We start from the raw sequence: 57,671 nt of genomic DNA on the forward strand, positions 1-57,671 counted from the left end.
GAGCCATTTTGTCAGTGATTTGGTACGCTTCTACGAAACGAGCTTCTGCCAATTCAGCAATCTTAGCTTTAAGAGCTGAGTCTTCTACTGGAGCAACCCATTCCCATGCTGGAGTCGCAACTTCAGCAGCGAATTCGTTGATCGCTTTGATAACGTTTTGTTGTTGGTCGTGACCAAAAACAACGGCAGAAAGCATCTCTTCTTCAGATAGGATATCTGCTTCAGATTCAACCATAAGAACTGCACTTTCAGTACCCGCAACTACTAGATCTAGACGAGAAGTTTGCAGTTCAGTTTGGCTTGGGTTTAGTACTAGCTGACCATCGATATGACCAACACGTGCCGCACCGATAGGACCATTGAATGGAATACCAGAAATCGCTAGAGCAGCAGAAGTACCGATCATAGTAACGATATCAGGTTGAACGTCTGGGTTTACAGAAACAACAGTTGCAATAACTTGCACTTCGTTAGTAAAACCATCAGGGAAAAGTGGGCGGATTGGACGGTCGATAAGACGTGCAATCAGAGTTTCGCCTTCAGAAGGACGACCTTCGCGCTTAAAGAAGCCACCAGGGATTTTACCGGCTGCGTAAGTACGCTCTTGGTAGTTTACAGTTAGAGGGAAGAAATCTTGACCTTCAACCGCTTCTTTTTTACCAACAACAGAAACGAATACAGCTGTATCATCCATTGTTGCCATTACCGCTGCAGTCGCTTGACGCGCCATTACACCGGTTTCTAGAGTAACGGTATGATTACCGTACTGGAAAGTCTTAACTACTGGTTTTTCAAACATGAGTGTTCCTTTTTCTAAACCTTACGATTTAGTTTTAAATTAATCACTCAGAGCATCACTAATCGCGACTAGTGAAAGAAGACGCAGTTCACGCTAAACGCATACAAACAGCATCTGCTTTGAATAGCCGCGACCACTTGGTCGACTAAGGTGACAGTAATGCAGTGAGTCTTTTACATTCAACAAATTCTTCTGCTGAATGGCGGGTAGTATAAACTACTTAACTGAAAATTTGCCAAATTTAGATAACAAAAAAGGGGCATAAAGCCCCTTTTTCAAACAAACTGATCTTAGCGACGTAGCTCTAGACGTTTGATTAGGTCTTGGTAGCGTCCTAGATCTTTACCTTTAAGGTAATCTAGAAGTTTACGACGACGAGAAACCATACGTAGAAGACCACGACGGCTGTGGTGATCGCCTTTGTGTGCTTTGAAGTGATCTTGTAGGTGGTTGATAGAAGCAGTTAGTAGTGCTACTTGTACTTCTGGTGAACCTGTGTCAGCTTCGCCACGTGCGTATTCAGCAACGATTGCTGCTTTAGTTTCTGCATTCAGAGACATAATTCTCTCCTAAGAGTTAAGTTTATATTTGTGCCAGCCAATCTCTGATTCAGCCGACACGAGGAACGCGAATTATAGAGAATAAAAGGTAGTCCGACAAGAACTATCCTCTCATGTAAAGAGACATTTTTACGCCTCTTGCTCTCCATAAACCACTAAACGTTTTGGAGCAACGCGACCATCAGCATCGATTTCGCCTACACCAAGGAATAAACGCTCAGCACCGCCAGTCATTCGCACTTGCCCTTGCGCTGGTACTCCAGATACTTGCACTGCCTGTCCATGCTGAACTAAGTCGACCAATTCAGAAATCAGGTTAACTTCAGGAAGATTTTGTACTGCGGTATCCATTGGCAACAACAGCGGATCCAATAGTTCTTTAGGTTCAATCTCTTGTTGCTGAGCTTGTTCTAACAGAGCATTTAGCTGCTCTAACGTCACCATGCGCTCGTAAGGGTAGTTTGCCACGCCAGTACGACGTAGATAGATAACGTGCGCGCCGCAGCCAAGCATTTCGCCCAAATCGTCAACGATAGTTCGAATGTAAGTTCCTTTAGAGCAGTGAACTTCCATCTCAACTTCATCGCCCTCAAAACGCAGTAGTTGAATATCGTAAACCGTAATTTTGCGAGCTTCACGTGGCACATCAATACCTTCGCGAGCATATTCGTATAACGGACGACCTTGATACTTGAGTGCTGAGAACATTGATGGAACTTGATCCGTTTCGCCACGGAAAGTCTCAATTTTCTCAAGGAGAGTTTCCCTATCCACATTCACTGGACGAGTCTCAACGACTTCACCGTCAGAATCGGACGTATTGGTTCTCTCACCAAGCTTTGCGATCACTCGATACCGTTTATCCGAATCAAGCAGGAACTGCGAAAACTTGGTCGCTTCACCTAAACAAATAGGTAACATGCCGGTTGCCAGAGGATCAAGCGCACCAGTGTGTCCTGCTTTTTCAGCAAAATAGATGCGTTTTACTTTTTGCAGCGCATCATTTGAGGAGATACCCGTTGGTTTATCGAGTAAAACAACCCCATTGATTGCACGACCTTTACGTCGTCTTGCCATTACTCTTCGTCCTCACGACCAGATTCTTGTTGCTTACGTTTGTCATTGTTGACCACTTCAGTCACCAAGTTAGACATACGCATACCATCAACAAGAGTATTGTCATAGAAGAAACGAATTTCTGGAGTGAGGCGTAGACGGATACGCTTACCTAGCATCATACGAATATGAACTTCATGTTCGCGTAATGCGGTTAAGCAAGAATCTGGAGTTTGCTCACCCACACATAGGAAAGTCACAAACACTTTTGCGTAAGAAAGGTCACGAGACACTTCTACGTCGGAAATAGTAACCATGCCAAGACGTGAATCACGAACTTCACGTTGAAGGATCATGGCCAATTCTTTTTGTAATTGCTGAGCCACACGCTGTGTACGGCTAAATTCTTTTGGCATATCTTTTCTCACTTACAGAAAGAATGGGGGGTTGGTTAACCCAGCCCCCCATGGTGTATTCAACAACCTATTATTGCCTTTACGTGCAATTATGGTCGATTAGTCATCGATTGAACGTTGAACTTCGATAGTTTCGAATACTTCGATTTGGTCACCGACGCGAACATCATTATAGTTCTTAACGCCAACACCACATTCGTAGCCGTTCTTAACTTCTGAAACGTCATCTTTAAAGCGACGTAGAGATTCTAGTTCACCTTCAAAGATTACAACGTTGTCGCGTAGTACACGGATAGGAGCGTTACGTTTAATCAAACCTTCCGTTACCATACAACCTGCGATAGCACCCAGTTTAGGCGACTTGAACACGTCACGAACTTCAGCAAGACCAATGATCTCTTGTTTGAAGGTCGGAGCAAGCATACCGCTCATTGCTTGTTTCACTTCATCAATCAATTGGTAAATGATTGAGTAGTAACGTAGATCCAAGTTCTCAGCTTCAATTGCACGGCGAGCAGAAGCATCAGCACGTACGTTAAAGCCTACGATAATCGCGTTAGAAGCTGCCGCTAGAGATGCGTCAGTTTCAGTGATACCACCTACGCCAGAACCTACGATGTTAACTTTAACTTCGTCAGTTGACAGTTTACGTAGAGAATCTGAAATCGCTTCAACAGAGCCTTGAACGTCAGCTTTAAGAACGATGTTCAACTCAGCAACATCACCAGCAACCATGTTAGAGAACATGTTTTCTAGTTTCGCTTTTTGTTGACGAGCCAGTTTCACGTCACGGAACTTACCTTGACGGTAGTTAGCCACTTCGCGAGCTTTACGTTCGTCACGAACAACTGTTGCTTCATCACCTGCAGCAGGAACGCCAGAAAGACCTAAAATCTCAACTGGAATAGAAGGACCAGCTTCTACTACTTCGTCACCACGCTCATCAGTCATCGCACGTACACGGCCATATTCTTGACCACATAGAACGATATCGCCTTTGTGCAGAGTACCTGATTGAACCAATACTGTTGCTACTGGACCACGGCCTTTATCTAGACGTGATTCGATAACCACACCAGACGCCATACCTTCTCTAACCGCTGTTAGTTCAAGAACTTCAGCTTGAAGAAGAATCGCTTCTAGAAGTTGATCGATGTTAGTACCTTGTTTTGCAGAGATGTGAACAAAGATGTTCTCACCGCCCCACTCTTCAGGAATAACTTCGTAGTTAGCCAGTTCGTTCTTCACGTTATCTGGGTTAGCGCCTTCTTTATCGATCTTGTTCACTGCAACGATCAAAGGTACGCCAGCCGCTTTCGCGTGTTGAATCGCTTCAACAGTTTGTGGCATTACACCATCGTCTGCTGCTACAACAAGTACTACGATATCAGTCGCTTGAGCACCACGAGCACGCATTGCAGTAAATGCTGCGTGTCCAGGAGTATCCAAGAACGTAATCATACCGTTTGGTGTTTTCACATGGTATGCACCGATGTGCTGTGTGATACCACCAGCTTCGCCAGAAGCAACGTGCGTACGACGGATGTAGTCAAGTGTTGAGGTTTTACCATGGTCAACGTGACCCATGATAGTAACTACTGGAGCACGAGGAGAGGTGTCAGCAGATTCATCACGGTCAGAAAGCACTGCTTCTTCAAGCTCGTTTTCTTTACGTAGAATCACTTTGTGACCCATTTCTTCCGCTACAAGTTGCGCAGTTTCTTGGTCAATCACTTGGTTAATGGTCGCCATTGCGCCCATCTTAATCATCACTTTAATGACTTCTGTTGCTTTCACTGCCATTTTCGCAGCTAGCTCAGAAACCACAATCGTCTCACCAACAACAACATCAGACTTAGCTACAACAGCTGATTTATCAAAACCATGTTGCATTGAAGTCGGTTTAGTGATGCGACCTTTACGGTTTTTAGAGCGAGGACGTGAGTCACGCTCCTGACGATCGTCACGAGAAGACATTTTTCTCTTATTTGCCTTCGTGGAACGACGGGCACCTTCATCACGACGGTCTGCCTCATCTTCAGCTTCACGAGCATAACGTGAAGTCGTCACGTGGTAATCTGTATCTTCTTCCATATCACCCTTTTTCTCATCATCAGCAGACCAACGCTCTGCGTTTTTCTCAGCCAGTTTGCGTGTCTCAGTTAGCTGACGTTGGCTTTCTAATTCAGCCTTACGTTTCGCTTCCTCTTCCTGACGACGTTTTAACTCATCGGCTTCTTTACGCGCTGCTTCCTGCAAAGTTTTATCTTCTACGGAGCGCTCACGTTTCGCTTGGTCTTGTGCGTCACGTTTCGCTTTCTCTTCTGCGTCACGTTTCGCTTTTTCTACTGCTTCTCGCTTAGCCTTTTCTTCAGCTTCACGTTTTGCCTGTTCTTCGGCTTCACGTTTAGCTGCGTCTTCTGCTTCGCGTTTCGCTAGCTCTTCAGCTTCACGTCGTGCTGCTTCTTCAGCATCCGCTTGACGTTTAGCCTCGTCTTCAATGGTACTGCGCTTAACATACGTACGTTTTTTGCGCACTTCAACCTGAATATCTTTACTTTTACCACCACCCGCATTCACACTCAAAGTACTGCGTTTCTTGCGTTGTAGTGTAAGACGGGTTGGCTCATTGCCTTCCCCATCACTATTCCCAGTGCGTAAGAAGTTAAGCAATTGTTGCTTTTCACCTTCAGTGACGCTATCTGAGCTTGATTTAGGCATACCAGCCTCAGCAAGTTGTTCTAACAAGCGGTCAACTGGCGTACCAATTTCATCACTCAGTGCTTTAACTGTTTGTTGTGTCATGCCGCTTTCTCCCCTTGCCGAAATTATGCGTCTTCACCAAACCAGCAGATGTTACGGGCAGCCATAATTAACTCACCAGCACGCTCTTCGGTTAGACCCTCGATGCCTTCTAAATCGTCAATACCTTGGTCAGCAAGATCTTCCAGAGTTACTACACCTTTGGCAGCCAATTTAAAGGCTAATTCGCGCTCTAGACCTGCAAGATTCAATAGATCATCAGCAGGTTCAGCGCCGTCATTTGATTCTTCTTTTGCTAAAGCAATTGTCGTCAGAGCTTGTTTCGCACGAGTACGCAGCTCATCAACAAGATCTTCATCTAGACCATCGATATCCAGTAGTTCATTGACTGGTACGTAAGCCACTTCTTCTAGAGTAGAGAAACCCTCTTCCACCAATAGTTCAGCGAAATCTTGTTCAATATCTAGATATTTCATGAAGCTTTCAATTGCAGCCATCGATTCTTCTTGATGTTTTTTCTGCAGATCAGCGACTGTCATGACATTCAATTCCCAACCAGTTAGTTGAGAAGCTAGTCGTACGTTTTGACCATTACGGCCAATCGCTTGTGCTAGGTTGTCAGCTTCAACAGCGATATCCATTGAATGAGCGTCTTCATCAACGATGATAGATGCTACATCTGCAGGAGCCATAGCGTTGATCACAAATTGCGCTGGGTTATCATCCCAAAGCACGATATCGATACGCTCACCACCAAGCTCACCAGATACAGCTTGAACACGTGCACCACGCATACCAACACAAGCACCAACTGGGTCGATACGTTTGTCATTGGTTTTTACTGCAATTTTCGCACGAGAACCAGGATCACGTGCAGCACCTTTCAATTCAATTAGCTCTTCGCCAATTTCAGGAACTTCAACACGGAACAGTTCAGCCAACATTTCTGGTTTAGAACGTGTGATAAACAGTTGGAAACCGCGTGCTTCTGGTTTTACTGCGTAAAGCAGACCACGAACGCGGTCACCAGGGCGGAAGTTTTCACGAGGAAGTTGATCTTCACGAAGAATAACCGCTTCAGCGTTGCTACCAAGATCTAAGATAATGGTTTCACGGCTTACTTTTTTTACTACGCCCGTTACCAACTCACCTTCATTGTCGATGAATTGTTCAACGATTTGCGCACGTTCAGCTTCACGAACTTTTTGTACGATAACTTGTTTAGCCGTCTGGGTTGTAATACGGTCAAACGTTACAGATTCGATTTGATCTTCAATGTAGTCACCTAACTGCACTGACTCATCATCATATTGAGCTGCTTCTACAGAGATCTCTTTTGTTGGATTCTCAACATTCTCAACTACCAGCCAGCGACGGAAAGTTTCAAATTCGCCAGTTTTACGGTCGATAGCAACACGTACGTCAATTTCAATCTCGTACTTTTTCTTTGTTGATGTTGACAACGCGATTTCTAGCGCTTCAAAAATACGCTCACGAGGTACTGCTTTCTCGTTAGAAACCGCCTCAACAACCGCTAAAATTTCTTTACTCATTTTTATAGCCTCTAAGACTTAAAATTTAGGGATCAGGTTCGCTTTTGCAATATTGCTTAATGCAAAGTGTTCTAGTTGCCCATCAACAGTAATCGCAACGGTTTCTCCATCAACAGAGTCAATGACGCCTTTCCATTTACGACGGTTACCAACAGCCATTTTAAGAACAACGCTTACCTCGTGACCAATAAATTGCTCGTAGTGTGCTGCTTTAAATAGTGGCCTTTCTAAACCAGGAGATGACACTTCTAGGTTATAAACCACAGAAATAGGATCTTCTACATCCAGAACAGCGCTGACTTGATGACTTACTTCTGCACAGTCATCCACTGTAATGCCATTTTCATGGTCAATAAAAATACGTAATGTCGAATGCTGTCCTGCACGAACAAATTCTAAACCTACTAATTCGTATCCTGAAGCCTCGACTGGAGCTTCAAGCAATTCAGTAAGTTGTCTCTCTAAACCAGTCATTTCAACCACTCCAGAAACAAAAAAAGGGCATAGAGCCCAATTTAAATTCCAAGCAACCACCTGAATTTTTCAGTTGAAGAAATTCAGATAACAAAAAACCCCGATAAGCCGGGGTTTTTTGATGCTGGACCCTGATAAATTGAGAATTCCTTCTCAATTGCAGTGAGGTTAGCACTGCCAAACTTGCATCTAAATCTAAGAAGATTGGTTGCGGGGGCCGGATTTGAACCAACGACCTTCGGGTTATGAGCCCGACGAGCTACCAAGCTGCTCCACCCCGCGTCCGACTGAGTACGCATTATACGCATAACTCTGTGTTTTACAAGTTTGTAAACATGGTGCCGAGAGGGGGACTCGAACCCCCACACCGAAGCGCTAGCACCTCATGCTAGTGTGTCTACCAATTTCACCATCTCGGCTAAAACCTTGACTTATCTAAAATCAGATAAGTTATTGAGGAATTTCGTCGCTGCTTGATTTCTCAGCTGGAACTTCACTCGCAGACTGTGCTGCATTATCACTAGCTTTCTGTTCTACAGTTGTTTGACCTTGTGTTGGGTCAACCCACTTAGATTCAGTTTTGTGTGTAGATAGATTACCTAACACCAAGCTAGCAACTAAGAAAATAATCGCAAAAATTGCTGTCATTCGGGTAAGGAAGTTACCTGAGCCACTCGCGCCAAACACTGTGTTTGAAGCACCAGCACCGAATGAGGCTCCCATATCTGCGCCTTTACCTTGCTGTATCAACACTAGGCCAATGATACCAACCGCTGCCAACAGGTAAATCACAAGTAGAGCTGTAAACATAACATCCACCTATGTTCCAAATTGTTGAGCCAGCGCCATCCTAATCATCCGACTCGAACAAGGCTAGCGACCTCCCATTGGAAGGCGGAGCTAATACTAACGAAAGCCATTCCAACTGACAAGGGGAATTTCATAAAAAATCTATCACCCATGACTGAACGGTCAAAAAAAAGACAAAAGTAATAGTAAAACAGCTAATCACTGGATTCTTAACAACAAATTTTCATTAAGAATCCAGTTATAACAAGCTTTGAACATAAATCGCACTAGGTAAAAGCTACTCTAGTGCCAAGATCTCAGCAGCTTTCTTTTACAACATTAGCAATAGCAAGGGCCGAATTCTGAACTAACTCAGCGTCTTCGCCTTCAACCATAACGCGAATAAGAGGCTCAGTGCCTGACTTACGCAGCAACACTCGACCTTTTTCGCCTAGCTCACTTTCAACTTTAGCCACGGCAGCCAGTACTTCTGTTGCTTCTAGAGGGTTACCATTACCACTAAAACGCACATTTTCGAGTACTTGAGGATAGAGAGTCATGCCTTTAGATAACTCATGCAATGGCATATCGCTATCAACAATAGCAGTAAGAACACGCAATGCGGAAACAATCGCATCGCCAGTCGTTACGCTATCAAGCAGAATAATATGACCCGAATTCTCAGCGCCAATATTCCAGCCTTTTTCTAGCAGTTTTTCCATTACATAGCGGTCACCAACAGAAGCACGAACAAAAGGAATACCTAGCTGTTTAAGACCATTTTCCATACCAAGGTTAGTCATTAGTGTACCAACAACACCGCCTTTTAATGTGCCACGACGTAATGCATCGCGCGCAATAATATAGGCTAATTGGTCACCATCGACTTTATTGCCTTTGGCATCCACCATAATAAGACGGTCGCCGTCGCCATCGAACGCGAGACCTAAATCGGCATTTTCTGCAACAACACGCTGCTGAAGTGCACGGACATCAGTTGCCCCCACTTCATCGTTAATATTGACGCCATTAGGCTCAACACCCATTGAAATAACGTCAGCACCTAGCTCTTTAAAGACATTAGGAGCTATGTGATAAGTCGCGCCATGAGCACAGTCAACCACCAGTTTCAAACCATTGAGGCTTAAACGGTGCGGGAAGGTACTTTTACAAAACTCGATATAACGTCCAGCGGCGTCAACTAAACGAGAGGCTTTACCTAACTGAGAGGATTCAACGCACTCAATAGGCTTGTCCAGTTCAGCTTCAATCGCCAGCTCTACATCATCCGGTAACTTGGTCCCTTCGGAAGAGAAAAACTTAATGCCATTATCGTAATACGGGTTATGCGATGCAGAAATCACAATCCCCGCTTCCGCTCTTAACGTCTGCGTCAAATATGCAATTGCTGGTGTTGGCATTGGTCCAGTAAAAATAGCCTTTAGACCAGCGGCGGCAAGACCAGCTTCTAAAGCCGATTCCAGCATATAACCGGAGATACGAGTATCTTTACCAATAATCACTTTTTTCGAGCCCTGTTTTGCTAAGACTCGACCAGCTGCCCAACCTAATTTAAGTACGAAATCAGGGGTAATTGGGTATTCCCCTACTTTACCGCGTACACCATCGGTACCGAAATAGCGTCTTTCCTGAGACATATCTAGCCTTTAACCTCGTTGAAATTACTTAATGTCATCTGAACGATTTTCATCGCTTCTACTGTTTCTTCAAAATCATGGACTCGAATAATATGAGCCCCTTTACTGGCGGCAAGTGTGGCACACGCAACGCTTGCAACCATGCAGTCTGCTGGCTTTTTATCAAGTAATTTGAACAACATCGATTTACGTGACATCCCTGCGAGGATGGGTAATCCATATTGGTGAAATGACTCCAAATTAGCCAATAGTTTGTAGTTATCCTCGATCGACTTACCAAAGCCAAAACCTGGATCAACTATGATATTTTCCCGAAGGATACCAGCCTTTTCACAGGCAGCAATACGCTCAATCAAAAACTGGTGTACTTCAGACATGAGATCATCATATTGCGGGTTAACCTGCATCGTTTTTGGTTGCCCCTTCATATGCATAATGCATACAGGAACTTGAGCTTTAGCCACAACGTCAAGGGCACCAGGCTCTGTTAATGAGCGAATATCGTTGATAAGGTCAGCACCTGCTTCAAGCGCTTGCTTCATCACTTCGGCTTTGCTGGTATCGATAGAAATCCACACATCTTGATTGTGTTTGCGAATCTCTTGAACAATCGGCACCACCCGATGAAGTTCTTCCTCTAATGAAACTTCAGGGGCACCAGGTCTAGTAGATTCGCCACCAATATCAATAATCGTCACGCCTGCTTCTATCATCGCTAAAGCACGGCTTAATGCGGCTTCGAGCTGTGTGAAACGACCACCATCAGAAAAGGAATCAGGTGTGGTATTTAAGATCCCCATCACGTGCGGACGACTGAGTTCTAATGTTTTAAATGGCGTATGAATATTCATAATGATTAAAAAGCATTCCCTAAGATATAGAAAAACCCCGAACTAATCGGGGTTTTATTATTAATATTCAAACAGCTTATTCCGCGTTTGAATCTTTTTTATCCGTATCCGCCACCTGCTCTTGAGGCTTAGTTTCCTCTGGAGCTTTCTCCGGTTGAGACACTTCAGCTTTAGGCGTTTCAGAAGCAGCTTCTGATTCTTTCTTAGCAGAAGCATTAGCAACATGGTCTGCCCAGCCAGCAGGTTCACGAATATCTTCTTTACGAGCCATCAAATCATCAATTTGACCAGCATCAATGGTTTCATACTTCATCAACGCATCTTTCATTGCATGCATAATATCCATATTTTCCACTAGGATACGACGTGCACGTTCGTAGTTGCGGTCGATGATTTTACGTACTTCATCATCAATCAGTTTTGCTGTGTCATCAGACATATGTTTGGTTTGCGTTACGCTACGACCAAGGAAAACTTCCCCTTCATCTTCTGCGTACAGCATTGGACCAAGCTTGTCAGAAAAGCCCCACTGAGTCACCATCTTACGCGCAATATCAGTAGCACGTTCGATATCGTTTGACGCACCAGTCGACACCTTATCAACACCGTAAATCAACTCTTCTGCCAAACGACCACCATAAAGACTCGAAATCATAGACTCTAGGTTTTGTTTAGACATGCTGACACGATCTTGCTCTGGCAAGTACATAGTCACACCTAACGCACGACCACGTGGAATAATCGACACTTTGTACACAGGATCATGCTCTGGCACTAAACGTCCCACAATCGCGTGACCAGCTTCGTGATATGCAGTAGAAGCTTTGATTTCTTCCGACATCACCATCGAGCGACGTTCTGCACCCATCATGATTTTATCTTTTGCTAGCTCGAACTCAACCATAGATACGTTGCGTTTGTTGCCACGAGCAGCAAACAGCGCAGCTTCGTTGACCAAGTTAGCTAAGTCAGCACCAGAGAAACCTGGTGTACCACGAGCAATGAGTGATGGTTCAACATCACCGGCTAGCGGCACTTTACGCATGTGAACTTTCAGAATCTGCTCACGACCACGAACATCTGGAAGACCAACCACAACTTGACGGTCAAAACGACCAGGACGAAGCAGTGCTGGATCCAATACGTCAGGACGGTTGGTTGCCGCGATAACGATAATACCTTCGTTACCTTCAAAACCATCCATCTCAACCAGCATTTGGTTTAGCGTTTGTTCACGTTCATCGTGACCACCACCTACACCCGCGCCACGTTGACGACCTACAGCATCGATTTCATCGATGAAGATGATACATGGAGAAGCTTTTTTAGCTTGTTCGAACATGTCACGTACACGAGATGCACCCACACCAACGAACATTTCTACGAAATCTGAACCTGAGATAGTAAAGAAAGGTACTTTCGCTTCACCAGCAATCGCTTTAGCGAGCAATGTTTTACCAGTACCTGGAGGACCTACCATCAGAACACCCGTTGGAATTTTACCACCGAGCTTTTGGAAACGACTAGGATCACGAAGGTAATCAACCAGCTCCTTGACGTCTTCTTTTGCTTCGTCACAACCCGCAACATCAGCAAATGTGGTTTTGATCTGTTCCTCACTCATCATACGGGCTTTGCTTTTGCCAAAGGACATAGCCCCTTTGCCACCGCCGCCTTGCATTTGACGCATGAAGAAAATCCAAACACCAATCAACAGAATCATCGGGAACCATGAGATGAAGATAGTGCCAAGCAAGCTTTGCTCTTCAGGTGGTGTACCTTGAACTTTTACATTCTGATTGATCAAATCATCCAGAAGTTTCTGGTCGTAAACCGGCATATAGGTAACGTAACGAGTACTGCCTCCACGACGAGTAAAAGTAATCTCACTGTTATTGAACTGAGCTTCTTGTATTTGGCCTTGGCCAACTTCCTGTACAAATGTGGTGTAATCGATCGTTCTTCCGTTGTTGTCTCCAGGGCCGAAGCTCTGGAAAACCGACATTAAAACGACCGCAATTACTAACCAAAGAATTAAATTTTTTGCCATGTCACTCAAGGTGTCAGCCTCTCGATAACTAGTTGTAATTAAAGGTAGGGTACTACAGTTTTCAGACCGTAGCTATAGTGTTAATTTTCATCAATGCCAATTAATGGTTACCCTTTGTAACCTGTGGCAACGATGTACACTTCTCGAGAACGAGCCCTCGAAGAGTCGGGCTTGCGGATTTTTACCACTTTAAACATGTCGCGGACATCCTTGACATACTGATCAAAGCCTTCGCCCTGAAAGACCTTAACCACAAAACTACCATCGGGAGCAAGAACTTGTCGACACATATCCAACGCTAATTCAACAAGGTACATTGCTCTTGGCTGATCAACTGATAAGTTACCTGCCATATTAGGAGCCATGTCCGACATAACTACATCGACCATGTCTGGCTGAATTCGTTCCAAAAGAGCATTTAAAACCGACTCTTCACGAAAATCGCCCTGTAAAAAGGCAACGCCCGCAATGGAATCCATTGGTAAAATGTCACATGCAATGACTTGACCATCTTCGCCAACAACACCTGCAGCATACTGAGACCAACCACCAGGAGCAGCACCTAAGTCAACGACTGTCATGCCCGGTTTGATTAATCTATCTTTCTGCTGAATTTCTTCTATTTTGAAGATAGCACGCGAACGGTAACCTTTCTTCTTTGCTTCGTTTACGTACTTATCGTCAAAATGTTCTTTCAACCAGCGACCTGAGCTCGCTGAGTGCTTCTGTTTACTCATTCAATTCCTAGCTAAAAAGCATCTATCAAAGAAAGTATGGTAGAAAATATAGTCTTCGTTGATAGATGGCGTTAAAATGTCGGTTTTCAACCCTAATAGTAAATAAATTTGGTCGCGTAATGAACCTAAGCAACAAACAAAAGCAGCATTTAAAAGCACTAGCGCACAATCTGAAACCAGTCGTGCTGATGGGCGCTAACGGTTTAACCGAAGCTGTTTTAGCCGAAATTGAGATCGCGCTTGATTTCCACGAACTGATTAAAGTAAAAGTGGTATCAGAAGATCGCGACACCAAACAGCTTATCGTTGATGCTATTGTACGCGAGACTGGCGCAGAAAAAGTCCAAGTCATCGGTAAAGTGCTTGTTTTGTATCGTCAATCAGAACAGCGCAAAATTGAGCTACCGCGTAACTAGTATTATCGAAACGAAAATAAAAAAGGTCGCTTAGTGCGACCTTTTTCATTTTTCAGTATTAAATATACTGTACTTGATCGATTTCAAAGGCTTTATCGCCGCCAGGAGTGGAGATAATCACTTCGTCGCCTTCCATTTTACCCACCAAGCCACGTGCAATTGGAGAGCTGATAGAAATACGACCAGACTTAATGTCTGCTTCATTATCGCCAACAATCTGATAAGTTTTCTCTTCTTCAGTATCTACATCAACAACAGTGACTGTAGAACCAAAAATAACCTTACCAGTATTTTCCATTTTAGTGACATCAATCACTTGAGCTACCGACAATTTATATTCGATATCTCGAATTTGCGCTTCACAGATACCTTGTTCTTCTCGAGCAGCATGGTATTCAGCGTTTTCCTTTAAATCGCCTAGCTCACGCGCTTCAGCAATCGCTGCGGTAATCTGCGGGCGAAGTTTTAGAAGTCTCTCAAGTTCTTCACGCAGGATCTTCTCACCGCGTACAGTCATTGGAACTTTTTCCATATCTTACCTCTATGCCAAAGCTATCTTTGGACAAAACAAAACTACCCGACCCAACTGAGGGTTAGGTAGTGTTGATGAAACGTATTAGGGTTCAGTGTAAACAAAGTTTAAAACGAAATCATCCAAAATCCATCTTTCGTTATTAAAAACAGTTCTTAACGCACAGTAGAACAAGTGCTTAGACCCCATGTGATCTGGTGCACAAGAAAAATTCTGATAATTTCTGAAATTCGAGTGAAAAAATATAAAAAAATAATATTTCACTAGCACTGACATTACGTGTTAAAAACAAAATAAATCAATAAAAAACAATTGCTTGATATTTTTTATTTTATAATAAAACAGTGTTCATTTTTTGATTTTATATCATTTTACTAACGAAGCCGGAACTCCCATACGAAAATTGATTCACGAATTGCTCAAGTTGAGGCGTTAGGCAAAGGCTTAAGGAATTACAAGTGCTCGCCTTTAACATCGACATGGGTATTTGTTGGACGAATCTAACGTCTCAATCAACGTTTTTGTGGACAATAATTAGGACTGAACAAGATGAAAAAAACCATCATCGCTCTTGCTGTGGCAGCAGCAGCAGTGGCAACTGGCGCAAACGCAGCTGAAGTTTACAACGCAGACGGCACTTCTGTTGCTCTAGGCGGCCGTGTTGAAGCTCGTCTTCAACTTCAAGATGGCGAAGCAAACGATTTGACTCGTGCTCGTTTTAACTTCGTTGGTAAACAACAGGTAACTGATAACCTATACGGTCTAGCTAAATTCGAAACTGAATGGTCAAGCACTACTAGCGATGGCGAACCAGACGGCGACAGCGATGGCGACAGCCTAACTAACCGTTACATTTATGCTGGTATCGGTACACAAGCTGGTGAAATCACTTACGGTAAACAAGACGGTGCACTAGTTAAACTAACTAACTTCACCGATATCATGTCTACTTGGGGTAAAGAAGCATCAGTTAACGGTAGTGCTACTGGTACTGGTCAATCTGATCACTACATCGCTCTAGCAAACCGTACTGATAACTACCTAGCTTACAACGCTCAATTCGACACTCTAGGTGTAAGTGCTGGTTACCGTTTTGCTGACGGTTCAACTTCAACTGACGGCGATAGCAAAGACAATAACGACCAAGACGGTTACGCTCTAGCCCTAACTTACGGTTTCGGAGACACTGGTGTTGTTGTTGGTGCTGGTTATGCAGACCAAAACGACAATGGTCAAACTGTGTTGACTACTTCATTTACTTATGAAGATTTGTACTTAGCAGCGTTGTACACTCATATCGACTATGATGATAACGCAGTAGACAACTACGACGGTTACGAATTCGCAGCAGCTTACACTATCGACAAAACCAAACTGATCGCGACTTACAACAAAGGCGATTGGAATGACCAAGGCGACACCGCTGATGCAATTTCTGTAGAAGCTAACTACTACTTCACTCCATCATTCGACGCATACGTTGGTTATCGTTGGAACCTTCTTGAAGGTAGCGACGTAACTAATAACGTTGATGCACAAGACCAAGCAATGGCTGGCCTACTATACACTTTCTAATTTGACAGAAAGTTAAACGCATATCGACGCCTGCTCTATAGCAGGCGTTTTTTTATCCCGCTATACTCAAACCTTTAGTCGTTGAAGAAAAAGAGTATTTATGCGTTATCTGTTTTTATGGTCAGCTTTGCTTTGGACAACAATCTGTGGGGCTGCACCTTTGGTTCCAGCGCTTCCAACGCTGACTCCTGATACACGCTATGCTTTTTCTGCTCAATCCCTTTCTGACGAAAATCAGCATTACGAACAAGCTACTGGGCAATACTTCCCTCCCGCCAGTACCTTTAAATTAGTCACTGCATTAGCAGCCAAGTTAGAGCTTGGGGATGAGTTTCGTTTTTCGACCTCACTGCGACGTCAAGGTAACGACTATATTATTCAATTCTCTGGCGACCCAACGTTAACCACCGACGACCTAAAACAGCTTCTGCGCACATTACCCGCACAAGGAACCAAACGTATCCGCGGCCATATTTGGCTCGACAATCAAGTATTTTCTGGTTTTGAAAAGGCCGTTGGCTGGCCTTGGGATTCACTTGGCGTATGCTACAGCGCTCCAAGTAGCGCGATAAACCTTGACCATAACTGTGCGCCAGCTTCCTTAACTGATCTAAACAATGGTCAAACTAGGCTTTACGTTCCGGAACAATATCCTATTCATGTGATGAACCAAGCCAAAGTGCTAAGTAAGGAAGAGGTGAAACAGCAACATTGTGAATTGGAACTTACGGCAGCTGAGAATAATCATTACGTTTTGTCAGGATGTATGGAGCAAAGAAGCACTCCTCTACCCTTAAAATTTGCAGTACAAAATACAGGATTATATGCAAAGCGGATGGTGTATAAAGCGCTTCACCAGTTAGGCATTCAACTTGATGGTGATATCCATATTGGTCCACCAACCTATAATGTTAACCAAGCCCAAATACTAGCCAAGCATCAATCCGAGGCGTTACCCGAACTGTTAGATACTATGTTGAAAAAATCAGACAATTTGATTGCGGATACGCTCACTAAAACCATGGGGCATCATTACTTTCAACAACCTGGCAGTTATTCTAACGGCACAAATGCAATCAAAGCCATTCTCGCCAACAAAGCTGGAATTTCTTTAGAAAGTGCACAACTTTATGATGGTTCCGGTTTATCCCGCAACAACCGTATTCATGTCAACACGATGCAACAAGTATTACGTTATGTTTGGCGACATGATAGCGAGCTTCACCTTATCGAATTGTTACCTCGTTCAGGTGAATCAGGAACGCTGCAATATCGTAGAAGCATGTTGTCTAATGATATTAAAGGTTTGCTTACTGGCAAAAGTGGTTCCCTTTATGGGACACACAATATGATTGGCTATCTGCTTGATTCAAATGGCCAACCAACCATGCTTTTTACTCAATACATCACCGATTATTTTCCGCCAGAAAATGAAGAGGAGCTCAACAGCTCCCCTTTAACGGATTTAGAACAGCAGTTCTACCGACAACTTATCACACTAAACCAAGCACATGATTCACAACATTAAAGTAGATCCACATACCGGAGATATCGACGATAGATGCCAGTACTGGACTGACCAATACAGCGGGGTCTAGTGAGAATGTCCGCGCAATAATTGGCAGCACGCCACCTAGACTGGTCGATAACACTACTTGAATAAAGAGCGCTACGGCAATTGCATAGCCCACATGCAGCAAAGTGAATCCACCAGCAGTATTAGGATCGCTAAAACACAAGATGCGGATCATCACCACAACAGCAATGGCTAACGCTAGACAGAGTGCAACACGGCACTCCTTCCATAACACAGAAAACCATTGCCTGTTCTGTATCTCCCCCGTAGCCAACGCTCTAATCACCAGAGTTGCAGCTTGGCTTCCCGTATTACCACCAGCAGCAGCGATAACAGGCATGTAAATCGCCAATAACACAAGCTGACTCAACGTCCCCTCATAGAGTGAGATGATCATTCCTGACACTATGCCAAGCAGCGCTAAGGAGATGATCCAACCAATTCTCTGTTTTACATGCTCATAAACAGATGTATTAAGGTAATCCTTTGCAGTCTCTGCTTCAGAGTGAATCAAACCGAGTTGATGAGCGTAGTGACGCGCCAATTTGTCATGCCCTTCTCTATCTAACTCACGCAACAAAGTTTGAACATGGCCTATCGTACAATTGTGCAATATGGCTACCGCTTCTTCGATAGGCATGACTGCCAGCAGTTGTACTTGTTTAACTGATTCATATTTTAAAAATGCATTTCTTGCTGCACCAATCTCATCTAAAGAGAAAGGTTCAACATAGTTCATGCATTGATTGTTCATTACCGTCATGGCTAATCTCCCGATTGGCATTGGGTAACGACCATCAATAGCAACTACGAACTCTCATGCGCCTACACGACAAGTAAGCCATCGGGCACAAGCTCAATAAGCTGTTATTTATCTAGAAGAAAGGAGAAAAATAGAAAGGAAAATATGGGGATAAGAACCTTTACCTGCATAGGTAAAGTGAATGAGCCAATACCGTTAGCAGATTATTTTTCTCCCTTCATACTAGGGGGATGGTCGGTATTGTTCATGGTAGTCTCCAAATGTGCTATCCCACTGATAGCGGCTGAATTGTAACAAAATATCTTTGAAAAGATAGCCAGTGTTAGAACAAAAAATTTCAATTCTCGCGATAATTTTGTATCTACAAAAACCAAAAAAGAAAAGCGCCCAACGGCGCTTTTCTTAGTATTTACTATATGAACAATCGTTACTTAACAGTCACACGAGCAAATTTACGTTTGCCAACTTGGAACACATACTCGCCAGCGGTAGGTTCGTATTTAGTATCTTCCAGCTTTTCACCGTCTAGCTTAACCGCACCTTGGCGAATCATACGCAAAGCGTCTGAGGTTGAACTTACAAGTTCAGCATCTTTAAGCAGGTTAGCGATTGCGATCCCCGCTTCAAAAGTAAATTCAGGCATTTCATCAGGCAAAGCACCTTTTTGGAAACGGTTAATAAACTCTTGTTCCGCTGCATCAGCATCTGCTTCTGAATGGAAGCGAGCAATGATCTCTTTAGCTAGCAGGATCTTAACGTCACGCGGGTTTTTACCGCTCTTAACCTCTTCTTTAAATTGAGCCACTTCTTCCAAAGGACGGAATGACAACAACTCGTAGTAACTCCACATCAGATCATCAGAGATCGACATGATCTTACCAAACATATCGCTTGGAGAATCACTCACACCAATGTAATTGTGTGCTGATTTAGACATTTTCTTCACGCCGTCTAGACCAACCAACAGTGGCATCATCAAGACAACTTGAGGTTTTTGACCGTTAGATTTCTGTAGCTCACGACCCATCAACAAGTTGAATTTCTGGTCTGTACCACCTAGCTCAACATCACTTTCTAGCGCTACCGAATCGTAACCTTGTAGCAGTGGGTACATGAATTCATGAATCGCGATAGGTTGGCCATTTGCGTAACGTTTTTTAAAGTCATCACGCTCTAGCATGCGAGCAACCGTTTGGTTTGCTGCTAGGCGAATCATCCCTTCAGCACCAAGTTCAGAAAGCCATTCAGAGTTGAAGCGAATCTGAGTTTTAGCTGGATCAAGAATTTTGAAAACTTGTTCTTTGTAGGTCTCAGCGTTACGCAGTACATCTTCACGAGTCAAAGGAGGACGAGTAGCATTTTTACCCGTAGGGTCACCAACCATACCTGTGAAATCGCCGATAAGGAAAGTCACTTCATGGCCAAGCTCTTGAAAAGCGCGTAGCTTGTTTAGAATCACAGTATGACCAAGATGGATATCTGGTGCTGTTGGATCCGCGCCCAATTTAATGCGTAGCGGACGATTCTCTTTAAGTTTTGCAATGAGCTCGTCTTCCGGAATAAGCTCCTCAACACCACGCTTGATTTCCGCTAAAGCGGCTTCAATACTCGCCATTCTTTGTTTACTCCCACAGATTTGGCAAAAATTAATATTTCGACATATTACTTGAATAGCGACTATTTTTGAAACCAGTTAGACTAACTAGTAGTGAATTTATTCAATTATTCTTGAACATCACGAGTATGCTGACAATTTTTGCCCGATTACCATGGTTACACAAAGCGCTTATTGGCCTCTTTAGCGGCTTGATAGTTGTCGCGCTGTTTTTTCTTCCGCATCCAAAAGATCTGATGCAAGCTCCAAATCGCCTCAAGCTAGGCCAACATTATCCCTTGCAATTGAACTATGACTTATTAGTTAAAGAAGAGTCATTACCCTCATCAACGGTTTTGCAATGGAAACGAGTCACCGTGCAGTCAGGAGAAAGCAGTGCGCTATTGTTTAAGAAAGTGGGACTAACCGCTCGCGACCTCTATGTACTCACCTCAAGTAATGATGAGATAGAGCGGCAATTGACACGATTAAAGCCCGGAGACGAACTGCTATTTGGCTTTAATGATGAACAGGATCTAGTGCAGTTACGACGTAAGATAAGCTCGTACGAATCATTTGTTGTGACTCGTTCAGATAATGGTTTTACCTCTAAGTTTGAAACGAAAGAGGTTTATTTCCAATACAACTATGCCGAAGCCACTATTACCTCAAACTTCTGGAATGCAGCAACAGGGGCTGGTTTAACAGCCAATCAGATTATGCAATTAGCTGGCATTTTCGGTTGGGATATCGACTTTGCGTTGGATATTCGTTCCGGCGATAACTTTAAAATTTTGTACCAAGAAAAAGTAGTCGAGGGCGAAGTCACCGATCGGGGCGACATTATTGCGGCGACCTTTACCAACCAAGGTAAAACCTTTTCAGCTATTTTGGATGATTCTTCTGGTAACTATTACGACGAAAATGGCCGCGCAATGAAAAAAGCGTTCCTACGTTCCCCTTTGGATTTTCGTCGGGTTTCCTCTAACTTCAACCCACAGCGATTGCATCCTGTGACGGGATTAATTCGTCCACACCGAGGTACGGATTATGTTGCGCCGGTTGGCACACCGATTTGGGCGGCTGGGGATGGTACAGTTCAACAAGCTGGTTATAACCAATTTAACGGTAACTACGTCTTCATCCGCCATAGCAATACTTATGTGACCAAATATCTTCACCTACAAAGACGATTTGTCAAAACCGGTGAGAGAGTAAAACAGGGCCAAGTGATTGGTAAACTTGGCGGAACAGGTCGCGTTACTGGTCCCCATTTACACTACGAGTTTTTGGTCAATGGTGTCCATAAAAACCCGCGTACCGTTGATCTACCAATGTCGCAATCATTAACTGGAAAAGCTCGCGATACATTTATTGCCAACGCAAAAATTCGTCTAGAAAAATTGGATCGCTACAGTGAATTGCTATTTGCAAAACAGTAAGCCAACGGAGAGCCAATAAAAAAGCAGAACCTAAGTTCTGCTTTTTTCATGCGTTCAAATTGATAATTACACGCTAAATGAAGCACCACAACCACACGTGGTTTTTGCATTAGGGTTGTTAACAAAAAAGCGCGAACCTTCAAGTCCTTCAGTGTAATCAACCACACCACCAATCAAGTATTGCAAACTCATTGGGTCTACAACCAGAGTAACGCCTTCGTTAACAATAGTCATATCGCCTTCGTTAACATTTTCATCAAAGGTAAAACCGTATTGGAAACCGCTACAACCACCACCAGTGATGTACACTCGCAGTTTTAGGGCAGGATTTTCTTCTTCCGCAATCAGCATTTTTACACGTTTAGCTGCAGCTTCAGAGAAGGATAATGGTACATTAATTTCGCTCACGACGACCTCTCCCATTCGTGTCATCGCTTGGCATCTGCCTGGTCATCAAAACAAATCAGCGATGAATTATGATTCTTTGGCGATTATTATCCAATACCTGAGTTACGCGTTCAAGTATTAGCCCAAACTAACTTAGATATACTCTAAAAATCGTCCCAGTGTAGCGGCATCAACGCAATAGACTCGTTGACTTACCGCAATAACATGCTTAAAAAACCCGATCTTCACATACGCAACTTAACACACAATTTAACCCTATTTTCGAGCAATTGATGCGATGATGTTAGATTTTCGGGGAAAACATTTCGCATCGAAGCAGAGAAGCGTACAATGCACCGCAAATTGGTCCAGACAATCAGAAGAGGATATATCCATGACCAAATCAGCCGATCTTTACCAGAAAGCCCAGAGCAAAATCCCTGGGGGCGTAAACTCTCCTGTGCGTGCATTTAACGGTGTAGGTGGTTCACCACTTTTTATCGACCGTGCAGATGGTGCTTTTATCTTTGATGCAGATGGTAAAGCTTATATCGACTACGTTGGTTCTTGGGGTCCAATGATCCTTGGTCACAACCATGCAGCAATTCGTGAAGCGGTTATTGATGCAGCCCAGAAAGGCCTTAGCTTTGGTGCACCAACAGCACTTGAAGTTGAAATGGCTGAGTTAGTGACAGAATTAGTTCCATCGATGGAACAAGTTCGCATGGTGAACTCCGGAACAGAAGCAACCATGAGCGCGATTCGCTTAGCTCGCGGTTACACAGGCCGTGACAAAATCATCAAATTTGAAGGTTGCTACCATGGTCACTCTGATGGTCTATTGGTAAAAGCAGGATCAGGTGCACTTACTCTAGGTCAACCTAGCTCTCCAGGTGTTCCAGCAGATTTTGCTAAACACACTCTGACCGCTCGTTATAACGATTTAGATTCAGTACGTGCTCTGTTTGCAGCTAATAAGGGTGAGATCGCTTGTATTATCGTTGAACCAGTTGCTGGCAACATGAACTGCATTCCACCAGTAGAAGGCTTCCACCAAGGTCTACGTGAAATCTGTGACCAAGAAGGTGCTCTACTGATTTTTGACGAAGTAATGACTGGTTTCCGTGTTGCACTCGGTGGCGCTCAAGCTTATTACAACATCAAACCTGATTTAACCACACTAGGTAAAGTCATCGGTGGCGGCATGCCTGTAGGTGCTTTCGGTGGTCGTAAAGACGTGATGCAATACATCGCTCCAACAGGTCCAGTTTATCAAGCAGGTACCCTTTCTGGTAACCCAGTAGCAATGGCTGCTGGTTACGCTTGTCTGACTCTTCTAAAAGAAGAAGGCAATGAAAAACGCCTAGATCGCAAAGCAAGAACACTCGCTGAAGGTCTAAAATCACTCGCTGATAAACACGGTATTCCGCTATTGGTACACCAAGTCGGCGGTATGTTTGGTTTCTTCTTTACCGACCAAAAAACCGTTACCTGTTATGAAGACGTGGCTAAGTGTGATACTGAACGCTTTAAACAATTCTTCCACCTGATGTTGGAACACGGTGTTTACTTAGCGCCTTCAGCTTTTGAAGCAGGATTTATCTCGCTAGCGCACCGCTCAAGTGATATTGAAGCAACGTTAGAAGCAGCAGACCGCAGTTTTGCGCGTATGCTAAGCGGCGAATAATCGCACTTGCTAACACTTTAGAAAAAGCTGCCTTGGGCAGCTTTTTTTATTTTAATGCCAGTTCACAACCACCAGCATCACGAGCACTACAACCGCAACACCTAGCCAAGGTATAGGGCGCTTATGTGTCTTCTTATCATCACAGCATTTTTTGTTGTCACAACATCCCATAGTTTTTCCCTTTTATTGCTTAGTGGCGAAATTAACCTCATTATATACCCAAGTTGCGTTGCCGGCATGTCGCTGGTCATTTTCATCAAACACGGAATAACATGGCTGCAGATAAACAAAAAATTGGCTCAAGTCATTGGGTTTTAATCATCGCTCTCCTCGCCTCCGCGATCGCCTGCTATTTACTGATTGAGCCTTACGTCAATTCTATTGTGATGGCGTTTATTATCTCGTTACTGATGTTTCCTGTGCATGGTTGGATTTGTAAAAAAATGCCTAACCATCCCAATATATCAGCACTGCTTTCCTGCTTAATTCTAACGGTGATTGTCGTTATCCCATTAACGACTGTGTTTGGTGCTATCGTTCAACAAGGGTCAAAGTTTTCTCAGAACCTTTATCATTGGGTCACCAATGGCGGCATCGATACCTTTTTCAATCATCCATTAGTCGTCAAAGCGCTCGATTTTTCAAACCGTTATCTTCCTTTTGATACGCTAACACCACAAGAAGTCGGCGATAAAATCGCAAAATTCTCGACTACATTTGGTACCAAGCTAGTGGGCATCAGCGCTAAAGTCTTGGGCGATGCAACCAACTTTATTATGGACTTTTTCCTCATGCTGTTCGTGCTGTTCTTCCTACTACGCGATCATGAAAAAGTCATCAACACCTTAAGACATATCATTCCCCTCTCTCGTAGCCAAGAGGACAAACTCTTAGAAGAGATTGAACAAGTGTCTAAATCTGCCGTGATGGGATCATTTCTGACTGCCATCGCTCAAGGTATTGCTGGCGGGATTGGTATGGGAATTGCCGGTTTCCCAGGGCTTTTCTGGGGCACCATGATGGGCTTTACCTCATTCATTCCGGTTGTTGGAACCGCTCTTATTTGGTTGCCCGCAACGCTTTATTTGCTAGCGATAGGCGATATTAATTGGGCCATTTTCTTAGGCATCTGGAGTGTGGCAATCGTCGGCTCCATAGATAACCTTCTACGTCCTTTCTTAATGCAAGGCAGCGCGGGGATGAATACGCTAATGATCTTCTTCGCCCTACTGGGCGGCATTCAACTATTTGGCCTCATTGGACTGATATACGGCCCATTGATCTTTGCCATTACCGTAGTGCTATTCAAAATGTATGAGGAAGAGTTCAAAAACTTTCTTAATTGGCAAGATAAAAACTAGTCGAAGGGAGCATCAAGCTCCCTTTTCTCTTGCCAAACACTTCAAGCTTGCTTCGCTTTGTGCGAGAATCTCGCGCCTCACAACTGATTCGGAATAACCATGTCAACATTCACAGCCCCAAGCCAAATTGCCGAGCGTCAACTGGAATACTTTGCAGGGAAACGCGTACTCATCGCAGGCGAAGCAGAAGATCTTTTCCCGCTCGAATTGGCCAAACACTGTGAATCGGTAGAGATCTTTACCACTCACTATGGTTATTATCGCCAATGGCAAAATAAAGATCATATTCGTTGTTACTTCGATGCCGAGCTAACCGCAGAGACATCTGCGGATATGATCTTGCTTTACTGGCCAAAAGCGAAGCAAGAAGCAGAATATCTACTGAACATGCTATTGGCTAAATTGGGTCAAGGTACAGAGATCGTTGTTATTGGCGAAAACCGCTCCGGCGTAAAAAGCATCGAAAAGATGTTTGCCACTTTCGGTCCGATCAATAAATACGACTCTGCCCGCCGTTGCTCATTCTATTGGGGACAATGCATCAACCAACCACAACCTTTCAATTTGGAAGCGTGGTTTAAGTCCTATCAAGTCACTTACCAAGAGCGGGAATTAACCATCTGCAGTCTTCCGGGCGTATTTAGCCATGGTGAGTTTGATATTGGTAGTCGCTTACTTTTAGAGACGTTACCTAAATTAAAAGGTAAGGTTTTGGATTTTGGCTGTGGTGCCGGAGTGATTGGTTCTGTAATGGCAAGCCTTAATCCTGCGATCGAATTGTCCATGTGTGATATTAGTGCCTTAGCGATTCGTTCCTCACAAGAAACCCTAAAAGCCAATGGTTTGACTGGCCATGTGTTTGCTTCAGATGTGTTTTCTGATATTACCGAGCAGTATCGTTTCCTGGTTACTAATCCACCGTTTCATTCCGGTTTGGATACCAGTTATAACGCGACAGAAACGCTGCTTGCGCAAGCACCACAAGCGCTAAGCAGAGAAGGCGAACTCTTTGTGGTTGCCAACAGTTTCTTAAAATATCCACCGATTATCGAGCGTAGTTTTGGGCACTGTGATGTCCCGGCAAAAACGTCCAAATTTACTATTTATCATGCAGTAAAAAATCTCTAATTTTTCACTTTGCTTGAGAAATAAAAAAACCTGCCAACTGGCAGGTTTTTACTTATCAATTCAAAGAACAATAAGTTCAGAGAAACATTACTTCACAGTAACAAACTCAGGGTAAGCATCAACACCACAATCGTGCATGTCCATACCTTCCATCTCTTCTTCTTCAGAGACACGGATACCCATAGTTGCTTTAAGAATTGACCAAACGATTAGGCTAGCAATAAATACCCAAGCGAAAATCACAACAGCACCTAGAATTTGTGAACCAAATGAAGCATCTGCATTACTTACAGGAACAGCCAGTAGACCAAATAGACCACACACGCCGTGAACAGAGATAGCACCTACTGGATCATCGATTTTCAGTTTATCTAGCATGATGATAGAGAATACAACAATCACACCAGCAACCGCACCAACCGCTACCGACATCATTGGTGATGGTGACAGTGGGTCAGCAGTAATCGCAACCAAACCAGCTAGAGCACCGTTAAGAATCATGGTTAGGTCAGCTTTACCCCAAGTGGTTTTACACACAAGCATTGCTGCAATTGAACCAGCAGCAGCGGCTGCGTTAGTGTTTAGGAAGATTTTGCCTACAGCAGTCGCGTTCTCAAAGTTTGATAGAGCAAGTTGAGAACCACCGTTAAATCCAAACCAACCGAACCACAGAATAAATGTACCTAATGTAGCAAGTGGCATGTTTGACCCAGGGATTGGGTAAACTTCACCATTTTTACCGTATTTGCCTTTACGAGCACCTAGCAGTAGCACACCCGCTAAAGCAGCTGCAGCACCAGCCATGTGCACGATACCAGAACCAGCGAAATCGCTGAAACCAGCAGCTGACAAGAAGCCACCACCCCATGTCCAGAAACCTTCCATTGGGTAGATGAAACCAGTCAAAACGACAGAGAAAATGAGGAAAGCCCACAGTTTCATACGTTCAGCAACAGCACCAGAAACAACTGACATTGATGTGGCTACGAACACAACTTGGAAGAAAAAGTCAGATTCGAGTGAGTGTTCAGCGCCTTCAGCTTGACCACCGATAAGTGATCCGAAAGAAGGTAACCAACCACCACTAGTGTTATCAACATACATGATGTTGTAACCCACAATAAGGTACATGGTGCACGCGATAGCGTACAACACAAAGTTTTTCGTCAGAATCTCCGTGGTGTTTTTTGAACGCACTAAACCTGCTTCAAGCATCGCAAAACCTGCTGCCATCCACATAACCAGTGCGCCGGAAATTAAGAAAAAGAAAGTATCCAGTGCATAACGTAACTCAGTTACGGTAACTGACAGTTCCATATAAGCTTCTCCGTCCTAGAAAAAGTTGATTAAAGGGCTTCGGTGTCCGTCTCGCCAGTGCGAATACGAACAGCGTGGCTCAAATCATAAACAAATATTTTGCCGTCACCGATCTTGCCGGTGTGAGCAGCTTTGATGATCGCTTCTACAACGCGATCGACGTTTTCTGCCTGTGTGGCAATTTCAATTTTTACCTTAGGTAAGAAGTCCACTTGGTACTCCGCACCACGGTAAAGCTCTGTATGACCTTTTTGACGACCAAAGCCTTTCACTTCAGATACCGTCATACCTTCGATGCCCACATCAGCTAGCGCTTCGCGTACATCGTCCAATTTAAATGGTTTGATGATTGCATTAATCAGTTTCATCGCGTCCTCTCCAAAAAGCTGTCTTCCACTAACAACCTTTTCAATCCAAGGTACGTGCCAACTTTTTAACTATCTGATATATATAGAAATAAAAAACTTTCTCGCCAAAAAAACAAAAGAGCCGCACCATTACAGTGCAGCTCTTTCCCAAAAATAACGCAGCGTGTATTGCCACTTTGCTGACAAGTTACAAAATGGTGCAAACGTAAAGGTGAATTACCGGGTAAAATCACGCCATTGCAAGAGTAAAGATTCAAAATCTTCTAAACCGCATTGAGCGTAACTTTCACTTTCATAGAGAGAAAAATCGTCTTCAAACTCTTCCTCAATCCCCGACAATCGGGCATTTTCTTCAACCGTCACCTCTTGCCCCGTCAACAGGACAGAGATCTCTTTCCCCTGCCATTGCAGCTCTTGTGCTGAAAATTGGTGCGCCTTTTCGATCAACGCTAAGATCTGATCTATCTTTGTGCAATCTCGGCCAATCTCTTCTTGTAGCCAACGTCCTACGATCTGATGTTCCATCGAACACTTCACATAGTACTCACCAAGTAGCGTATTTTTCGTAAATTCAAAATCCATAACAGCTTTCACTTAATCAAATCTGGCGCAATTATACCTACCGCAGAGATGGGAAACAGCTTTTGTCATCATTGTCAAAAGAAAAAGGGACCATTTACGGTCCCTCTCATTAACGAAATTAACAGTGAAGCTTATGCTGGCTCTTGGAAAATCACGGTATCTGCTTTTTGCGTATATTGACCCATCAGATGGAAGTTCAAATAGCGATAAGTATCAGCAGCAGTAGCATCAATCTGTTTTGCATATTCCATGTATTCTTGAGCTGATGGAATACGACCTAAGATTGCACCAACCGCAGACAATTCAGCAGACGCTAAGAACACATTTGCCCCATTACCTAAACGGTTAGGGAAGTTACGTGTTGAAGTCGACATAACCGTAGATTTATCGGCTACACGAGCTTGGTTACCCATACACAGTGAACATCCTGGAGTTTCAATACGAACGCCTGCTTTACCAAAGATGCCGTAATAACCCTCTTCTATCAGTTGGTCTTTATCCATCTTGGTCGGTGGAGCAACCCATAAACGCGTAGTCAATTGACCATTGTATTTATCAAGCAGTTTACCCGCCGCACGGAAATGACCGATGTTCGTCATACATGAACCGATGAACACTTCATCGATAGCAGTACCAGCCACATCTGACAAAGTACGAGCATCGTCTGGATCGTTTGGTGCACACAGAATTGGCTCTTTGATCTCATTCATATTAATTTCAATCACATGAGCATAATCTGCATTGTCGTCCGCTTGCATTAAGGCTGGATTTGCCAACCACTCTTGCATCGCTTTAACACGACGTTCGATGGTACGACGATCACCATAACCTTCAGAAATCATCCACTTCAACATTGTGATGTTAGAGCTGAGATATTCCGCAATCGAGTTTTCAGATAATTTAACCGTACAACCTGCAGCAGAACGCTCTGCAGAGGCATCAGATAGTTCAAATGCTTGTTCAACCGTTAAATGTTCAAGACCTTCGATCTCGAGAATTCGACCAGAAAACTCGTTGATCTTACCTGCTTTTTCAACCGTCAACAGGCCTTGTTTGATCCCGTAAAGCGGAATCGCATGAACCAAATCACGCAGTGTGATACCCGGTTGCATTTTGCCAGAGAAACGAACCAATACCGATTCTGGCATATCAAGCGGCATCACTCCGGTTGCAGCAGCAAACGCCACTAAGCCAGAACCCGCAGGGAAGGAAATTCCGAGAGGGAAACGAGTATGAGAGTCACCACCAGTACCGACAGTATCAGGAAGCAACATACGGTTTAACCACGAGTGAATAATACCGTCACCAGGGCGCAGCGAAACGCCGCCACGATTCATAATGAAATCAGGCAAAGTATGGTGTGTTTGTACGTCTACAGGTTTTGGATAAGCCGATGTATGACAGAATGACTGCATGACGAGATCTGCAGAGAAGCCCAAACAGGCCAAGTCTTTCAGTTCATCACGGGTCATTGGACCGGTGGTATCTTGAGAGCCGACTGTGGTCATTTTAGGTTCGCAGTATGTGCCAGGACGAATACCTTTCACGCCACAGGCTTTACCGACCATTTTTTGTGCCAAGGTAAAGCCTTTGCCATTATCAGCAACAGGTGCTGGGCGAACAAACACTTTAGACGCCTCAAGACCTAGCGATTCACGCGCTTTATCAGTCAAACCACGACCAATGATCAATGGGATACGGCCGCCAGCACGTACTTCATCGACCAATACATCGGTTTTGAGTTTGAAGGTAGATAGCACTGTGTCACTGCCGTGAGCGCACACTTTACCTTCATGAGGATAGATATCAATCACGTCACCCATGGCAAGTTTTGCCACATCCAGCTCGATAGGTAGCGCACCAGCATCTTCCATTGTATTGAAGAAAATTGGCGCGATTTTACCGCCAAGGCAATAGCCCCCAGCACGTTTGTTTGGTACGAAAGGAATGTCTTCGCCCATAAACCACAATACTGAGTTAGTGGCAGATTTACGTGATGAGCCTGTACCAACCACGTCACCGACATAAACCAGTTGATGACCTTTTGCTTTCAACGCTTCAATCTGTTTGATTGGACCGACTTTTCCAGGTACATCTGGCGTAATTCCGTCACGTTCGTTTTTCAACATGGCTAACGCATGCAAAGGAATATCCGGACGTGACCAAGCATCAGGTGCAGGAGACAAATCATCGGTGTTAGTTTCACCAGTGACTTTGAATACAGTAAGAGTGACTTTTTTTGGCAGCTCAGGACGTTGCAAGAACCATTCAGCATTCGCCCATGACTCAATCACTTGTTTAGCGAACGCATTACCATTTTTCGCTTTTTCTTCTACATCGTAGAACGAATCAAACATCAGTAGAGTATGGGATAAGGCTTTTGCAGCAATTGGAGCCAGAGCTGGGTTATCAAGCAAGTCAACGAGAGGTTCAATGTTGTAACCCCCTTGCATAGTACCAAGCAATTCAGCTGCTTTTTCTGGAGAGACTAAAGGCGATTTCACTTCACCGCGTGTCACCGCAGCAAGGAAGCCAGCTTTTACATAAGCTGCTTCATCCACACCCGGAGGAATGCGGTTTTCGAGCAGATCAAGAATAAAAGCTTCTTCACCTTTAGGTGGGTTCTTTAGCAATTCAACAAGTCCAGCGACTTGTTCTGCGTCTAAGGGTTTGGATACAACTCCTTCGGCAGCACGCTCTGCGACGTGTTTACGGTAGGCTTCAAGCACGACATTTTCCTCTCATTACGGTCTGCGCAAATAATGATTAAAATAAGAGCAGACATCCTTGGAAACGTGACCATCTATGGAAAGAGTAGCGATTCGAAATGAACAGAATCTCACCATAGTGGCCAGATTATGGCCGTCAGATTAGCAAATTTAACGATAAATTAAAATCTAACGATATTGATCAACATATCAAGTTACACCTAAAGTTGCATAATTAATGCAGTTTTTAGAGCTCGATCGCTACTCGAAAGTGGAACCAATGATCAAATAGACAGAATCGAAATTGTGCTCAGTCCGGCCATACCCAAACATTATCGGTCCAATGGGGGAATCTACACCCGTAAACACCGAACCGGCTGAATACATAGGGGCAGAACTCACATCCAAATCAGGGTCTGACCAAACTCCGCCATACTCCACTGAAGCACCGATATACACCGGAGATGTGAAAAGGCCGAAGTCATTGTCAAACCAACGATAACGATACACTAAACTGGCAAACGCTTTGTTTTGTCCAATTAGACTATTACGTGGAATACCAGAAAGGTTAAGAAAACCACCAATGGTTTTCGGATCTATCGGGGTTGAAGTGTTTTTACTTTTCACTTCCCCATAATCGATATTGCCGACCAACGTATGACGATCAAAGCTATGAGCCACGATCAGTTTAGTCGACAATTCACTGACTGTGTCGATACTATCTGAAATTAGGCGCTGATCCCCATCGTAAATCTCATCATGTGAGAATAGGTATTCAAAATTAAAATAAACCCCATCACGAGGCAGCGCATAGCTATCTAAGGTATCTAGACGATAGTTAATGAACGCCCCTAAACGCTTGAAATTAGCATGTCCGTAAGAAGGTAACGTCGAATACTCGGCATCACCATAGATCACTCGAGTTCCTAGACGAAACTCTCGCCATAAGTTGCGCTGATAACCTAATGCCATCTCACCGCGCCACTCGGTATATTCAATCGGATAGTAATTTTTTGTCGCTTGAAGTGAGGTATCATCAAACCCCGTTAATGGCACGCTACGACGGTTATTGCTGTAACGTAACGACGAGGTAAAAAAGGTCTTTTGCCCAGAAAAGAGCGGTGTATAAAATTCCGCTTCAATCAGTTTATCGGACCCCATATTAAAGTTGAGTGAGGCCTCAGCTCCCGAGGTATTGATGTCCGTAAAATTGGTCGACATACCAATCGAGTATTGGCTATCACTATTAAAGTCATCTTCTAAGAAAAACCGGAAGTTGGCGTAATTAGGTCCCCATGATTTTTCTTTTACATTAACGATCAAATCATTCTGATCATCTTTGTCTGCATATTGATAGCTCACCAATTCAAAGCGATCGAGCGCATACAAGCTCTCAACACTCTGTTCTACTTTTTCTTCAGGAATGACCTGCCCAGCTTGCAAATTGAGGCGATTTTCTAACAACTCATCACTGTAGTGAGTCCGGTTTTTCACCACAACCTTATCAACCTTAAGTTGGTCGCCATGTTGTAGATGCTCCCGTTTCAACTCTTTCTCGGTTTGATAGGCTTTATAATCCTTTTCCGAGAGTTCAAACGGTTTAAATTGGTCCCTGTTTTCCATGACCGCTTGATAACCTTTCAGAAAGGCTTGCGGCATCTTGTTAAATTCGGTGGTCTCCATCAGTCCAACATCTGGATGGAGCAAAACGTCCGCATTGGTCAGTTGTTCCGCTTGATGCTGAGTATTACGCCGTACTAGAAAGTTAGAGAGCTGATCGGCGATAGAGAAGAAGTTAGTAAATGAATCTTGCCCTTTGTAATCGGTACTGATATCGACGGCAATGATTTTATCCGCCCCCATGTCACGAGCCACATCCACTGGCATATTGTTGGTCACACCACCATCAACGAGCCAATGACCGCCCAATTCATAAGGAGGCAACGCACCAGGAACCGACATACTGGCCATCATCGCATCCACCAGATATCCATGATCAAGCACCACAGGTTCAAGTTTGATGATATCAGTTGCCACGGCGCGATAAGGGATAACCATTTGATTAAATGATTTAAAAGGCAGAAGGTTACCAGTACTCTGACGCAGAATTTTTAGCATATTCTGCCCCTGAACGACCCCTTTAGGAGATCGGATTTCTCCCCAGCCAATACCTAAATCCGTACGCAGTTGATAGCGGTCTTCATACTCTTTATCGCGAATACGCCGTTCACTGCGGTCAACGCGATCACGATAACCTTCATTCCAGTCGATGCTAAGCACCAGCTTCTCAATGTCCTCTGCATCCATACCGATAGCATAGAGGCCAGCTACGTACGCGCCCATGCTAGTCCCTGTCACAATATCGACCGGTACATGTAACTCTTCCAACGCTCTTAGTACGCCGATATGCGCAGCACCTTTTGCTCCGCCTCCGGCGAGAACCAGTGCAATTTTAGGACGCGATGAAGCCGTCGTTGTTGTCGAAGTACTATTCTCCGCCCACGCAAAACACACCGGTAGACAGGCAACAACAACAGATAAAAAACGGTACCACTGCTTCACTTAGCATCCTTAATTTTGAAATGTACTTGACTATACTGTCCTAACTTACCATTGGAAAAGCTTTTTCAACCAGTTTGTTGGCCCAGATTCACATTCAGCTTTCCACTGATTTTGACTATCCCAAACCGGCAGACGGAACTGGCTTTGACAATTGACTTGCAGTGCACCGTCCGACTCGCGATCAAAACCGATCGTTTTGATCTGCTCCGGCCAAGGCAATACCAACCTCTGCGGAATACGGTTCGATAGATAATCAGCATAAACTCGTAGCGCCCCGCTGGCCCCCGTAAGATAGGTCGGTTGGTTATCATCGCGACCAACCCAAATCGTGGTCACTTCGCGGCCATCGACCCCAACAAACCAACTGTCTCTCGTATCGCTACTTGTGCCGGTTTTCCCTGCTAAAGAAGCCCAACCAAACTGGTTAGTAAGGTAACGTCCAGTCCCTTCCATCACCCCACGCTTCATCGCATAGGTAGTTAACCAAGCCGCTTGTTGCGGCACAGCTTGAGATACCTTAGGAATAGATTGGTAAAGTACATTACCTTTCAAATCTAGAACCGAACGCAATGCAGAGAGCGGCGCTTTTTTACCCGAATTGGTAATGGTTTGGTACATTTGCGCCACTTGGAAAGGCGTCAAAGTAAACGAACCTAAGAACATACTTGGCACTGGGCGAATTTCATCTGCTGGTACACCAAGTTGAGCAAACGTTTTAGCAACGTTATCAATACCTAACGCCATGCCTAACTCAACTGTAGGCACGTTTAATGATTCTGCTAGCGCCAAATACAGGGGAACATCACCACGATAACGTCGGTCGAAATTGCGCGGCGTCCACACTGTTCCCTCATCCCCTTGTAAAGAGATAGGTTTATCTTGCAGAGTGGTCACTAAGCTATATTTTTCAGGCTGAGCTAGTGCGGTCAGATAAACGGCACCTTTAGCCAATGAACCGATCTGACGACTCGCGTTTAACGCTCGGTTAAAGCCATCATATCCAACCCGTTTCCCGCCTACCATGGCACGAATCTCACCTGTCGTACGATCAACCGCAATCGCAGCGGCTTCTAGCTGATTGGCCGCTTTGCTCAGTTGTGGCACTTTTTCAGCAATGGCTTGTTCTAAGTCTTGCTGTGAAACAGGATCAAGTGACGTAAAGACTCGAATGCCCGTTTCTGACTTAAATGCATCACCGACTTTTTCTTGCAGCTCATTACTCAACTGCTGGAAGTAAGCTGGCTGACGACTGGCAATATGCGGATGTTTTTGTACATCAAGCGAGCGAGACGCGGCTTGCTCGTATTGCTTAGCCGTCAACATGTCATTTTCCATCATGAGCTTAAGAACCAGATCTCGCCGTTCACGCGCACGCTCAGGATAACGAATAGGGTTGTAATAGGACGGGCCTTTGACCATGCCGACTAACAAAGCTAATTGGTCAATACGCAGTTCTTGTAAAGGCTGCCCGAAATAAAGACGCGATGCTAAACCGAATCCATGTACCGCTTCACTGCCATTTTGCCCCATGTACACTTCGTTCATGTAGGCTTCCAAAATACGGTCTTTGCTGTAGCGATAATCAATGATCAACGCCATATAGGCTTCGCGCAGCTTACGCCAAATAGTGCGATTACTGGAAAGGAAAATGTTTTTCGCTAGCTGCTGAGTTAACGTACTTCCTCCCTGCACCGTATGACCTGCACGAATATTCGCAGCCAAGGCGCGCAAAATAGCGAGAGGTGCAATTCCATCATGTTGATAGAAATGACGATCTTCCGTTGTCAGCAAAGCATCAACCATGATTTCAGGGAATTGGTCGCGACGTAAGAAAAGGCGCGTTTCCGGCGTATTTTTCTCAAGCATTCCTAACATTTTAGGATCTAGGCGTAAATACCCCAGTTCTCCCCCTTTTTCGAGGGAGTTTATATGCGTCAAACCACCATCATCGAAGGTCAGCATCACATGGCGGTCCGGTTCAGGGCCATCAGCAAACTCAAATGGACGACGAATCATTTCGATGCGCGTAGACGAAGCTGAATATTCTCCCGGATAGCGAGGCTGCTGCACCTTACGGTACTTCAACACATCCAATTCATTACGAACTTCTGGGAGGGTAATATCCATTCCCGGTTCAAGGGTTAAAATTCGCGCGTACACCACGGTAGGCAATTGAAATAATTGACCATCAAAGCGCTGTTTAATCACGCTATTGAGATAGATACCCACAAACACCAGTACCGCAGCAAGCGCCAAACCACATTTCCAAGAAAAGCTCCAGAGCGCCCTCCACCAGCTGCGTTTTACACTGCCGGAAGAAGAGTGAGTTTTGGGTGTCTTTTTATCGTTTGATTGAGGATTTTTTTTCTTCATGAATTCAATTGTCGTTTTGTTTTCGTCGTCGCGACATGATTAGCAGGGTCATCAGGCCAAACATGTTTTGGATAGCGACCTTTCATCTCTTTTTGCACTTCTCGATAAGCGCCTTGCCAAAAACCGGCTAAGTCTTGGGTTATCTGCAAAGGACGCTGAGCAGGGGAAAGCAGTTCCATCACCACGGTTTGTGTTCCTTTCGCCACCGTTGGTGATTGTTTTTCGCCAAACACTTCCTGCATTCTGACCGACAATATTGGCTGCATACCCAGTTGGTAGCGAATCTTTTTCTTAGTCCCGGTCGGCATAATGTGATGAGTGGGTAACCACTCATCTAACTGCTGATTGAGCGGCCACGCTAACCGAGCAGATAAAGCCTCCACAACCGAGACTTGGCTAAGTTGTTTCACCGATGTGAGCCCATGTAGATAAGGACTTAACCACTCATCAATGCTTGCCAATAAGCTTTGATCATCCATTTCAGGCCAAGCCTCTTGAGGAAGCCACGTGATGGCACAACGCACTCGAGTGAGCCACTCATGTGCAAAATCGTCCCACTGTAATACGTTTAACCCTTTGCGAGAGACATAATTGAGCAAAGCTTGCGTCATTTTTTCTTTGCTTGGTTCAGGTAATCCCTGACGACGAACAATTAATTTGCCAAGGCACGTTTGCCTTTCTGCCACTAATTTCCCAGCATTATCGTCCCAATCTACTTTTTCTTGTAGCAAAAACAGCTCTGGAAAATTTGTTTCTAACTGAGCTAAATCAACGGGCAATGCACTGAAAATCCGGCTCGATTGCTGCTGTTGACGCTGAATATCAAGCACCACAAGATAAGGTTCAAGCGCTAAGCTATCAAACTCATCAACCATAGCGCCATGCCCATTACTCAGTACAAAATCACCGTGGCTATGGTGTCTCAACATGGCTATTCGGTCAGGAAATGCAAGACTAGCAACCAAACCTAAATGGGGAGCAGTCACTTGACGGAGCTGAAACGATGCCTGACACAAAGCCGCTAACTGTTGTGCGCGAGTCAATAATGACGAAGCCTTAGGATGCTTGTTCTCTTGCCAACGAAACAAACTATGCCCCAAGTTAGTGACATTTTTTTCAGGCTCTTCCGCCAATGCAGCCAGAGCCAACGCTGCATTGAAAAACTCTGGTTTTTCTTTCACTTTCAATAGCATTGCAGCCAAACGCGGATCAATACCTAATTGATGCGCTTCACGTCCCATACTGGTTAGCTGACCATCATTCTTCATAAGACCCAAGCTCTGTAACAGCCCTCTTGCCTGAGCTAGAGCCGCTGCCGGAGGAACATCTAACCAAGCCAGATCTTTTACATCATGAGCCCCCCAAAACGCCAGTTCGAGCGCCAACGCGGTGAGGTCACTTTGCATAATTTCGGGTACTGGGGTTTTGGGCTGCTGTAACCCCTGACTCTCGCTGTATAACCTTATGCAAATACCCGGCTCTAACCGCCCGGCACGCCCAGCACGTTGTATCGCCGATGACTGAGCACAGCGCCCTTCGACTAAACGCGTAATGCCAGTTTTGGGATCAAAGCGAGCGACACGCTCTAGGCCAGAATCCACCACGATACGAATCCCTTCTATCGTTAGTGATGTCTCAGCGATATTCGTCGCAAGTACCACTTTGCGCTGCCCACAGCTTGCCGGAGCCAATGCTTTTTGTTGCTGAGCAAAATCCAATTGACCATATAAAGGAGAGACAACCACATTGGCAGGTAAATCGGTCAAACGTTCCAGAACTTGATTTATTGAGCCAGCCCCAGGGAGAAACACCAAAATGGAACCAGATTCCTCTCTCAACAAACGCTCTATTTGCTTAGCCATCACCGCAACCATTCGTTCGTTCGCATTGATCGAGAGATGACGTACTTCAACTGGGAACTGCCGACCAACACAGTAGATATACTTTGCATTGGGCATTAACCCGAGTAGAGCTTGTTGATCTAAAGTGGCAGACATCACTACCAGCTTTAAGTCATCTCGCAAAGCCGCTTGAACTTCTAAACAAAAGGCCAAAGCAGTATCCGCATGTAGGCTACGTTCGTGAAACTCATCAAAGATAACCACATCAATGCCAGTTAGCTCAGGATCACTTTGCACCATGCGGGTCATGATCCCTTCCGTCACAATTTCCAACTGTGTTTCAGGTCCTACACGTGTCTCACCACGAATACGATACCCCACTCGTTGTCCGACTTTTTCCCCCAATTGCTCTGCCAAATAGAGAGCAATATTACGCGCAGCAATTCGTCTGGGTTCGAGCATGACAATCTTGCCGCGGCATTGACCTGAAAGGAGTAATTGCAAAGGAAAGTAAGTGGATTTACCTGCACCCGGCTCCGCTTTAACGATCGTTTGAGATGAATGCTGAACCGCCTCAAGCAATTGAGGTAAAACATCAGCAATAGGCAACTGTGACAAGTCTGGCTCCTTGTGTTTTAATGGCCATACTATTGTACAGAAAAACAGTATGATCAACTTATGCAATTTCACCCAAGCTTAAAAAAAGCGACCTTAATCCAACGCTACAAACGATTTTTGGCCGATGTGATTACCGAGCAAAATGTCACCTTTACCCTGCATTGCGCGAATACGGGTGCCATGACTGGGTGTGCAGAACCTGGCGATATAGTCTGGTATTCCACTTCCGATAATCCAAAGCGTAAATATGCGCAAAGTTGGGAGATCACAGAAACCCAACAAGGTGATCATATCTGTATAAATACCAGTAGAGCCAATCAGTTAGCTGTTGAGGCAATTCAGGATGGCACCATAACTGAGCTGCAAGATTATAAAGAACTGCGTACCGAAGTTCGCTATGGTCTTGAAAATAGTCGCATCGATATCTTGCTCACTGGGAAATCTAAGCCAGAATGTTATGTAGAGGTAAAAAGTGTGACCCTCTTGGACGATAATGTATTGGCAGATGAGGAAAATTCTGCCATGGTAGGCCAAGGTTTTTTTCCGGATGCCAAAACATTACGCGGCCAGAAACATCTACGTGAACTGGCAGAGATGGCTAAAAATGGGAGCAGAGCCGTACTTTTGTACGTTGTTTTGCATTCAGGGATTGAAAAAGTCTCCCCCGCGCACCATATAGACGCGGATTATTCACGTTTGTTAACAATGGCGCTAGAAGCTGGAGTAGAAGTACTGTGCTACAAGGCTACGTTTTCCAAAGATGAGATTAAGCTGATGTCTCCATTGGAATTCGTCCCTCATAAAACAAAAATTTGTTGATGTCTTCACATTGATAGCATCTTTGTTAATGAGTCATTGCCTCTCCCACTTCTTTTTGCTATAGATACCCGCCTTAATTTAACTGCTCTCGCAGTTGACTAGGTGTTAGTAGGAGATGCTGTATGCTTGAGTCCAAAAAGAAAACGCTAGGCATCCTAGCCATTGCAGGTGTTGAGCCGTACCAAGAAAAGCCGGGTGAAGAATATATGTCACCAGGTCAAGTTGCTCATTTTACAAAAATTCTTGAAGCTTGGCGTGATTCGCTTAGAGCAGAAGTGAACCGTACTGTTCACCATATGCAAGACGAAGCTGCAAACTTTCCAGATCCTGTAGACCGTGCGTCTCAGGAAGAAGAATTTAGCTTGGAACTGCGTAACCGTGACCGCGAGCGTCGTCTGATTAAAAAAATCGAGAAAACTCTTGATAAGATCAAAGAAGATGACTTTGGTTACTGCGAGTCTTGTGGCGTTGAAATTGGTGTCCGCCGCTTAGAGGCTCGCCCAACAGCCGATCTTTGTATCGACTGTAAAACATTAGCTGAAATTAAAGAAAAGCAGATGTTGGGTTAATCGACCTGAGAAAGGGAGCCTAGGCTCCCTTTTTTCATTTCTTATTTGGGGTAAGTTCCCAAGACAAAATCTTTCCAACATAGCTGCAAGGCGACGGCGCTTTCGTTACAATGCCCCGTCGTTTTTTAGATCTAAGCACGCTGTATGAGTTATATCGGACGTTTTGCGCCCTCACCTTCAGGTCTCCTGCACTTTGGTTCATTGATTGCTGCTTTAGGCAGTTACTTTCAAGCCAAAGCGATGCAGGGTAAATGGTTGGTCAGAATTGAGGACATCGATCCTCCCCGAGAAATGCCTGGGGCAGCATCAGCCATTTTAAAAACATTGGAACAATACGGCTTGTATTGGGATGGAGAGGTTGTATATCAAAGCCAGCGCCACCATCTTTACCAAGCCCAAATTGAAGAGTGGCTAAAAAGCGGTCAAGCGTATTATTGCCAATGCAGTCGCAAGCAAATAAAAGAGTCCGGCGGCTACTATCTCGGTACATGCAGAAATTTAGGTCTCACCAATGCACAACATTGTTCTGTAAGATTACGCATGGATAATCCTGTAGAATCTTTCGAGGACTTAAAACGCGGCGAAATGATCATTCCGCATGCATTGGCACACGAAGATTTTATAATTAAACGTCGCGACGGTTTATTTGCTTATAACCTCGCGGTGGTCATTGACGATATAGAACAAGGTGTCACCGAAGTCGTCAGAGGGGCAGATTTGATTGAGCCAACGGGCCGACAAATCAGTCTGTACAAAACCCTCAATCAGACACCAATACGTTATCTACATCTGCCATTGGCAGTCGATGCTGAGGGAAATAAATTCTCGAAACAAAATCACGCGACAGCAATAGATAATAACAATCCCAAACCCGCTATCATGAAAGCAATGTCATTTTTAGGCTTTGATTTACCTAAAGATTTCATGAGTTGCACGATTGAAGAGATGATGGATTGGGGATGTAAAAACTGGTGCCTTACCCAATTACCCGAAGAGATCAAAATCATACCATGATTCTCAAATGGCATCGTCTAGGCTATTATTAGCCCCAAATTCCGCCCCGTTTCGATGAGTTGTAACCCAATCTCGTTAGAAATAGGCAAGACCAATCATTGTCAGAAGCACATGAATAACAACGATTTACAACCACGCGAACATCGCGTGTACCCAAGCTTAGCTTTAAACATTATCGCGCGCCAAGATCACTCAGTTTCGCGCCAGATGATCAGTGAGAATGCGCTAAAAGTGTTGTATCGCTTACACGGTGCTGGATTCGAAGCGTATCTTGTCGGCGGCGGCGTTCGCGATTTATTGTTAGGTGGTACACCAAAAGATTTTGATATTGCCACTAATGCAACCCCAGAGCAGATCCGTCAGTTATTTAGAAACTGCCGGCTCATCGGTCGTCGCTTTCGTCTCGCTCATATCATGTTTGGCCGTGATATTGTGGAGGTCGCGACATTTCGTGGCCATCACCAAGAGCAAGACTCACAAGTGTCAGCGCAATCTGAACAAGGAATGTTGCTGCGTGATAACGTGTATGGCACCAAAGACGAAGACGCCGAGCGTCGTGACTTCACCATCAATGCGATGTACTACAACATCGCTGACTACAGCATCCATGATTATGCTGGCGGCGTAGAAGACCTTGAAGATCGCCTTGTGCGCCTAATCGGTGACCCAGAGACTCGCTATCGCGAAGACCCGGTGCGCATGCTGCGTGCTATTCGCTTTGCGGTAAAACTGGATTTCGATATCGAAGAAGATACCGCGGAACCTATCGAGCATTTAGCTCCACTGCTTGGTGAAATTCCATCAGCACGTCTGTATGAAGAATCCCTCAAAATGCTGCAATCAGGTCATGGTCTTGAAACCTATCACCTGATGCGTGAATACAATCTATTCCAACAGCTATTCCCTGTGATTGCCGATCACTTTACTGAGGATTTTTCTTCACACACGGAACACATGCTGGATCTCGCGCTAGATTCAACCGACTTACGCGTTGAAGAAAACAAACGCATCAATCCTGCATTCATGTTTGCCGCCATTTTGTGGTATCCGATGATTGAATTGGCTCAGCGTCTAACCGATGAGTTGGGTATTCAATATTATGATGCGGTGATGGAAGCAAGTAATCAGATTTTGGACCGAGTGGTAAAACGCATTGCGATTCCACGCCGTCATACCGCAACGATACGCGAAATTTGGCAATTACAGCTGCGCATGCCGCGCCGCAATGGCAAACGTGCGATTCGTTTAATGGAGTTGAACAAATTCCGAGCTGGCTTTGACTTCCTGCAAATGCGCGGCGAAGTAGAAGGCGGTGAAACACAACAGTTAGCCCAATGGTGGGAAACATTCCAATCAGCGGGACGCAACATGCGCCAAGCGATGGTGAACGACCTTCATCAAGCATCTCCTGTAAAATCAAAGGGAAAGCCGCGTAGAAATGTCCGTAAGAAAAAGAGCAAAACCGAGTCATGATCACAGCATATATTGCAGTAGGAAGTAATCTAGGCGATCCAGTGGCTCAGGCAAAGCTTGCCATTGAAGCACTAAAAAATGTGCCTCAATCTCGCGTGACAGCAGTCTCATCACTGTACAGCAGTACACCGATGGGACCGCAGAACCAACCCGATTACATCAATGCTGTAATCGAAATAGAAACACAATTATCACCCTTAGACTTGCTCGATTGCACCCAAGCAATTGAACAAAATCAAGGCCGAGTGCGCAAAGCAGAACGCTGGGGACCGAGAACTTTGGACCTAGACATTGTTTTGTATGGCGACCACGTTATTGACTGCGAACGATTGACGGTTCCTCACTACGGAATGAAAGTGAGAGAGTTCGTTTTGTATCCGTTGGCAGAAATTGCACCAAACCTGCAACTCCCTGACGGGACTATGCTCTCGGAGTTACTCACTGCAGTACCTCTCAATGGGCTTAGTATTTGGCAATAGCCAACTCCTAGTAAGGAACAATAATGAAAAAAATGACTATCAACGACCTTATGAAATGGAAGAAAGAGGGTCGTAAATTTGCAAGCGTGACCGCATACGATGCGAGTTTTGCTCAGCTATTTGAAAGCCAAGATATGCCGGTACTTTTGGTCGGCGATTCTTTAGGCATGGTACTACAAGGGGAAAATGATACCCTTCCTGTCACCGTTGATGACATTGCCTACCACACTCGCTGTGTCAGAAAAGGCAGTCCCAATGCATTACTAATGGCAGACATGCCATTTATGAGTTACACCACCCCAGAAGAAGCATGCCACAATGCTGCAGCATTGATGCGAGCTGGGGCTAACATGGTCAAAATCGAAGGCGGTCGTTGGCTAGCGACCACTGTGAAAATGCTGACCGAACGCTCAGTCCCAGTTTGTGCTCATTTAGGGTTAACACCTCAATCCGTTAACATTTTCGGTGGGTATAAAGTTCAGGGACGTGATCAAGAGAAAGCCGACGAAATGGTGCAAGACGCAATTGCACTACAAAACGCTGGCGCTCAAATCGTGGTTTTGGAATGCGTACCAGCGTCTCTAGCCGCGAAAATCACAGCAGCACTTAACATTCCTGTTATCGGTATTGGTGCGGGTAATCAAACAGATGGACAGATTTTAGTGATGCACGATATGTTCGGCATTTCGGCCAATTACATGCCAAAATTCTCTAAAAACTTTCTGGAAGAAACTGGAAATATGCGTAAAGCGGTAGCGAAATACATCGAAGATGTTGCTAGCGGTTCATTTCCAGATGAAGCACACACCATTGCTTAAGGAGTAATTCATGCAAACTTTTGCTGATGTAGTCTCTCTGCGTGAACAAGTAAAACAGTTCAAACGCGATGGACGCAAAATAGCGTTTGTACCAACTATGGGTAACCTACACGAAGGTCACCTCACTTTGGTACGTAAAGCTCGTGAAGAAGGTGACATTGTCGTCGTGAGCATTTTCGTCAATCCTATGCAGTTTGACCGAGCTGACGATCTCAACAACTACCCACGCACGTTAGATGAAGATCTCAACAAATTGAATGCAGAAGGTGTAGATCTTGTCTTCACCCCTACTCCAGAAATTATCTATCCTAACGGTTTAGATAAGCAGACATTCATCGAAGTCCCTGGACTTTCATACATGTTAGAAGGCGCATCACGCCCAGGCCATTTCCGTGGCGTGGCAACAGTCGTGACTAAGCTATTTAACATTGTTCAGCCTGATATCGCCTGTTTCGGCGAAAAAGATTACCAGCAATTGGCGATCATTCGTCAAATGGTGGAAGACCTTTGCTTAGATATCAGCATCATTGGTGTGCCAACAGTACGTGAATTAGATGGTTTAGCCATGAGCTCACGTAACAGCTTACTCTCTGTTGATGAACGCCAACTGGCGCCAGTGTTAGCGCGTACTATGCGTTGGATCAGCAGTGCTATTCGCGGTGGACGTGATGATTACGCGTCCATTGTTGAAGATGCTAATGACCAGCTGCGTGCAGCAGATCTCGAACCGGATCAAATCTACATTCGTGATGCACAAACACTGCAAACCATTAATGCAGAGAGCAAACAAGCCGTTATTCTCATGTCTGCCTTCTTGGGCAAAGTGCGCTTGATTGACAATCAGGTATTGGACCTTTCTGAGCCAAAAGAAAGCCAAGAAGAAGAGTAAATTCTTTCCTAAAAAAAGCCCACGTTGCGTGCAATGTGGGCTTTTTCTTTGTCCAGATTAAGCGGTTCGTTGCTAACTGCGTAACCCTTTGCCTTTAGTCACTAAGTAATGAGCTAGTGCATATAAACCGATAACAAAGGCACCAAGTACGGTAAACGACACACCGATACCCACGTCAGAAACCCCTAAGAAGCCATAACGAAACGCGTTGACCATATACACAATCGGGTTAATTTTCGATACACCTTGCCAAAATTCAGGCAATAAGCTGATCGAATAGAAAACACCACCTAAATAGGTCAATGGTGTTAATACGAAGGTAGGTACAATCGAAATATCATCGAAACTTTTCGCAAACACGGCGTTAATCAATCCACCTAATGCAAAAACAACGGACGTGAGGAACACCGTCGCTACAATGATAGCCCAGTGATGCACTTGTAAGTCGACAAAAAATAGCGACACAGCAGTTACCATCGCTCCCACTAACAGGCCACGTGCAACGCCACCCATTGTATAGCCAGCAATAATCACATAATTGGGCACAGGCGCCACCAACAACTCTTCGATGTTTTTCTGAAACTTAGCACTAAAAAAAGACGAAGCCACATTCGAGTATGAGTTAGTGATCACCGACATCATGATCAAGCCCGGCACGATGTACTCCATATAGGTAAAACCGTTCATCTGCCCAATGCGTGAACCAATTAAGTTACCAAAAATGATGAAATACAAAGTCATGGTAATCGCCGGCGGCACTAAGGTTTGTACCCAAATACGAGTAAAACGCTTCACTTCTTTATGCAGCAAACTGCAAAAGGCCGTCCAATAAATCTGATACATCAATCGCCTCACTTATCACGATGAATAATGCTAACAAACAGCTCTTCCAAACGGTTGGCTTTGTTACGCATAGAAAGAACTGTCACGCCTTGATCGGTAAGCTGGCTAAAGACATGATTTAGCCCTTGGCTTTTCTCTAACTCAATTTCGAGCGAACCTTCGGCGACTTGCTGCGAACGAACACCATTTAGCGTCGGAATCTTACTGACATCATCGACATCGAGAATAAATGTCTCTACCGCCAATTTACTAAGCAGCCCTTTCATCGTGGTATTTTCAATTAACTCACCGTGGTTAATTATGCCGATGTGCCGACATAGCATCTCAGCCTCTTCCAGATAGTGAGTCGTCAGGATAATCGTAATCCCATTTTCTCGGTTGATACGCTCCAAGAACTCCCACATTGAGCGGCGCAGCTCAATATCGACGCCTGCGGTCGGCTCATCGAGAATCAACAAATGCGGCTCATGCATCAAGGCTCGAGCAATCATCAAACGGCGCTTCATTCCGCCAGAGAGGTTACGTGCACGCTCGTGACGTTTCTCCCATAAATCCAGTTGGCTGAGGTATTTCTTCGCTCGTTCCTTGGCTAGGTTTTTTTTAACCCCGTAGTACCCCGCTTGCTGCATCACAATCTGTTCAACAGTTTCAAAAGGGTTAAAGTTAAATTCCTGAGGAACCAACCCTAAATTTTGTTTTGCCAGCTCCAGGTTCTTATCTATGTCATAGCCAAACACTTTGACTGTGCCTGAGGTTTTATTCACTAAAGATGAGATGATCCCTATCGTGGTTGATTTCCCAGCCCCATTTGGGCCAAGCAGAGCGTAAAAATCTCCTTTTTCAACCGATAGGCTTATGCCCTTAAGTGCTTCAAAACCACCGGAGTACGTTTTGCGCAGCTGACTTAATTCTAATGCGTACATACAATTCCTACTTTTTTTGAACAGAACAGATGTGCTGCTCTAGCGCTGGTTTTTCAACCCCTCGCACGGAAAACTCTGCTCTTTTATTTACAGCTTAACCTCGTTCTCAGGTTAATCTCATTAAAAAGTTAATCCAACTCAATAAATAGTCACTATTCTATGTTGAACCAACAGCTCTGAGCAGTATCATCTGGCGCAATTTGTTAGAGAATGATATGACATCATTGTGTATAGTGGCATCGTTGATGAAGGGAACTAAAATGCCAGAATTAAAACAATTATTTGAAAATAACTCCAAATGGTCAGCATCAATTAAAGCAGAGCGACCGGAGTATTTTACCAAATTGGCTAAAGGTCAGAATCCAGACTTTCTGTGGATTGGTTGTTCAGATAGCCGAGTTCCTGCCGAGCGACTAACTGGCTTATATTCTGGTGAATTGTTTGTCCATCGTAACGTTGCCAACCAAGTGATCCATACCGACCTTAACTGCCTCTCAGTGGTGCAGTACGCCGTCGATGTACTCAAAGTCAAACACATCATCATTTGCGGTCACTATGGCTGTGGTGGCGTTACCGCAGCGATTGAAAACCCTAAGTTGGGTTTGATTAACAACTGGCTACTGCATATTCGCGATCTGTACCTTAAGCATCGTACCTATTTAGACAAAATGTCCGGCATGGATCAGTCTGACAAATTGGCAGAGATCAACGTAGCTGAGCAAGTTTACAACTTGGGTAATTCCACCATTTTACAAAATGCCTGGGAACAGGGCCAAGATGTGGAATTGCATGGTGTGGTTTATGGTATCGAAGATGGTCATCTTGAATACCTAGGTGTGCGCTGTACATCACCTGCGAAGGTAGAAAGCAGTTATCGTAAAGCGATGGAAACTATCCTCAACGAAGAACACAAGCTGCTCTGTCGCTAAACAAGAAGTTAGCAAACAGATTAAACGAAAAAGGAGCTGCAATAGAGCTCCTTTTTCATATCGAATTCAGATGGCGAACGGTTATTCCAACGGAACCACTTTACCAATGAAAGGAAGATGACGGTATTTCTGAGCGTAATCGATGCCAACACCAACCACAAACTCGTCAGGAATCGCAAAGCCAACCCACTGCACATCAACTGGCACTTCGCGACGTGATGGTTTATCCAACAGAGTACAGATTGCTAGTGAATTAGGTTGACGCAACGCCAAAATCTCTTTCACTCGGCTTAATGTATTACCTGTGTCGATAATGTCTTCAACCAGCAGGACATCTTTACCTTTGATGTCGTCATCAAGATCTTTCAGGATGCGAACATCGCGAGAGCTTTCCATACTATCGCCATAGCTAGAGGCAGTCATAAAGTCGACTTGGTGAGTGACGTCGATTGCACGCGCAAGGTCAGCCATGAAAACAAAAGATCCGCGTAGTAAGCCAACCAGAACTAAGTTTTCACTCTCTTTATAATACTGAGAAATTTGCTTTCCTAGCTCACGAACTCGTTCTTGAACATCCTGTTCAGAGATCATCACTTCAACTTTATGTTTCATACTGCTCTCGTTCTATCTGAGCGGCCCATAACTGACACAATGGATATGGACAGACGCTTAAAATAACTCCAAAATGGTAGCCGCGTATAGTATCATTCCTTCCGCTGTGAGGAAAACGTTTCCGTCAGCGTGATAATGAGTACAAACTCAACCAAACCATATAACAAACATAAAGTTTAATGCAAAAAAGCATAAGCAGAGCGAAAACATTGACCTCTGATATATGCATCAGTACACTGCAGTGTGCAGAGTTGCAAATAATAAAATAATTACTAGTAGACATTCGTTTCACAACTTAACAACGTAAGTAATCAAGGCAAGGATTAACAATATGGATGCTTCAATAGAAAAACGCCCAAGAACCCGTTTATCACCTCAAAAACGTAAACACCAGCTAATGGAAATAGCTTTAGAAGTGTTTGCCAAACGTGGGATTGGTCGTGGTGGTCACGCAGATATTGCGGATATCGCGCAAGTTTCAGTGGCAACAGTATTTAACTATTTCCCTACTCGTGAAGATTTAGTAGATGACGTACTCACATTTGTTGTTCGTCAATTCTCAAACTTCCTAACCGACAGTATCGATCTCGATCTACCTGCTCGCCAAAACTTGTTGACTATCTCAGATGGTATCGTCAACTTAGCGATTGATGATTGTCACTGGCTAAAAGTATGGTTCGAATGGAGTGCTTCAACTCGTGATGAAGTATGGCCTCTATTTGTATCGACTAACCGTACTAACCAGATGTTACTTAAAAACATGTTTGCAAAAGCAATCGAACGCGGTGAACTTAGCAGCGATTACGACGCAGAAGATATGGCAACCTTGTTCCACGGTATTTGTTACTCCCTTTTCGTACAAGCTAACCGTGTCCGCAATGAAAGCAGTGTTCACAAACTAGTGAGCCACTACCTTGACATGCTATGCATCTATAACGAAGTAGCCTAAATCTTAGCTTAAGGGTGGTTTGTTCTTAACTCATTGAATAAATCACCTGATTCGAGACATAAAAAAACCGCTGATAATCAGCGGTTTTTTTGTCTTTAAATTAAAGACTTATTTTTTCTTCTTCGCTTTAGCGTTTGGAAGGTCAGTGATTGAACCTTCGAACACTTCTGCTGCTAGACCGATAGACTCGTGTAGAGTTGGGTGAGCGTGGATAGTCAAAGCGATATCTTCTGCATCACAACCCATTTCGATTGCTAGACCGATTTCACCAAGAAGTTCACCACCGTTAGTACCAACAATAGCACCACCGATTACGCGATGAGTTTCTTTATCGAAAATCAGCTTAGTCATACCGTCTGAACAGTCAGATGCGATTGCACGGCCTGAAGCAGCCCATGGGAATACAGCAACTTCGTAGTTGATGCCTTCTGCTTTCGCTTCTTTCTCAGTCTTACCAACCCATGCTACTTCTGGCTCAGTGTAAGCAATTGAAGGAATGACTTTAGGATCGAAGTAGTGTTTCTGTCCGGCAATCACTTCAGCAGCTACGTGACCTTCATGTACACCTTTGTGCGCAAGCATTGGTTGACCAACGATGTCGCCAATAGCAAAGATGTGAGGTACGTTAGTACGCATTTGTTTGTCTACATTGATGAAACCACGTTCATCAACTTGAAGGCCAGCTTTTTCTGCATCTAGAAGTTTACCGTTTGGTACACGACCGATTGCAACAAGAACTGCATCATAGCGCTCTGGTTGTGCAGGTGCTTTTTTGCCTTCCATAGAAACGTAGATACCATCTTCTTTTGCTTCAACTGCAGTTACTTTCGTTTCTAGCATTAGGTTGAATTTAGAAGAGATACGTTTAGTGAACACTTTCACTACGTCTTTATCTGCAGCAGGAATCACTTGATCGAACATTTCAACTACGTCGATCTGTGAACCTAGCGCATGGTAAACTGTACCCATTTCTAGACCGATGATACCACCGCCCATGATAAGCAGTTTTCCTGGGACTTCTTTCAGCTCAAGAGCATCAGTTGAATCCCAAATACGTGGATCTTCGTGTGGAATGAATGGCAGTTTGATTGGGCGAGAACCCGCAGCAACGATAGCGTTGTCGAAAGTAACAACAGTTTTGCCTTCTTCGCCTTCCACTTCGATAGTGTTAGGACCAGTGAATTTACCAAAACCGTTAACCACGTTTACTTTACGCATCTTAGCCATACCGCCAAGACCACCAGTAAGTTGGTTGATTACTTTCTCTTTCCACAAACGGATTTTATCGATGTCAGTTTGAGGCTCACCGAACACGATACCGTGTGCAGAAAGTGCTTTAGCTTCTTCGATTACTTTTGCAACGTGAAGCAGAGCTTTTGATGGGATACAACCCACGTTTAGACATACACCACCAAGGGTGTTGTAGCGTTCAATAAGAACAGTGTCCAGACCTAAGTCTGCACAACGGAATGCAGCGGAGTAACCAGCAGGACCTGCACCAAGTACGACAACTTGGGCTTTAATTTCTTTGCTCATTTCGACCTCTTGTAGTCAATATCCCTAACAGGCAGAGTGGCGCTCTATCCATTAAATATGAGTAAGCGAACCTTTTCTATCTATGCCAGTGTAACTGTATGTGCTTGGAGAGAAAAGTGATTCCACCTAGCCTGTGAGCTAGACGACAATTCATTTAGGGAATTATCCCGTTACCAAATTGATGGCAAGATAATACTGAATCAAGGCAGCGTTTCCGCTGCCTTATTTATCTTGAGCGTAGTACTACTTAAAGCACTAGGCGACGGATGTCGCTTAGACTATCGTTCAAGTAAGTGATGAAACGTGCACCTTCAGCACCATCGATCACACGGTGGTCGTATGATAGAGACAGTGGAAGTTGTAGACGTGGAGCGAACTCTTTACCGTTCCACACAGGTTTCATTTCTGACTTAGACACACCAAGAATAGCTACTTCTGGAGCATTCACGATTGGAGTGAACGCAGTACCACCAATGCCACCTAGGCTAGAGATAGTGAAACAGCCACCTTGCATGTCAGATGCAGTCAGTTTACCGTCACGTGCTTTCTTAGAAATCGCTTTCAATTCGTTAGAAAGTTCGTAAATGCCTTTTTTGTTCACGTCTTTAAAGACAGGAACAACTAGACCGTTTGGTGTATCAACCGCGATACCGATGTTCACGTATTTCTTCAGAATTAGGCTTTCACCATCTTCAGAAAGAGACGCATTGAACGATGGGAACGCTTCAAGCGCTTTAGCCGCTGCTTTCATGATGAACACAAGTGGAGTGATCTTCATGCCAGTGTCTTTCTTCGCTTCGATAGCATTCTGTTCTTTACGGAACGCTTCTAGCTCAGTGATGTCTGCGTTATCCCATTGTGTAACGTGAGGAATCATCACCCAGTTACGGTGCAGGTTAGCACCAGAGATTTTCTTAATGCGAGACAGAGGCTTAAGCTCAGTTTCACCGAACTTGCTGAAGTCCACTTTTGGCCAAGGAAGAAGACCAAGTGCTGCGCCGTCACCTTTACCAGTTGACGCTGCTGCACCAGATTCAATACGTTTAAGAGCTTCTTTAACGTAGTTTTGAACGTCTTCTTTCAGGATACGGCTCTTACGACCAGTACCTTTAACTTTAGCAAGGTTAACACCGAATTCACGAGCAAGACGACGTACTACTGGAGACGCGTGAGAGTACTCGTTGTTTTCTTGGAAATCGCCAGCTGCAGGAGCTGCCGCTTTAGGTGCTTCAGCTTTTACTGGAGCCGCTGCTGCAGGAGCAGATGCTGCTGCCGCTGGAGACGCCGCTGGTGCTGCGCCTGCCACTTCAAATACCATGATCAATGAGCCAGTAGACACTTTGTCGCCTTCCGCTACTTTGATCTCTTTTACAGTACCTGCGAATGGAGCTGGAACTTCCATTGATGCTTTGTCGCCTTCAACAGTGATAAGAGATTGCTCTTCAGTCACTGTATCGCCAACTTTAACCATGATTTCAGTGACAGAAACTTCGTCACCGCCGATATCTGGTACGTGTACATCTTTTGCTGCAGATGCTGCTGGCGCTGCCGCTGGAGCCGCTGCTGCAACAGGAGCTGCTGCTGGTGCTGCGCCTGCCACTTCAAATACCATGATCAATGAACCAGTAGAAACTTTGTCGCCTTCAGCGATTTTGATTTCTTTTACTGTACCAGCGAATGGTGCTGGAACTTCCATTGATGCTTTGTCGCCTTCAACAGTGATTAGAGATTGCTCTTCAGTCACTGTGTCGCCAACTTTAACCATGATTTCAGTTACGCTAACTTCGTCGCCACCGATATCTGGAACATTCACTTCTTTGACTGCTGAAGCAACAGGAGCCGCCGCTGCTGGTGCTGCCGCTTGAGCCGCAGGAGCTGGTGCCGCTGCTGCAGCACCCTCTTCTTCAAATACCATGATGAAAGAACCAGTAGACACTTTGTCGCCTTCTGATACTTTGATTTCTTTAACCACACCCGCTTGTGGTGCTGGAACTTCCATTGAAGCTTTATCACCTTCAACAGTGATTAGCGATTGCTCTTCTTCAACTTTGTCGCCAACTTTCACAAGGATCTCAGTAACTTCTACTTCATCCGCGCCGATGTCAGGTACATTAATATCAATTGCCATTACTTTCCTACCTTCAATTAAGCGTGTAGTGGGTTAGTTTTTTCTACATCGATGTTGAATTTCTTAATTGCTTCAGCAACTACAGATTTTTCAACTTCACCGCGTTTTGCTAGTTCGTTAAGAGCTGCAACAACTACGTATGATGCGTTCACTTCGAAGTGACGACGTAGGTTATCGCGGCTGTCTGAACGACCAAAACCATCAGTACCAAGAACTTTATAAGACTCAGCAGGTACGAAACCACGTACTTGCTCTGCGTAGTTCTTCATGTAGTCAGTTGCAGCGATTGCAGGTTCAGTACCCATTACAGTTGCGATGTAAGGAGTTTTCTCTGCAGCTTCTGGGTGAAGCATGTTGTAACGCTCAGCATCTTGACCATCGCGAGCTAGTTCGTTGAATGAAGTTACAGAGTAAACGTCAGACGCTACGCCGTAATCATCGCTCAGAATTTGAGCAGCTTTACGAACTTCGTTCATGATAGTACCAGAGCTCAACAACTGAACTTTACCTTTGTTACCGGTGTAAGTTTCTAGTTTGTAGATACCTTTACGGATGCCTTCTTCAGCACCTTCTGGCATTGCTGGCATTGCGTAGCTTTCGTTCATTAGTGTTAGGTAGTAGAACACGTTTTCTTGGTTCTCACCGTACATACGACGGATACCATCTTGAACGATAACAGCAACTTCGTAAGCGAAAGTTGGGTCGTAAGAAACACAGTTAGGAATAGTGCTTGCTTGAATATGGCTGTGACCATCTTCGTGCTGTAGACCTTCACCGTTTAGAGTTGTACGACCAGCAGTACCACCTAGTAGGAAACCACGAGCTTGTTGGTCGCCTGCCATCCACGCCATGTCGCCAACACGTTGGAAACCGAACATAGAGTAGTAGATGTAGAATGGGATCATTGGTAGGTTGTTTGTGCTGTATGAAGTTGCAGCAGCAACCCATGAAGACATTGCACCTAGCTCGTTGATACCTTCTTGTAGAACTTGACCTGAAGTTGCTTCTTTATAGTAAGAAACAACGCCACGGTCTTCAGGAGTGTATTCCTGACCGTTCGGGTTGTAGATACCGATTTGACGGAACAGACCTTCCATACCGAAAGTACGTGCTTCGTCAGCAATGATAGGAACGATGCGCTCACCGATGCTCTTGTTCTTAAGAAGAGTATTCAGTGTACGAACGAACGCCATTGTTGAAGAGATATCGCGTTTTTGTTCTTCTAGTAGAGGTTGGAACTCTTCTAGTGCTGGAACTTGTAGATCTTCAGAGAAGTGGGTACGACGCTGAGGAGTGTAACCGTGTAGAGCGTTACGACGAGCGTGTAGGTATTCGTACTCTTTAGAACCTTCTTCAAGTTTCAAGTAAGGTAGTGATTTTAGAGCTTCGTCAGAAACAAGGTCTTGTAGACCTAGACGGTCACGTACTTGTTGAACGTGAGTCATATCCAGTTTCTTAACTTGGTGCGCGATGTTCTTACCTTCTGCCGCATCACCCATGCCGTAACCTTTAACTGTTTTCGCTAGGATTACAGTTGGACGACCTTTAGTGTCTTGTGCGTTTTTGAACGCTGCGTACAGTTTAGAAGACTCGTGACCACCACGTTTTAGAGCGAAGATTTGGTCATCAGTCATGTCAGCAACAAGTGCTGCAGTCTCTGGGTATTTACCAAAGAAGTGTTCACGTACGTAAGCACCATCTTTAGATTTGAATGTTTGGTAGTCGCCGTCGATGGTTTCGTTCATCAACTGAAGCAGTTTACCTGAAGTATCTTTCGCTAGAAGTGAATCCCAGTTGTTACCCCAGATTACTTTTACAACGTTCCAACCAGCGCCTTTGAATAGACCTTCAAGTTCTTGAATGATCTTACCGTTACCCATTACTGGGCCGTCAAGACGTTGTAGGTTACAGTTGATAACGAAGCATAGGTTGTCCAGTTTTTCACGAGCAGCAAAAGAGATTGCGCCGCGTGATTCTGGTTCGTCCATTTCACCGTCACCTAGGAACGCGTATACGCGTTGTTCAGACGTGTCTTTAAGACCACGGCCATCTAGATATTTTAGGAAACGTGCTTGGTAAATAGATGCGATTGGACCAAGACCCATAGATACAGTTGGGAATTGCCAGAATTCAGGCATCAATTTAGGGTGTGGGTATGAAGGAATACCTTTACCATCAACTTCTTGACGGAAGTGGTCTAGTTGGTCTTCAGTTAGACGACCTTCAACGAACGCACGTGCGTAGATCCCTGGAGAGATGTGACCTTGATAGTAAACTAGATCGCCACCGTCTTTCTCGTTTGGAGCACGGAAGAAGTGGTTGAAACATGTCTCATAAAACGCAGCTGAAGATTGGAAAGAAGCCATGTGGCCACCCAATTCCAAATCTTTCTTAGAGGCACGTAGAACGATCATGATTGCGTTCCAACGGATGATGGAACGAATACGTTGTTCTAGAGTGGTATCACCAGGGTAAGCCGGTTCTTTGTCGGCTGGGATGGTGTTGATGTAGTTAGTGTTGATACCTGTTGGCATATCAACGCCGTCAAGACGCGCTTTCTCAAGAACTTCTTCTAACAAGAACTGAGCACGTTCTACGCCTTCTTCACGTACAACTGACTCAAGAGCGGACAACCATTCTTGAGTTTCCAGTGCATCTACGTCATGCTTCATGTCAGACATGGCGATCTATCCTTCTGTTGGTTGGATTATTAGAATCGCAATGGTCGCTTATTGCGACTCATTACCCTGCTGAATTCGACGTAGAGAACGCTCTCTGCGAGACTCTTCTCGACCCAAATCCAACAATGTTTCTTCGATATAAGCTAAATGCGAATGTGACATTTCACGCGCCTTCTCTGGCTGACCAGAAACGATCGCATCCACGATGTTAGCTCGGTGCTTACTTACTTTCTCCACCGCTTCAGGGCGGCGGCGTAATAATTTAAAATTCTGTGCGATATTCTGCTCAAGTAATGGGGCAAGGCTACGTATGATATGGAGCAACACCACATTGTGGGCTGCTTCAGCAATGGAGATAAGGAACTCCATTACGACGGGCGATTCTCGTTCCACGTCCGATTCTTCTTCAATACTGCCTATTTTCGCCACGGCGGACTTGATAACAGCAAAATCTTCTTCAGTACCACGCAACGCTGCAAAATAGGCGGCAATCCCTTCTAGCGCATGACGCGCTTCCAGCAAATCAAGCTGGGTTTCAGGGTGGCTGGACAACAAATCAAGTAACGGATCAGAAAAACTCTTCCACATGCTTTCGCTCACGAAGGTTCCCCCTCCTTGACGACGAGTTAGCAAGCGCTTGGCTTCTAAACGTTGAATAGCTTCCCGGACGGAAGGACGTGATACATCAAACTGCTTTGCCAATTCTCTTTCTGGCGGAAGTTGATGACCCGGAGCGAGTGTGCCTTCCACTATCAGCCGCTCTAACTCTTGTTCAATAACATCAGAGAGTTTTGGCTGACGAATCCTTTGATAAGCCATAATTTATTGTTCTTTGCTCTTAGATTTATGCAGGCAATTGGTAATACCAATTTCAAGGTGACGGAGAAATTAACATAAATAAAACACAGATGTCCAGATAAAAGTTGACCTAAATCATAGAACAAGTAAGGGTTAAACAGTTTGGTAACAGAAGTGTCAGCATTCTTTAATAAGCGCTCTGAATAAAGTCACATTTTTTATACAGGTATTGAGCAAAAACCATTGAAATGGGCAATGAATGTTAAAAGTGTGGGTCACGTCGGTAAAAGAAAAAATTCACAAATAAAAAGAGCAACTTACTTTCGTAAAGTTGCTCTTTTCTCTCACAATAGCGCGGAATTAGCGTGGTTCTAGATGCTCAATCATAAGCTGCAATGATTGGTTACCACGGAACTCGTTGATATCTAAACGATAAGCAAGTCTTACCAGTTTAACTGATGCATCTGGCCAACGCCGTAAATCGACATTAAAGGCAATTCCATCAATCATCACGTTTGTCGGCAGGCCTTTAAATAGTGGCTCCAACATTAACTTGAGATGCTTCTCTCCGACTAACTTCTGATGCAGGATTTTAAACTCGCCATCAAAAATCGGCTCAGGAAACGCTTGTCCCCAAGGACCTCCTGAACGAATCATCTCCGCCACCGTCATCGAAAACTGTTCAGGTAGTAATTCGCCATCACTAAGAATCACGCCTTTGAGCTGCGAATCATCCAACTCCTGATGAACCGCTTCATCAAATAGGCGAGCAAAACGATCAAACTCTCGTTCAGGAATGGTTAAACCAGCCGCCATCGCATGACCACCAAACTTCATGATGATCCCCGGATGCTGCTTATCGATCCGATCAAGTGCATCTCGCATGTGTAAACCTGGGATCGAACGGCAAGATCCTTTGATCATGCCATCACCACCATCGGCAAACGCGATCACAGGACGGTGAAATTGCTCTTTGAGTCTGGAAGCAAGAATGCCAATCACGCCCTGATGCCAATCTTTTTGAAACAGCACCAATCCGTAAGGTAAGGCTTTATCACCTTTGAACTGCAAGCGTTCACAAAAAGCCATCGCTTCTTGCTTCATGCCTTCTTCAATCTCTTTACGAGTTTGGTTCAAGCCATCTAGCTCATTCGCCATACGACGTGCAGCATGGATGTTGTTGCTCATTAAAAGTTCGACACCAAACGACATATCATCCAAACGTCCGGCAGCATTGATTCTCGGACCTAAAGCAAAACCAAAATCGGCCGCGACTAAACGACGAGCATCTCTTTTGGCCACCTCAATCAATGCTTGAATCCCCGGACGCGCTTGACCCGCCCTGATACGCTGCAAGCCTTGATGAACCAAAATGCGATTGTTCTCATCCAGTGGCACTACATCCGCTACGGTTCCTAGCGCAACCAAATCGATCAATTCCATCAATTTAGGTTCGGCGATGCCTTGCTTAGCAAACCACCCTACTTTGCGCATGTAAACGCACAGCGCCATCATCAGGTAAAACGCCACGCCAACACCTGCCAGCGCTTTTGATGGGAAATCACACTCATGCAAATTAGGGTTAACAATCGCATCGGCGTCAGGCAACTCACGTCCCGGTAAGTGGTGATCGGTGACCAGCACTTGCAAGCCATGCTGTTTTGCCGTTTTCACC

Annotated in this window: 47 protein-coding genes and 2 tRNA genes (2 of these 49 running past the window's edge); 16 read left to right on the top strand and 33 right to left on the bottom strand. The window is 44.6% G+C overall.

Going from position 1 to position 57,671, the window contains the following annotated elements; translation table 11 throughout:
- The 14 genes from pnp to rlmE form a co-directional block, all read right to left on the bottom strand.
- Positions 1-799: the 5' end (the start) of a polyribonucleotide nucleotidyltransferase gene (gene pnp, locus OCV11_RS13885; protein WP_261893546.1), read on the bottom strand. The gene continues 1,337 nt to the left of window position 1, outside the view; the window shows 799 of its 2,136 coding nt (coding positions 1-799); it begins with the start codon at positions 797-799; the stop codon falls past the left edge of the window.
- 290 nt (positions 800-1,089) lie between these two features.
- Positions 1,090-1,359: a 30S ribosomal protein S15 gene (gene rpsO / locus OCV11_RS13890; protein ID WP_261893548.1), complete on the bottom strand. Its 270-nt coding sequence runs from the start codon at positions 1,357-1,359 to the stop codon at positions 1,090-1,092.
- 129 nt (positions 1,360-1,488) lie between these two features.
- Positions 1,489-2,436 carry a tRNA pseudouridine(55) synthase TruB gene (truB, locus tag OCV11_RS13895; protein ID WP_261893550.1) on the bottom strand — a complete coding sequence of 316 codons (948 nt, stop codon included), beginning with the start codon at positions 2,434-2,436 and terminating at the stop codon, positions 1,489-1,491.
- Positions 2,436-2,831, bottom strand: coding sequence for a 30S ribosome-binding factor RbfA (rbfA, locus tag OCV11_RS13900; protein ID WP_261893552.1), 396 nt, complete (start codon positions 2,829-2,831; stop codon positions 2,436-2,438). The genes truB and rbfA overlap by 1 nt, the downstream gene beginning before the upstream one ends.
- Before the next feature lie 99 nt (positions 2,832-2,930).
- Positions 2,931-5,636, bottom strand: a complete 2,706-nt coding sequence (gene infB / locus OCV11_RS13905) for a translation initiation factor IF-2 (protein ID WP_261893553.1) — start codon at positions 5,634-5,636, stop codon at positions 2,931-2,933.
- Positions 5,637-5,659: 23 nt separating this feature from the next.
- Positions 5,660-7,147 carry a transcription termination factor NusA gene (gene nusA, locus OCV11_RS13910; protein WP_261893555.1) on the bottom strand — a complete coding sequence of 496 codons (1,488 nt, stop codon included), beginning with the start codon at positions 7,145-7,147 and terminating at the stop codon, positions 5,660-5,662.
- An 18-nt stretch (positions 7,148-7,165) separates the two neighbouring features.
- On the bottom strand, positions 7,166-7,621 hold the full coding sequence (rimP, locus tag OCV11_RS13915) for a ribosome maturation factor RimP (protein ID WP_261893556.1): 456 nt from the start codon (positions 7,619-7,621) through the stop codon (positions 7,166-7,168).
- Between the two features lie 205 nt (positions 7,622-7,826).
- A tRNA-Met gene (locus tag OCV11_RS13920) sits at positions 7,827-7,903 on the bottom strand.
- Between the two features lie 54 nt (positions 7,904-7,957).
- Positions 7,958-8,040, bottom strand: a tRNA-Leu gene (locus tag OCV11_RS13925).
- Between the two features lie 31 nt (positions 8,041-8,071).
- Positions 8,072-8,431 carry a preprotein translocase subunit SecG gene (secG, locus tag OCV11_RS13930; RefSeq protein ID WP_261893557.1) on the bottom strand — a complete coding sequence of 120 codons (360 nt, stop codon included), beginning with the start codon at positions 8,429-8,431 and terminating at the stop codon, positions 8,072-8,074.
- Positions 8,432-8,727: 296 nt separating this feature from the next.
- On the bottom strand, positions 8,728-10,068 hold the full coding sequence (gene glmM / locus OCV11_RS13935) for a phosphoglucosamine mutase (RefSeq protein WP_261893559.1): 1,341 nt from the start codon (positions 10,066-10,068) through the stop codon (positions 8,728-8,730).
- 2 nt (positions 10,069-10,070) lie between these two features.
- On the bottom strand, positions 10,071-10,919 hold the full coding sequence (gene folP / locus OCV11_RS13940; protein ID WP_261893561.1) for a dihydropteroate synthase: 849 nt from the start codon (positions 10,917-10,919) through the stop codon (positions 10,071-10,073).
- Between the two features lie 76 nt (positions 10,920-10,995).
- Positions 10,996-12,969: an ATP-dependent zinc metalloprotease FtsH gene (gene ftsH / locus OCV11_RS13945; RefSeq protein ID WP_261893563.1), complete on the bottom strand. Its 1,974-nt coding sequence runs from the start codon at positions 12,967-12,969 to the stop codon at positions 10,996-10,998.
- 107 nt (positions 12,970-13,076) lie between these two features.
- Positions 13,077-13,706 carry a 23S rRNA (uridine(2552)-2'-O)-methyltransferase RlmE gene (gene rlmE / locus OCV11_RS13950; protein ID WP_261893565.1) on the bottom strand — a complete coding sequence of 210 codons (630 nt, stop codon included), beginning with the start codon at positions 13,704-13,706 and terminating at the stop codon, positions 13,077-13,079.
- 119 nt (positions 13,707-13,825) lie between these two features.
- Here rlmE and yhbY point away from each other — a divergent pair, with 119 nt between their 5' ends.
- The gene (gene yhbY / locus OCV11_RS13955) at positions 13,826-14,122 is read left to right on the top strand and encodes a ribosome assembly RNA-binding protein YhbY (RefSeq protein ID WP_068716078.1); all 297 of its coding nucleotides are present in this window, start codon (positions 13,826-13,828) and stop codon (positions 14,120-14,122) included.
- A gap of 58 nt (positions 14,123-14,180) precedes the next feature.
- On the opposite strand, the gene greA is transcribed toward yhbY, so the two are convergent.
- Entirely contained in the window at positions 14,181-14,654 is a 474-nt protein-coding gene (gene greA, locus OCV11_RS13960) for a transcription elongation factor GreA (RefSeq protein ID WP_261893569.1), read from the bottom strand.
- Between the two features lie 549 nt (positions 14,655-15,203).
- Here greA and OCV11_RS13965 point away from each other — a divergent pair.
- Both OCV11_RS13965 and dacB read left to right on the top strand, forming a co-directional pair.
- Positions 15,204-16,229: a porin gene (locus OCV11_RS13965; RefSeq protein WP_261893571.1), complete on the top strand. Its 1,026-nt coding sequence runs from the start codon at positions 15,204-15,206 to the stop codon at positions 16,227-16,229.
- A gap of 100 nt (positions 16,230-16,329) precedes the next feature.
- Positions 16,330-17,757, top strand: a complete 1,428-nt coding sequence (dacB, locus tag OCV11_RS13970) for a serine-type D-Ala-D-Ala carboxypeptidase (protein ID WP_261893572.1) — start codon at positions 16,330-16,332, stop codon at positions 17,755-17,757.
- On the opposite strand, the gene OCV11_RS13975 is transcribed toward dacB, so the two are convergent.
- Together OCV11_RS13975 and tyrS are read right to left on the bottom strand one after the other, a co-directional pair.
- On the bottom strand, positions 17,723-18,568 hold the full coding sequence (locus tag OCV11_RS13975; RefSeq protein ID WP_261893574.1) for a magnesium transporter: 846 nt from the start codon (positions 18,566-18,568) through the stop codon (positions 17,723-17,725). The genes dacB and OCV11_RS13975 overlap by 35 nt on opposite strands.
- Positions 18,569-18,995: 427 nt before the next feature.
- The gene (tyrS, locus tag OCV11_RS13980; RefSeq protein ID WP_261893576.1) at positions 18,996-20,183 is read right to left on the bottom strand and encodes a tyrosine--tRNA ligase; all 1,188 of its coding nucleotides are present in this window, start codon (positions 20,181-20,183) and stop codon (positions 18,996-18,998) included.
- A gap of 128 nt (positions 20,184-20,311) precedes the next feature.
- Between tyrS and OCV11_RS13985 the strand changes: the two genes are divergently transcribed.
- Entirely contained in the window at positions 20,312-21,604 is a 1,293-nt protein-coding gene (locus tag OCV11_RS13985) for a peptidoglycan DD-metalloendopeptidase family protein (RefSeq protein WP_261893577.1), read from the top strand.
- Positions 21,605-21,670: 66 nt separating this feature from the next.
- On the opposite strand, the gene erpA is transcribed toward OCV11_RS13985, so the two are convergent.
- The gene (gene erpA, locus OCV11_RS13990; RefSeq protein ID WP_261893578.1) at positions 21,671-22,012 is read right to left on the bottom strand and encodes an iron-sulfur cluster insertion protein ErpA; all 342 of its coding nucleotides are present in this window, start codon (positions 22,010-22,012) and stop codon (positions 21,671-21,673) included.
- A gap of 373 nt (positions 22,013-22,385) precedes the next feature.
- Between erpA and hemL the strand changes: the two genes are divergently transcribed.
- From hemL to rsmC, 3 genes are all read left to right on the top strand, one after another.
- A complete protein-coding gene (gene hemL / locus OCV11_RS13995) occupies positions 22,386-23,678 on the top strand; it encodes a glutamate-1-semialdehyde 2,1-aminomutase (RefSeq protein WP_261893579.1) in 1,293 nt (430 codons plus the stop codon).
- A 272-nt stretch (positions 23,679-23,950) separates the two neighbouring features.
- Positions 23,951-25,039 carry an AI-2E family transporter gene (locus OCV11_RS14000; protein WP_261893580.1) on the top strand — a complete coding sequence of 363 codons (1,089 nt, stop codon included), beginning with the start codon at positions 23,951-23,953 and terminating at the stop codon, positions 25,037-25,039.
- 99 nt (positions 25,040-25,138) lie between these two features.
- Entirely contained in the window at positions 25,139-26,167 is a 1,029-nt protein-coding gene (rsmC, locus tag OCV11_RS14005) for a 16S rRNA (guanine(1207)-N(2))-methyltransferase RsmC (protein WP_261893581.1), read from the top strand.
- An 87-nt stretch (positions 26,168-26,254) separates the two neighbouring features.
- On the opposite strand, the gene OCV11_RS14010 is transcribed toward rsmC, so the two are convergent.
- The 7 genes from OCV11_RS14010 to hrpB form a co-directional block, all read right to left on the bottom strand.
- Positions 26,255-27,484 (bottom strand): ammonium transporter, encoded by a 1,230-nt coding sequence (locus tag OCV11_RS14010; protein WP_261893583.1) that lies wholly within the window; start codon positions 27,482-27,484, stop codon positions 26,255-26,257.
- Between the two features lie 29 nt (positions 27,485-27,513).
- Complete coding sequence (gene glnK, locus OCV11_RS14015) at positions 27,514-27,852, bottom strand: P-II family nitrogen regulator (protein ID WP_161153867.1); 339 nt, start codon at positions 27,850-27,852, stop codon at positions 27,514-27,516.
- 216 nt (positions 27,853-28,068) lie between these two features.
- On the bottom strand, positions 28,069-28,434 hold the full coding sequence (locus OCV11_RS14020; protein ID WP_261893585.1) for a YacL family protein: 366 nt from the start codon (positions 28,432-28,434) through the stop codon (positions 28,069-28,071).
- A 131-nt stretch (positions 28,435-28,565) separates the two neighbouring features.
- Positions 28,566-31,163: a bifunctional aconitate hydratase 2/2-methylisocitrate dehydratase gene (acnB, locus tag OCV11_RS14025; protein ID WP_261893586.1), complete on the bottom strand. Its 2,598-nt coding sequence runs from the start codon at positions 31,161-31,163 to the stop codon at positions 28,566-28,568.
- Positions 31,164-31,403: 240 nt separating this feature from the next.
- Positions 31,404-33,704, bottom strand: a complete 2,301-nt coding sequence (locus OCV11_RS14030) for a patatin-like phospholipase family protein (RefSeq protein WP_373332795.1) — start codon at positions 33,702-33,704, stop codon at positions 31,404-31,406.
- Between the two features lie 45 nt (positions 33,705-33,749).
- Positions 33,750-36,077 (bottom strand): penicillin-binding protein 1B, encoded by a 2,328-nt coding sequence (mrcB, locus tag OCV11_RS14035; protein ID WP_261893587.1) that lies wholly within the window; start codon positions 36,075-36,077, stop codon positions 33,750-33,752.
- Complete coding sequence (gene hrpB, locus OCV11_RS14040) at positions 36,074-38,536, bottom strand: ATP-dependent helicase HrpB (RefSeq protein WP_261893588.1); 2,463 nt, start codon at positions 38,534-38,536, stop codon at positions 36,074-36,076. The genes mrcB and hrpB overlap by 4 nt, the downstream gene beginning before the upstream one ends.
- A gap of 60 nt (positions 38,537-38,596) precedes the next feature.
- Here hrpB and sfsA point away from each other — a divergent pair, with 60 nt between their 5' ends.
- From sfsA to panC, 7 genes are all read left to right on the top strand, one after another.
- Positions 38,597-39,355, top strand: a complete 759-nt coding sequence (gene sfsA / locus OCV11_RS14045) for a DNA/RNA nuclease SfsA (protein WP_261893590.1) — start codon at positions 38,597-38,599, stop codon at positions 39,353-39,355.
- Between the two features lie 122 nt (positions 39,356-39,477).
- Entirely contained in the window at positions 39,478-39,924 is a 447-nt protein-coding gene (gene dksA, locus OCV11_RS14050; protein WP_261893592.1) for an RNA polymerase-binding protein DksA, read from the top strand.
- 144 nt (positions 39,925-40,068) lie between these two features.
- Positions 40,069-40,938 carry a tRNA glutamyl-Q(34) synthetase GluQRS gene (gene gluQRS / locus OCV11_RS14055; protein WP_261893594.1) on the top strand — a complete coding sequence of 290 codons (870 nt, stop codon included), beginning with the start codon at positions 40,069-40,071 and terminating at the stop codon, positions 40,936-40,938.
- Positions 40,939-41,049: 111 nt separating this feature from the next.
- Positions 41,050-42,411, top strand: a complete 1,362-nt coding sequence (pcnB, locus tag OCV11_RS14060; protein WP_261893596.1) for a polynucleotide adenylyltransferase PcnB — start codon at positions 41,050-41,052, stop codon at positions 42,409-42,411.
- Positions 42,408-42,890: a 2-amino-4-hydroxy-6-hydroxymethyldihydropteridine diphosphokinase gene (folK, locus tag OCV11_RS14065; protein WP_261893597.1), complete on the top strand. Its 483-nt coding sequence runs from the start codon at positions 42,408-42,410 to the stop codon at positions 42,888-42,890. Before pcnB ends, folK begins: the two co-directional genes overlap by 4 nt.
- Positions 42,891-42,913: 23 nt before the next feature.
- A complete protein-coding gene (gene panB / locus OCV11_RS14070; protein ID WP_261893598.1) occupies positions 42,914-43,708 on the top strand; it encodes a 3-methyl-2-oxobutanoate hydroxymethyltransferase in 795 nt (264 codons plus the stop codon).
- A gap of 10 nt (positions 43,709-43,718) precedes the next feature.
- Complete coding sequence (gene panC / locus OCV11_RS14075; RefSeq protein WP_261893599.1) at positions 43,719-44,597, top strand: pantoate--beta-alanine ligase; 879 nt, start codon at positions 43,719-43,721, stop codon at positions 44,595-44,597.
- A 72-nt stretch (positions 44,598-44,669) separates the two neighbouring features.
- Here the strand turns inward: panC and OCV11_RS14080 are convergent, their stop codons facing one another.
- Complete coding sequence (locus tag OCV11_RS14080) at positions 44,670-45,440, bottom strand: ABC transporter permease (RefSeq protein WP_261893601.1); 771 nt, start codon at positions 45,438-45,440, stop codon at positions 44,670-44,672.
- An 8-nt stretch (positions 45,441-45,448) separates the two neighbouring features.
- The gene (locus OCV11_RS14085) at positions 45,449-46,363 is read right to left on the bottom strand and encodes an ABC transporter ATP-binding protein (RefSeq protein WP_261893603.1); all 915 of its coding nucleotides are present in this window, start codon (positions 46,361-46,363) and stop codon (positions 45,449-45,451) included.
- A gap of 260 nt (positions 46,364-46,623) precedes the next feature.
- Here OCV11_RS14085 and can point away from each other — a divergent pair, with 260 nt between their 5' ends.
- A complete protein-coding gene (can, locus tag OCV11_RS14090; protein WP_261893604.1) occupies positions 46,624-47,292 on the top strand; it encodes a carbonate dehydratase in 669 nt (222 codons plus the stop codon).
- An 81-nt stretch (positions 47,293-47,373) separates the two neighbouring features.
- On the opposite strand, the gene hpt is transcribed toward can, so the two are convergent.
- The gene (gene hpt / locus OCV11_RS14095) at positions 47,374-47,904 is read right to left on the bottom strand and encodes a hypoxanthine phosphoribosyltransferase (protein ID WP_261893606.1); all 531 of its coding nucleotides are present in this window, start codon (positions 47,902-47,904) and stop codon (positions 47,374-47,376) included.
- 331 nt (positions 47,905-48,235) lie between these two features.
- Here hpt and OCV11_RS14100 point away from each other — a divergent pair, with 331 nt between their 5' ends.
- On the top strand, positions 48,236-48,853 hold the full coding sequence (locus OCV11_RS14100; RefSeq protein ID WP_261893607.1) for a LuxR/HapR/OpaR family quorum-sensing transcriptional regulator: 618 nt from the start codon (positions 48,236-48,238) through the stop codon (positions 48,851-48,853).
- Between the two features lie 108 nt (positions 48,854-48,961).
- On the opposite strand, the gene lpdA is transcribed toward OCV11_RS14100, so the two are convergent.
- The 5 genes from lpdA to recJ form a co-directional block, all read right to left on the bottom strand.
- Positions 48,962-50,389, bottom strand: coding sequence for a dihydrolipoyl dehydrogenase (gene lpdA / locus OCV11_RS14105; RefSeq protein ID WP_261893608.1), 1,428 nt, complete (start codon positions 50,387-50,389; stop codon positions 48,962-48,964).
- 247 nt (positions 50,390-50,636) lie between these two features.
- Positions 50,637-52,517: a pyruvate dehydrogenase complex dihydrolipoyllysine-residue acetyltransferase gene (aceF, locus tag OCV11_RS14110; RefSeq protein WP_261893610.1), complete on the bottom strand. Its 1,881-nt coding sequence runs from the start codon at positions 52,515-52,517 to the stop codon at positions 50,637-50,639.
- A 17-nt stretch (positions 52,518-52,534) separates the two neighbouring features.
- Positions 52,535-55,198 (bottom strand): pyruvate dehydrogenase (acetyl-transferring), homodimeric type, encoded by a 2,664-nt coding sequence (aceE, locus tag OCV11_RS14115; protein WP_261893611.1) that lies wholly within the window; start codon positions 55,196-55,198, stop codon positions 52,535-52,537.
- 48 nt (positions 55,199-55,246) lie between these two features.
- Positions 55,247-56,017, bottom strand: a complete 771-nt coding sequence (pdhR, locus tag OCV11_RS14120; RefSeq protein ID WP_261893613.1) for a pyruvate dehydrogenase complex transcriptional repressor PdhR — start codon at positions 56,015-56,017, stop codon at positions 55,247-55,249.
- A gap of 339 nt (positions 56,018-56,356) precedes the next feature.
- Positions 56,357-57,671, bottom strand: the 3' portion of a protein-coding gene (recJ, locus tag OCV11_RS14125) for a single-stranded-DNA-specific exonuclease RecJ (RefSeq protein ID WP_261893614.1). 425 nt of this gene lie beyond the right edge of the window; the window shows 1,315 of its 1,740 coding nt (coding positions 426-1,740); its start codon lies beyond the right edge, outside the window — the gene reads right to left on this strand; its stop codon occupies positions 56,357-56,359.

The sequence above is a fragment of the Vibrio porteresiae DSM 19223 genome (assembly GCF_024347055.1).
GTDB classification, from domain to species: domain Bacteria; phylum Pseudomonadota; class Gammaproteobacteria; order Enterobacterales; family Vibrionaceae; genus Vibrio; species Vibrio porteresiae.

Bases quoted from the DNA above. Each gene is read 5' to 3' on its own strand.
- rpsO (WP_261893548.1), bottom strand. From the start codon at position 1,359: ATGTCTCTGAATGCAGAAACTAAAGCAGCAATCGTTGCTGAATACGCA.
- truB (WP_261893550.1), bottom strand. From the start codon at position 2,436: ATGGCAAGACGACGTAAAGGTCGTGCAATCAATGGGGTTGTTTTACTC.
- rbfA (WP_261893552.1), bottom strand. From the start codon at position 2,831: ATGCCAAAAGAATTTAGCCGTACACAGCGTGTGGCTCAGCAATTACAA.
- infB (WP_261893553.1), bottom strand. From the start codon at position 5,636: ATGACACAACAAACAGTTAAAGCACTGAGTGATGAAATTGGTACGCCA.
- nusA (WP_261893555.1), bottom strand. From the start codon at position 7,147: ATGAGTAAAGAAATTTTAGCGGTTGTTGAGGCGGTTTCTAACGAGAAA.
- rimP (WP_261893556.1), bottom strand. From the start codon at position 7,621: ATGACTGGTTTAGAGAGACAACTTACTGAATTGCTTGAAGCTCCAGTC.
- secG (WP_261893557.1), bottom strand. From the start codon at position 8,431: ATGTTTACAGCTCTACTTGTGATTTACCTGTTGGCAGCGGTTGGTATC.
- glmM (WP_261893559.1), bottom strand. From the start codon at position 10,068: ATGTCTCAGGAAAGACGCTATTTCGGTACCGATGGTGTACGCGGTAAA.
- folP (WP_261893561.1), bottom strand. From the start codon at position 10,919: ATGAATATTCATACGCCATTTAAAACATTAGAACTCAGTCGTCCGCAC.
- ftsH (WP_261893563.1), bottom strand. From the start codon at position 12,969: ATGGCAAAAAATTTAATTCTTTGGTTAGTAATTGCGGTCGTTTTAATG.
- rlmE (WP_261893565.1), bottom strand. From the start codon at position 13,706: ATGAGTAAACAGAAGCACTCAGCGAGCTCAGGTCGCTGGTTGAAAGAA.
- yhbY (WP_068716078.1), top strand. From the start codon at position 13,826: ATGAACCTAAGCAACAAACAAAAGCAGCATTTAAAAGCACTAGCGCAC.
- greA (WP_261893569.1), bottom strand. From the start codon at position 14,654: ATGGAAAAAGTTCCAATGACTGTACGCGGTGAGAAGATCCTGCGTGAA.
- OCV11_RS13965 (WP_261893571.1), top strand. From the start codon at position 15,204: ATGAAAAAAACCATCATCGCTCTTGCTGTGGCAGCAGCAGCAGTGGCA.
- dacB (WP_261893572.1), top strand. From the start codon at position 16,330: ATGCGTTATCTGTTTTTATGGTCAGCTTTGCTTTGGACAACAATCTGT.
- OCV11_RS13975 (WP_261893574.1), bottom strand. From the start codon at position 18,568: ATGACGGTAATGAACAATCAATGCATGAACTATGTTGAACCTTTCTCT.
- tyrS (WP_261893576.1), bottom strand. From the start codon at position 20,183: ATGGCGAGTATTGAAGCCGCTTTAGCGGAAATCAAGCGTGGTGTTGAG.
- OCV11_RS13985 (WP_261893577.1), top strand. From the start codon at position 20,312: ATGCTGACAATTTTTGCCCGATTACCATGGTTACACAAAGCGCTTATT.
- hemL (WP_261893579.1), top strand. From the start codon at position 22,386: ATGACCAAATCAGCCGATCTTTACCAGAAAGCCCAGAGCAAAATCCCT.
- OCV11_RS14000 (WP_261893580.1), top strand. From the start codon at position 23,951: ATGGCTGCAGATAAACAAAAAATTGGCTCAAGTCATTGGGTTTTAATC.
- rsmC (WP_261893581.1), top strand. From the start codon at position 25,139: ATGTCAACATTCACAGCCCCAAGCCAAATTGCCGAGCGTCAACTGGAA.
- OCV11_RS14010 (WP_261893583.1), bottom strand. From the start codon at position 27,484: ATGGAACTGTCAGTTACCGTAACTGAGTTACGTTATGCACTGGATACT.
- glnK (WP_161153867.1), bottom strand. From the start codon at position 27,852: ATGAAACTGATTAATGCAATCATCAAACCATTTAAATTGGACGATGTA.
- OCV11_RS14020 (WP_261893585.1), bottom strand. From the start codon at position 28,434: ATGGATTTTGAATTTACGAAAAATACGCTACTTGGTGAGTACTATGTG.
- mrcB (WP_261893587.1), bottom strand. From the start codon at position 36,077: ATGAAGAAAAAAAATCCTCAATCAAACGATAAAAAGACACCCAAAACT.
- sfsA (WP_261893590.1), top strand. From the start codon at position 38,597: ATGCAATTTCACCCAAGCTTAAAAAAAGCGACCTTAATCCAACGCTAC.
- dksA (WP_261893592.1), top strand. From the start codon at position 39,478: ATGCTTGAGTCCAAAAAGAAAACGCTAGGCATCCTAGCCATTGCAGGT.
- gluQRS (WP_261893594.1), top strand. From the start codon at position 40,069: ATGAGTTATATCGGACGTTTTGCGCCCTCACCTTCAGGTCTCCTGCAC.
- pcnB (WP_261893596.1), top strand. From the start codon at position 41,050: ATGAATAACAACGATTTACAACCACGCGAACATCGCGTGTACCCAAGC.
- folK (WP_261893597.1), top strand. From the start codon at position 42,408: ATGATCACAGCATATATTGCAGTAGGAAGTAATCTAGGCGATCCAGTG.
- panB (WP_261893598.1), top strand. From the start codon at position 42,914: ATGAAAAAAATGACTATCAACGACCTTATGAAATGGAAGAAAGAGGGT.
- panC (WP_261893599.1), top strand. From the start codon at position 43,719: ATGCAAACTTTTGCTGATGTAGTCTCTCTGCGTGAACAAGTAAAACAG.
- OCV11_RS14080 (WP_261893601.1), bottom strand. From the start codon at position 45,440: ATGTATCAGATTTATTGGACGGCCTTTTGCAGTTTGCTGCATAAAGAA.
- OCV11_RS14085 (WP_261893603.1), bottom strand. From the start codon at position 46,363: ATGTACGCATTAGAATTAAGTCAGCTGCGCAAAACGTACTCCGGTGGT.
- can (WP_261893604.1), top strand. From the start codon at position 46,624: ATGCCAGAATTAAAACAATTATTTGAAAATAACTCCAAATGGTCAGCA.
- hpt (WP_261893606.1), bottom strand. From the start codon at position 47,904: ATGAAACATAAAGTTGAAGTGATGATCTCTGAACAGGATGTTCAAGAA.
- OCV11_RS14100 (WP_261893607.1), top strand. From the start codon at position 48,236: ATGGATGCTTCAATAGAAAAACGCCCAAGAACCCGTTTATCACCTCAA.
- lpdA (WP_261893608.1), bottom strand. From the start codon at position 50,389: ATGAGCAAAGAAATTAAAGCCCAAGTTGTCGTACTTGGTGCAGGTCCT.
- aceF (WP_261893610.1), bottom strand. From the start codon at position 52,517: ATGGCAATTGATATTAATGTACCTGACATCGGCGCGGATGAAGTAGAA.
- aceE (WP_261893611.1), bottom strand. From the start codon at position 55,198: ATGTCTGACATGAAGCATGACGTAGATGCACTGGAAACTCAAGAATGG.
- pdhR (WP_261893613.1), bottom strand. From the start codon at position 56,017: ATGGCTTATCAAAGGATTCGTCAGCCAAAACTCTCTGATGTTATTGAA.